The 57127-nt window shown below is 72.6% G+C and carries 52 protein-coding genes and 3 tRNA genes (2 of these 55 only partly in view); 16 read left to right on the forward strand and 39 right to left on the reverse strand.

All coding sequences use genetic code 11. The annotated features are described in order from the left end of the window. Both P3T27_RS11025 and P3T27_RS11030 read left to right on the forward strand, forming a co-directional pair. Positions 1 to 62, forward strand: the 3' end of a protein-coding gene (locus P3T27_RS11025; protein ID WP_280676974.1) for a metal ABC transporter permease. The gene continues 907 nt to the left of window position 1, outside the view; the window shows 62 of its 969 coding nt (coding positions 908–969); the start codon falls outside the window, past its left edge; its stop codon occupies positions 60 to 62. A 35-nt stretch (positions 63 to 97) separates the two neighbouring features. After that, entirely contained in the window at positions 98 to 508 is a 411-nt protein-coding gene (locus tag P3T27_RS11030) for a Fur family transcriptional regulator (protein WP_280676976.1), read from the forward strand. Between the two features lie 98 nt (positions 509 to 606). On the opposite strand, the gene P3T27_RS11035 is transcribed toward P3T27_RS11030, so the two are convergent. The 4 genes from P3T27_RS11035 to leuA form a co-directional block, all read right to left on the reverse strand. After that, positions 607 to 1446 (reverse strand): isoprenyl transferase, encoded by an 840-nt coding sequence (locus P3T27_RS11035; RefSeq protein WP_280676978.1) that lies wholly within the window; start codon positions 1444 to 1446, stop codon positions 607 to 609. Between the two features lie 4 nt (positions 1447 to 1450). Beyond that, positions 1451 to 2197, reverse strand: a complete 747-nt coding sequence (gene recO / locus P3T27_RS11040) for a DNA repair protein RecO (RefSeq protein ID WP_280676980.1) — start codon at positions 2195 to 2197, stop codon at positions 1451 to 1453. Positions 2198 to 2406: 209 nt separating this feature from the next. Next, positions 2407 to 3069: a TerB family tellurite resistance protein gene (locus tag P3T27_RS11045; protein WP_280676982.1), complete on the reverse strand. Its 663-nt coding sequence runs from the start codon at positions 3067 to 3069 to the stop codon at positions 2407 to 2409. A 239-nt stretch (positions 3070 to 3308) separates the two neighbouring features. Then, positions 3309 to 5105, reverse strand: coding sequence for a 2-isopropylmalate synthase (gene leuA, locus P3T27_RS11050; RefSeq protein WP_280676984.1), 1797 nt, complete (start codon positions 5103 to 5105; stop codon positions 3309 to 3311). 328 nt (positions 5106 to 5433) lie between these two features. Here leuA and P3T27_RS11055 point away from each other — a divergent pair, with 328 nt between their 5' ends. After that, the gene (locus P3T27_RS11055; protein ID WP_280676986.1) at positions 5434 to 6456 is read left to right on the forward strand and encodes a M4 family metallopeptidase; all 1023 of its coding nucleotides are present in this window, start codon (positions 5434 to 5436) and stop codon (positions 6454 to 6456) included. Positions 6457 to 6538: 82 nt separating this feature from the next. Next, positions 6539 to 6805, forward strand: coding sequence for a protealysin inhibitor emfourin (locus P3T27_RS11060; protein ID WP_280676988.1), 267 nt, complete (start codon positions 6539 to 6541; stop codon positions 6803 to 6805). A gap of 105 nt (positions 6806 to 6910) precedes the next feature. Here the strand turns inward: P3T27_RS11060 and era are convergent, their stop codons facing one another. From era to hrcA, 14 genes are all read right to left on the reverse strand, one after another. Then, positions 6911 to 7840 (reverse strand): GTPase Era, encoded by a 930-nt coding sequence (era, locus tag P3T27_RS11065; RefSeq protein WP_280676990.1) that lies wholly within the window; start codon positions 7838 to 7840, stop codon positions 6911 to 6913. 59 nt (positions 7841 to 7899) lie between these two features. After that, positions 7900 to 8058 (reverse strand): hypothetical protein, encoded by a 159-nt coding sequence (locus tag P3T27_RS11070; RefSeq protein WP_280676992.1) that lies wholly within the window; start codon positions 8056 to 8058, stop codon positions 7900 to 7902. A 122-nt stretch (positions 8059 to 8180) separates the two neighbouring features. After that, positions 8181 to 8534, reverse strand: a complete 354-nt coding sequence (locus P3T27_RS11075) for a cytidine deaminase (protein WP_280676994.1) — start codon at positions 8532 to 8534, stop codon at positions 8181 to 8183. Positions 8535 to 8565: 31 nt separating this feature from the next. Continuing rightward, complete coding sequence (locus tag P3T27_RS11080; RefSeq protein ID WP_280676996.1) at positions 8566 to 9111, reverse strand: DUF4383 domain-containing protein; 546 nt, start codon at positions 9109 to 9111, stop codon at positions 8566 to 8568. 35 nt (positions 9112 to 9146) lie between these two features. Next, positions 9147 to 9383: a hypothetical protein gene (locus P3T27_RS11085; RefSeq protein WP_280676998.1), complete on the reverse strand. Its 237-nt coding sequence runs from the start codon at positions 9381 to 9383 to the stop codon at positions 9147 to 9149. 33 nt (positions 9384 to 9416) lie between these two features. Then, the gene (locus tag P3T27_RS11090) at positions 9417 to 10742 is read right to left on the reverse strand and encodes a hemolysin family protein (RefSeq protein WP_280677000.1); all 1326 of its coding nucleotides are present in this window, start codon (positions 10740 to 10742) and stop codon (positions 9417 to 9419) included. A 19-nt stretch (positions 10743 to 10761) separates the two neighbouring features. Beyond that, a complete protein-coding gene (ybeY, locus tag P3T27_RS11095) occupies positions 10762 to 11256 on the reverse strand; it encodes an rRNA maturation RNase YbeY (protein WP_030061268.1) in 495 nt (164 codons plus the stop codon). Between the two features lie 14 nt (positions 11257 to 11270). After that, on the reverse strand, positions 11271 to 12305 hold the full coding sequence (locus P3T27_RS11100; protein WP_280677232.1) for a PhoH family protein: 1035 nt from the start codon (positions 12303 to 12305) through the stop codon (positions 11271 to 11273). A 279-nt stretch (positions 12306 to 12584) separates the two neighbouring features. Continuing rightward, positions 12585 to 13508, reverse strand: a complete 924-nt coding sequence (locus tag P3T27_RS11105) for a ribonuclease Z (RefSeq protein ID WP_280677005.1) — start codon at positions 13506 to 13508, stop codon at positions 12585 to 12587. A gap of 7 nt (positions 13509 to 13515) precedes the next feature. Then, on the reverse strand, positions 13516 to 13869 hold the full coding sequence (locus P3T27_RS11110) for a histidine triad nucleotide-binding protein (protein WP_280677007.1): 354 nt from the start codon (positions 13867 to 13869) through the stop codon (positions 13516 to 13518). A gap of 188 nt (positions 13870 to 14057) precedes the next feature. Further along, positions 14058 to 17321 carry a S41 family peptidase gene (locus P3T27_RS11115; protein ID WP_280677009.1) on the reverse strand — a complete coding sequence of 1088 codons (3264 nt, stop codon included), beginning with the start codon at positions 17319 to 17321 and terminating at the stop codon, positions 14058 to 14060. Positions 17322 to 17392: 71 nt separating this feature from the next. After that, entirely contained in the window at positions 17393 to 18142 is a 750-nt protein-coding gene (locus tag P3T27_RS11120) for a 16S rRNA (uracil(1498)-N(3))-methyltransferase (RefSeq protein ID WP_280677011.1), read from the reverse strand. Between the two features lie 81 nt (positions 18143 to 18223). Then, positions 18224 to 19363 (reverse strand): molecular chaperone DnaJ, encoded by a 1140-nt coding sequence (gene dnaJ / locus P3T27_RS11125; protein ID WP_280677013.1) that lies wholly within the window; start codon positions 19361 to 19363, stop codon positions 18224 to 18226. 77 nt (positions 19364 to 19440) lie between these two features. After that, positions 19441 to 20475, reverse strand: coding sequence for a heat-inducible transcriptional repressor HrcA (gene hrcA / locus P3T27_RS11130; RefSeq protein WP_280677015.1), 1035 nt, complete (start codon positions 20473 to 20475; stop codon positions 19441 to 19443). A gap of 261 nt (positions 20476 to 20736) precedes the next feature. On the opposite strand from hrcA, the gene htpX reads away from it, so the two are divergent. From htpX to P3T27_RS11145, 3 genes are all read left to right on the forward strand, one after another. Next, positions 20737 to 21657, forward strand: coding sequence for a zinc metalloprotease HtpX (htpX, locus tag P3T27_RS11135; RefSeq protein ID WP_280677017.1), 921 nt, complete (start codon positions 20737 to 20739; stop codon positions 21655 to 21657). A gap of 63 nt (positions 21658 to 21720) precedes the next feature. Then, positions 21721 to 22305, forward strand: a complete 585-nt coding sequence (locus P3T27_RS11140) for a hypothetical protein (RefSeq protein ID WP_280677019.1) — start codon at positions 21721 to 21723, stop codon at positions 22303 to 22305. 46 nt (positions 22306 to 22351) lie between these two features. Then, complete coding sequence (locus P3T27_RS11145) at positions 22352 to 23179, forward strand: DUF3097 domain-containing protein (protein ID WP_280677021.1); 828 nt, start codon at positions 22352 to 22354, stop codon at positions 23177 to 23179. 6 nt (positions 23180 to 23185) lie between these two features. Here the strand turns inward: P3T27_RS11145 and P3T27_RS11150 are convergent, their stop codons facing one another. The 3 genes from P3T27_RS11150 to P3T27_RS11160 are packed head-to-tail and all read right to left on the reverse strand — an operon-like array spanning position 23186 to position 27103. Continuing rightward, entirely contained in the window at positions 23186 to 23743 is a 558-nt protein-coding gene (locus P3T27_RS11150) for a Uma2 family endonuclease (protein WP_280677022.1), read from the reverse strand. Between the two features lie 41 nt (positions 23744 to 23784). After that, positions 23785 to 25014, reverse strand: a complete 1230-nt coding sequence (gene hemW, locus P3T27_RS11155; RefSeq protein ID WP_280677024.1) for a radical SAM family heme chaperone HemW — start codon at positions 25012 to 25014, stop codon at positions 23785 to 23787. A 58-nt stretch (positions 25015 to 25072) separates the two neighbouring features. Then, a complete protein-coding gene (locus P3T27_RS11160; protein ID WP_280677026.1) occupies positions 25073 to 27103 on the reverse strand; it encodes an AMP-binding protein in 2031 nt (676 codons plus the stop codon). A gap of 358 nt (positions 27104 to 27461) precedes the next feature. Between P3T27_RS11160 and P3T27_RS11165 the strand changes: the two genes are divergently transcribed. The 4 genes from P3T27_RS11165 to P3T27_RS11180 all read left to right on the forward strand — a co-directional run bounded on the left by P3T27_RS11165 (position 27462) and on the right by P3T27_RS11180 (position 33551). Then, a complete protein-coding gene (locus tag P3T27_RS11165; protein WP_280677028.1) occupies positions 27462 to 29195 on the forward strand; it encodes an ABC transporter ATP-binding protein in 1734 nt (577 codons plus the stop codon). Between the two features lie 113 nt (positions 29196 to 29308). Further along, the gene (locus P3T27_RS11170) at positions 29309 to 31207 is read left to right on the forward strand and encodes an ABC transporter ATP-binding protein (protein WP_280677234.1); all 1899 of its coding nucleotides are present in this window, start codon (positions 29309 to 29311) and stop codon (positions 31205 to 31207) included. Between the two features lie 131 nt (positions 31208 to 31338). Then, positions 31339 to 32316, forward strand: a complete 978-nt coding sequence (locus P3T27_RS11175) for a sigma-70 family RNA polymerase sigma factor (RefSeq protein WP_280677030.1) — start codon at positions 31339 to 31341, stop codon at positions 32314 to 32316. Positions 32317 to 32438: 122 nt separating this feature from the next. Continuing rightward, complete coding sequence (locus P3T27_RS11180) at positions 32439 to 33551, forward strand: FAD-dependent oxidoreductase (protein ID WP_280677032.1); 1113 nt, start codon at positions 32439 to 32441, stop codon at positions 33549 to 33551. A 66-nt stretch (positions 33552 to 33617) separates the two neighbouring features. On the opposite strand, the gene lepA is transcribed toward P3T27_RS11180, so the two are convergent. After that, a complete protein-coding gene (gene lepA, locus P3T27_RS11185; protein WP_280677034.1) occupies positions 33618 to 35486 on the reverse strand; it encodes a translation elongation factor 4 in 1869 nt (622 codons plus the stop codon). 262 nt (positions 35487 to 35748) lie between these two features. On the opposite strand from lepA, the gene P3T27_RS11190 reads away from it, so the two are divergent. From P3T27_RS11190 to P3T27_RS11200, 3 genes are all read left to right on the forward strand, one after another. Then, on the forward strand, positions 35749 to 36054 hold the full coding sequence (locus P3T27_RS11190) for an antibiotic biosynthesis monooxygenase (protein WP_280677036.1): 306 nt from the start codon (positions 35749 to 35751) through the stop codon (positions 36052 to 36054). A 186-nt stretch (positions 36055 to 36240) separates the two neighbouring features. Then, a complete protein-coding gene (gene rpsT / locus P3T27_RS11195; RefSeq protein ID WP_270147017.1) occupies positions 36241 to 36510 on the forward strand; it encodes a 30S ribosomal protein S20 in 270 nt (89 codons plus the stop codon). Between the two features lie 435 nt (positions 36511 to 36945). Continuing rightward, complete coding sequence (locus tag P3T27_RS11200) at positions 36946 to 37632, forward strand: hypothetical protein (RefSeq protein WP_280677040.1); 687 nt, start codon at positions 36946 to 36948, stop codon at positions 37630 to 37632. Between the two features lie 103 nt (positions 37633 to 37735). Here the strand turns inward: P3T27_RS11200 and holA are convergent, their stop codons facing one another. Further along, the gene (holA, locus tag P3T27_RS11205; RefSeq protein ID WP_280677042.1) at positions 37736 to 38734 is read right to left on the reverse strand and encodes a DNA polymerase III subunit delta; all 999 of its coding nucleotides are present in this window, start codon (positions 38732 to 38734) and stop codon (positions 37736 to 37738) included. 78 nt (positions 38735 to 38812) lie between these two features. Here holA and P3T27_RS11210 point away from each other — a divergent pair, with 78 nt between their 5' ends. After that, positions 38813 to 39106 (forward strand): hypothetical protein, encoded by a 294-nt coding sequence (locus P3T27_RS11210; protein WP_280677044.1) that lies wholly within the window; start codon positions 38813 to 38815, stop codon positions 39104 to 39106. A 150-nt stretch (positions 39107 to 39256) separates the two neighbouring features. On the opposite strand, the gene P3T27_RS11215 is transcribed toward P3T27_RS11210, so the two are convergent. The 15 genes from P3T27_RS11215 to P3T27_RS11285 form a co-directional block, all read right to left on the reverse strand. Next, positions 39257 to 41893 carry a ComEC/Rec2 family competence protein gene (locus P3T27_RS11215; RefSeq protein ID WP_280677046.1) on the reverse strand — a complete coding sequence of 879 codons (2637 nt, stop codon included), beginning with the start codon at positions 41891 to 41893 and terminating at the stop codon, positions 39257 to 39259. A 143-nt stretch (positions 41894 to 42036) separates the two neighbouring features. After that, positions 42037 to 43053 (reverse strand): helix-hairpin-helix domain-containing protein, encoded by a 1017-nt coding sequence (locus P3T27_RS11220; protein ID WP_280677048.1) that lies wholly within the window; start codon positions 43051 to 43053, stop codon positions 42037 to 42039. Positions 43054 to 43184: 131 nt separating this feature from the next. After that, entirely contained in the window at positions 43185 to 44030 is an 846-nt protein-coding gene (locus tag P3T27_RS11225; protein ID WP_280677050.1) for a DegV family protein, read from the reverse strand. A 179-nt stretch (positions 44031 to 44209) separates the two neighbouring features. Beyond that, positions 44210 to 44989 carry a hypothetical protein gene (locus P3T27_RS11230; protein WP_280677052.1) on the reverse strand — a complete coding sequence of 260 codons (780 nt, stop codon included), beginning with the start codon at positions 44987 to 44989 and terminating at the stop codon, positions 44210 to 44212. Positions 44990 to 45380: 391 nt separating this feature from the next. After that, complete coding sequence (leuS, locus tag P3T27_RS11235; protein ID WP_280677054.1) at positions 45381 to 48263, reverse strand: leucine--tRNA ligase; 2883 nt, start codon at positions 48261 to 48263, stop codon at positions 45381 to 45383. A gap of 300 nt (positions 48264 to 48563) precedes the next feature. Then, positions 48564 to 49889: a hypothetical protein gene (locus P3T27_RS11240; RefSeq protein ID WP_280677056.1), complete on the reverse strand. Its 1326-nt coding sequence runs from the start codon at positions 49887 to 49889 to the stop codon at positions 48564 to 48566. Between the two features lie 97 nt (positions 49890 to 49986). After that, positions 49987 to 50059 (reverse strand) — tRNA-Ala (locus P3T27_RS11245). A 534-nt stretch (positions 50060 to 50593) separates the two neighbouring features. Then, positions 50594 to 50666 (reverse strand) — tRNA-Ala (locus tag P3T27_RS11250). Between the two features lie 43 nt (positions 50667 to 50709). After that, positions 50710 to 50782 (reverse strand) — tRNA-Ala (locus P3T27_RS11255). A gap of 147 nt (positions 50783 to 50929) precedes the next feature. After that, on the reverse strand, positions 50930 to 51577 hold the full coding sequence (locus P3T27_RS11260; RefSeq protein ID WP_280677236.1) for a histidine phosphatase family protein: 648 nt from the start codon (positions 51575 to 51577) through the stop codon (positions 50930 to 50932). Beyond that, positions 51574 to 52032 carry a ribosome silencing factor gene (gene rsfS, locus P3T27_RS11265; protein WP_280677058.1) on the reverse strand — a complete coding sequence of 153 codons (459 nt, stop codon included), beginning with the start codon at positions 52030 to 52032 and terminating at the stop codon, positions 51574 to 51576. The genes P3T27_RS11260 and rsfS overlap by 4 nt, the downstream gene beginning before the upstream one ends. A 182-nt stretch (positions 52033 to 52214) precedes the next feature. Then, complete coding sequence (locus P3T27_RS11270; protein WP_280677060.1) at positions 52215 to 54008, reverse strand: LCP family protein; 1794 nt, start codon at positions 54006 to 54008, stop codon at positions 52215 to 52217. A gap of 12 nt (positions 54009 to 54020) precedes the next feature. Further along, positions 54021 to 54653 carry a nicotinate-nucleotide adenylyltransferase gene (gene nadD / locus P3T27_RS11275; RefSeq protein ID WP_280677062.1) on the reverse strand — a complete coding sequence of 211 codons (633 nt, stop codon included), beginning with the start codon at positions 54651 to 54653 and terminating at the stop codon, positions 54021 to 54023. Positions 54654 to 54777: 124 nt separating this feature from the next. After that, the gene (locus P3T27_RS11280; protein WP_280677064.1) at positions 54778 to 54933 is read right to left on the reverse strand and encodes a hypothetical protein; all 156 of its coding nucleotides are present in this window, start codon (positions 54931 to 54933) and stop codon (positions 54778 to 54780) included. A gap of 151 nt (positions 54934 to 55084) precedes the next feature. Next, positions 55085 to 55231 (reverse strand): hypothetical protein, encoded by a 147-nt coding sequence (locus P3T27_RS11285; protein WP_280677066.1) that lies wholly within the window; start codon positions 55229 to 55231, stop codon positions 55085 to 55087. Positions 55232 to 55480: 249 nt separating this feature from the next. Between P3T27_RS11285 and P3T27_RS11290 the strand changes: the two genes are divergently transcribed. Continuing rightward, a complete protein-coding gene (locus P3T27_RS11290) occupies positions 55481 to 56551 on the forward strand; it encodes a M48 family metallopeptidase (protein WP_280677069.1) in 1071 nt (356 codons plus the stop codon). 112 nt (positions 56552 to 56663) lie between these two features. Here P3T27_RS11290 and P3T27_RS11295 read toward each other — a convergent pair whose 3' ends face one another. After that, positions 56664 to 57127: the 3' end of a hypothetical protein gene (locus P3T27_RS11295; protein WP_280677071.1), read on the reverse strand. Its footprint extends 598 nt past the window's final position; only the last 464 of its 1062 coding nucleotides appear in the window; its start codon lies off the right edge, out of view; it ends in the stop codon at positions 56664 to 56666.

The raw sequence follows: 57127 nt of genomic DNA on the forward strand, positions 1-57127 counted from the left end.
TCCCGGGACAGGGTTCGTCCGACGCGACCACTCCGGAGCGGGGGGCAGGGCTGGCACAATGAGGTGCGAGACGCCCACCACCCCAGGAGGACCCACGGTGACCACCGCAGGCCCGTCGCCGCGCGCCCGCTCGACCCGGCAGCGTGCCGCCGTCTCGGCGGCCCTGGACGAGATCGAGGACTTCCGCAGCGCGCAGGAGCTCCACGACATGCTCAAGCACCGCGGGGACTCCGTCGGTCTGACCACGGTCTACCGCACCCTCCAGTCGCTCGCCGACGCCGGTGAGGTGGACGTGCTGCGCACCGCCGACGGCGAGGCCGTCTACCGCCGGTGCAGCAGCGGGCACCACCACCACCTGGTCTGCCGGCACTGCGGCGCCACCGTCGAGGTGGAGGGCCCGGCGGTGGAGCGCTGGGCCAACTCGGTCGCCGCGGAGCACGGGTTCAGCGACATCGCGCACACCCTGGAGATCTTCGGCACCTGCGCGGAGTGCGCCAAGAAGCTCTGAGCGGACGGTCCGAGCGACAGGTCCGGGCAGACGGCCCGAGCACGAGTACGGCGAAGGGCCCGCGGGATTCGCTCCCGCGGGCCCTTCGCCGCGTCGCGTCAGCGCTGGGTGGGCAGGTCCAGCGGCGCGGGGAGCTCGTTCGGGATCGCCCCGCCGAAGCGGCGGTCGCGCATCGCGTACTGCTCGCAGGCGCGCCAGAGGTCGCGACGGTCGAAATCCGGCCAGAGCACGTCCTGGAACACGAACTCGGCGTACGCGGACTGCCAGAGCAGGAAGTTGGAGGTGCGCTGCTCGCCGCTGGGGCGCAGGAACAGGTCCACGTCCGGCATGTCCGGGTGGTACATGTACTTGGCGAGGGTCTTCTCGTTGACCTTCTTCGGGTCCAGCCGGCCGGCCGCGACGTCGGCCGCGAGGGCCGCCGCGGCGTCCGCGAGTTCGGCCCGGCCACCGTAGTTGACGCACATGTAGAGCGTGACGGCGTCGTTGTCCTTGGTCTGCTCCTCGGCGACCTGCAGCTCCTGGACGACGCTCTTCCACAGCTTGGGCATCCGGCCCGCCCAGCGGACCCGCACGCCCATCGCGTCCATCTCGTCGCGGCGGCGGTGGATGACGTCCCGGTTGAAGTTCATCAGGAACTTCACCTCGTCGGGCGAGCGCTTCCAGTTCTCGGTGGAGAACGCGTACAGCGAGATGTTCTTCACTCCGAGCTCGATGGCGCCCTTGAGGACGTCCAGCACGACCGCCTCGCCGACCTTGTGGCCCTCGGTGCGGGGCAGTCCGCGCTCCTTGGCCCAGCGGCCGTTGCCGTCCATCACGATCGCGACGTGGTCGGGGACCAGCTCGCCGGGGATCTTCGGGGGCTTTGCGCCGCTGGGGTGCGGGGTCGGGGGGAGGTACTCCCTTTGCTTGCCGCCGCCGAAGAGCCGTCGCGCTGCCATGTGCTCACTTCTCCACGTATCTCATCGAGCGGATGCCCCGCTCCAAATGCCACTGCAGATAGGCCGCGACCAGGCCGCTGCCCTCCCGCCAGTACCTCGGCTCGCAGGAATCGGCCGTCTGCCAGTCCCCTGACAGCAGCGCCCCGAGCAGTACCAGTGTCTCAGGGGAGGGTACGGCACATCCGGGCACTCGGCAGTCCGGGCAGAGCACCCCGCCGGCGGGAAGGGAGAAGAAACGGTTCGGCCCCTCCAGGCCGCACTTGGCGCAGTCGGTGAAGCTCGCGCCGTACCCGTTCACCGCGAGCGAGCGCAGCAGGAAGGCGTCCATCACCAGGTGCGATTCGTGCACCCCGGCCGCCAGCGTGCGCAGGCCGCCCACCAGCAGCAGGTACTGCTGGACGGCCGGCTCGCCCTCGTTCTCGGCGAACCGCTCGGCGGTCTCCAGCATCGCCGTCCCGGCGGTGTAGCGGCCGTAGTCGGTGACGATCGAACCGCCGTACGGCGCGATCGTCTCCACCTGGGTGCACAGCGGCAACCCGCGGCCGACCAACTCACTCCCCCGGCTGAAGAACTGCACGTCCACGTGCGAGAAGGGCTCCAGGCGGGCGCCGAACTTGGACTTGGTCTTGCGCACCCCGCGCGCCACCGCCCGCACCTTGCCGTGCTGTCGGGTCAACAGGGTGATGATCCGATCGGCCTCGCCGAGCTTCTGCGCCCGCAACACGACGCCGTCGTCCCGGAAAAGACTCATGGAAGCCATTCTCCCCCACCGACCGACAGCCGTGTTGCCCGCACCGGGTCCGTGGGGGAGGACCGTACGGTGCGGGTCACGGCGGGCCCGGAGGGGGGAGACGGGCCCGTTTTGTGGGGGATCGGAGATGGCTCGGAGGGATCGGAGACGGCTCAGGAGGGAGGGGACGGCTCAGGAGGGACGGAGACGGGAGGAGGTCCGGTACGGAGCTAGTACGGAGCCCGGGTCGCCGCCTCCAGCAGCGCCCCGACCCGCGATTGCGGCAGGTCCAGGCAGCCCCCGACCGCGGCCAGCGCCTCGCGCTCCTGCGGCAGGTAGCGTCCGTCGGCCAGGGCGATCGCCGCGCCCTGCAGCAGCAGCCGCTCCCGGCCCTGGTGGGCCAGGTGCGGGGCGAGCGGTTCGAGCACCGCGTGCAGTTCCACGGCCAGGCCGCCGGCCATCCCGTGGGCGTCGTGCAGTTCACCGCCGAGCCCGGACAGCGCGGCGAGCGCGGCCAGCACCTGGGCCTCGCCGCAGTCCTCGAACCCGGCCTCGCGCACCGCCGTGCAGGCCGCGTCGCGGGCCGCCCGGTGGGCGGTGCCACCGGCCGCGAGCATGGCCAGCGCGATGGTGTACTGCGCGTCCCGCAGCATCGCGCCGAGACGTACGGAGGTCGGCTGCTCCAGGCTCTCGACGCCGTACCGGCCGCGGCAGCTGGTGCACTGCACGCTGCCGATCACCGGGCCGAGCGGGAGCACCGGGGTGCCCAGCAGCCGCAGCCACCGCCGGCCGTGTTGCCGGCGGTAGTTACGGTCCCCGCCACAGCCCGGGCAGAAGAAGTCACCGAGAACGTCAGTCCGCCACCGCGGGCGAACACCCCACAACCTGGTCACGGCGCCACTCCCCAGACATGGCAGACGGCCTGCACAACAATGGGCAGGTCACGCGACCGGACACCTGGGCCGTCCCACCGACCCGGCTTTCCGGTGGATCGATGTTGCCATGGTTACCGGCACGTGTCAGTACCTCGAACGGCTTCCGACCCGAAAAAATGTGGCGCAGGACACAGCGGCCCCAGGCGCGACGAAGGGCCGCCCCGGAGGACGGCCCCGCCGCATGCCACTCGTACGAACTACCCGCGCTGCGCCCGGTTGACGGCGCTGATGATCGCCTTCAGCGAGGCCAGCACGGTGTTGCCGTCGATCCCGACGCCCCACAGCACCTTGCCGTCCACCGCGCACTCGACGTACGCGGCGGCCTGGGCGTCGCCGCCCTCGCTCAGCGCGTGCTCCGCGTAGTCCAGGACCCGGACGTCCACGTCGATCCGGGCCAGCGCGTCCGCGAAGGCGGAGACCGGGCCGTTGCCGACACCGGTCAGGGTCACCGGTACGGAGTCGACCATCGCGCCGGCGATCAGCGCGTCCCGGCCGTCCTCGGTGGTCAGGGTGCGCGAACCGCTCAGCGAGATCCGGCCCCACGGGTTGTCGGGGGTCGGCAGGTACTCGTCCTCGAAGACCCGCCAGATCTCGGCCGGGGTGACCTCGCCGCCCTCGGCGTCGGTCTTGGCCTGGATGATCCGGGAGAACTCGATCTGCATCCGGCGCGGCAGGTCCAGCTTGTGGTCGTTCTTCAGGACGTACGCCACACCGCCCTTGCCGGACTGGCTGTTGACCCGGATGACCGCCTCGTAGGTGCGGCCGACGTCCTTCGGGTCGATCGGCAGGTACGGCACGCCCCAGGTGTGCTCCTCGACCGGGACGCCCGCGGCCCTGGCGTCCGCCTCCAGGGCGTCGAAGCCCTTCTTGATGGCGTCCTGGTGCGAGCCGGAGAAGGAGGTGTACACCAGGTCGCCGGCGTACGGGTGGCGCGGGTGCACCTCCATCTGGTTGCAGTACTCGGCGGTGCGGCGCACCTCGTCGATGTCGGAGAAGTCGATCTGCGGGTCGATGCCCTGCGAGAACAGGTTCATCCCCAGGGTCACCAGGTCGACGTTGCCGGTTCGCTCGCCCTGGCCGAACAGGCAGCCCTCGATGCGGTCGGCACCCGCCATGTAGGCCAGCTCGGCGGAGGCGACGGCGGTGCCGCGGTCGTTGTGCGGGTGCACCGACAGGCAGACGAACTCGCGGCGGGACAGGTTGCGCGACATCCACTCGAACTGGTCGGCCTGCACGTTCGGGGTGGCCCGCTCGATGGTGGCCGGCAGGTTCAGGATGATCTCGCGGCCCTCGCCCGGCTGCCAGACGTCCATGACCGCCTCGCAGACCTCCAGCGCGAAGTCCAGCTCGGTGTCCACGAAGATCTCCGGCGAGTACTGGTAGCCGAAGACGGTGTCCTCGCCCAGCAGCTTCTCGGCGTACTCCATCACCAGCCGGGTGCCCTCGGTGGCGATCGCCCTGGTGGCGGCCCGGTCGTTGCGGAACACCACCCGGCGGAACAGCGGCGCGGTCGCGTTGTACAGGTGGACGGTCGCGCGGGGGGCGCCGACCAGCGACTCGACGGTCTTCTCGATCAGCTCCTCGCGGGCCTGCGTCAGGACCGAGATGGTGACGTCCTCGGGGATCGCCCCCTCCTCGATCAGCGACCGTACGAAGGCGTGGTCGGTGGCGCCGGAGGACGGGAAGCCGACCTCGATCTCCTTGTAGCCCATCGCGACCAGCAGGTCGAACATCTTGCGCTTGCGGGCCGGGGACATCGGGTCGATCAGCGCCTGGTTGCCGTCCCGCAGGTCGGTGGAGAGCCAGCGCGGCGCCTTGGTGATCACCCTGCTCGGCCAGGTGCGGTCCGGCAGGTCGACGGTGTCGAACGGCAGGTAGCGCCCGTGCCGCATGCCGGAGGGCTGCTGGCGCACGGAGGCGGCGGTGATCGGGGTGGGACGGTCGACGAAGGCGCGACCGGCGGGGATGGACGCGGCGGAGCTCTGCTCGGTCATGGAATGACTCTCGGCTTCCTGTGATGCGTGGTGCGGGGCGGGTCGGGAAAGGTCACCGACTGGCCGGCCAGCTGCCGCTGGCGATCCTCCGTCGGATCGCCGGATGACGCGCGCAGCTCGATCCCCGCGGCGAGGGAGCCGGCCCCGTGGACTACAGGCCCTCGACGCGGCAGCTAAGCAGAAGCAGCCCGTTGCGCATGATGGCCCCAGCGTAACCCAGGGCCGCGCGCCCCCGAAGTGATCCGGGCCACCGTTCCACCCCTTGAGACACCGACCGGTCATGCCAAGGGTGGTGACAACCGGTCATCGAGGCCTCACCCTGGGCCACATGACTGCAGCAGTACCGCTCTGTGCGATCGTCCCGCCGTACGTCCTGGACCGCCTCGCCGAGGCCGGTCACGAGCCCGCCGTCCGCTCCCTCGCGCTCGACACCGCGCACCGCGCGGCCCGCCTCACCGCTCCCCCGCCCACCGGCGGCCACCCGGCCCCCAGCCGGGTGATCGCCGACGACGGCCACAGCCAGCGGCTGCCCGGCCGCACCGTCCGCACCGAGGGCCAGGCCCCGGTCTCCGACCAGTCCGTCAACCACGCCTACGACGGCCTCGGCGCCACCTTCGCGCTGTACGCCGACGTCTACGGCCGCCGCTCGATCGACGACCAGGGGCTGCGCCTGGACGCCACCGTCCACTACGGCCAGGACTACGACAACGCCTTCTGGAACGGCCAGCGGATGGTCTTCGGCGACGGCGACGGCCAGATCTTCGGCGACTTCACCGCCTGCATCGACGTCATCGGCCACGAACTCACCCACGGCGTCACCCAGTTCACCGCCGGGCTGCAGTACCAGGACCAGCCCGGCGCGCTCAACGAGTCGGTCTCCGACGTCTTCGGCTCGCTGGTCAAGCAGTACGCGCTGCACCAGGACTCCGCCGACGCCGACTGGCTGATCGGCGCCGGACTGCTCGCCCCCGGCGTCCAGGGCGTGGCGCTGCGCTCGCTGAAGGCCCCCGGCACCGCCTACGACGACCCCCAGCTCGGCAAGGACCCGCAGCCCGCGCACATGCGGGACTACGTGAACACCGCCGACGACAACGGCGGCGTGCACATCAACTCCGGCATCCCCAACCACGCGTTCTACCTGCTGGCCACCGCCCTCGGCGGCCCGGCCTGGGAGCGCGCCGGGCGGATCTGGTACGACGCGCTGACCGGGCGCCGGCTGCCCGCCGACGCCGACTTCACCGCCTTCGCCCGGGCCACGGTGGCCGCCGCCAAGGCCCGCTACCCCGACCAGACCTCGGTGGCGGACACGGTGACGGCGTCCTGGGCGCAGGTGGGCGTCAGCCCCGGCTGACGCCCACCGTGCCGATCGGCCTTAAGGTCACGGTCCGGGAAAAGCCCGGCAAACCCCCTCCCCGGGTAGCACCATGGACACCATGCGTATCCAGGTGACCCGGACCGGCGGCCTCGCGGGGATCGTCCGCCATGCGGAACTCGACACCGTCGACCGCACGGACGCCCCGCACGTCCACGCGCTCGCCCGCGAGGCCGTCGCGGGCGGGCTGCGGGCCCCCTCGTACGGGGTGCCGGACGGCTTCCACTACGAGATCACCGTCGACGGCCGGACGGTGTACTGCGCCGACCCGAAGCTCACCGACCCGCAGCGCGAACTGGTGTCGCTGGTGCTGCGCGAGGGCGCGTAGCACCCACCGCTCGTAGCACCCACCGCGCACAGCACCCCGGTACCGGAACACCGGGACACGGCGAAGGCCCGCCCAACCGGGCGGGCCTCCACGGGGAGCCCGGGCTCAGAACCCGAGCTTGCGCAGCTGCTTCGGGTCGCGCTGCCAGTCCTTGGCCACCTTGACGTGCAGGTCCAGGTAGACCGGCGTGCCGAGCAGCGCCTCGATGTGCTTGCGGGCGGTGGTGCCGACGTGCTTGAGCCGCGCGCCCTTGGCGCCGATCACGATCGCCTTCTGGCTCTGCCGCTCGATGTAGACGTTGGCGTGGATGTCCAGCAGCGGGCGGTCCGCCGGGCGGCCCTCACGCGGGAGCATCTCCTCGACCACGACGGCCAGCGAGTGCGGCAGCTCGTCCCGCACGCCCTCCAGCGCGGCCTCGCGGATCAGCTCCGCGACCATGATCTGCTCGGGCTCGTCGGTCAGGTCGCCGTCCGGGTAGAGCGGCATGCCCTCCGGCAGCAGCTTGGTGATCAGGTCGGCGACCAGCTCCACCTGCTTGTCCCCGACCGCCGAGACCGGGATGATCTCGGCCCACTCGATGCCCAGCTCCTCGCCGAGCTGGTGGACGGCGATCAGCTGCTCGGCGAGCCGCTTGGAGTCGACCAGGTCGGTCTTGGTGACGATGGCGACCTTGGGGGTCTTCTTGATCTCGGCGAGTTCCTTGGCGATGAACTTGTCACCGGGGCCGAGCTTCTGGTCGGCGGGCAGGCAGAAGCCGATCACGTCGACCTCGGCCCAGGTGCTGCGGACCAGGTCGTTGAGGCGCTCGCCGAGCAGGGTGCGCGGCTTGTGCAGTCCGGGGGTGTCGACCAGGACGAGCTGGGAGTCCGGGCGGTGCACGATGCCGCGCACGGTGTGCCGGGTGGTCTGCGGGCGGTCGGAGGTGATCGCGACCTTCGTCCCCACCAGAGCGTTGGTCAGGGTCGACTTGCCCGCGTTGGGTCGGCCGACGAAGCACGCGAAGCCGGAGCGGTACGAGGAGGAAGGGGCACTCATGTGCTCCATTCTCCCTGATCACCAGAGCCGCGCCGTCCGGCCCCGCCCGCACGGCCCGATCAGCCCTTGCGGCCGCCCCGCGCGACCAGCGACATCACCACCAGGACGACCAGGAAGGCGACCGAGCCCCAGAGCCAGTACGGCGAGCCGGTCTCCTGCCACTTGCCCATCCCCATCACGAACAACAGCAGCCCGGCGAAGAACGCCACCGCCCCCATGTGCCCAGCCCCCTCACCGGGTTCACTCCCCCGGTGAGATTATCTGCCAAGCCCGCGCAGGTGTTCGCCGGGTCGCCGCCGTCGCCCGACCCAACGGGCCCCAGCGGGGCCCCGGCGGGGCCTCAGCGGGCCTCGGTCGCCACCCGCAGCGTCCCGTCCACCCCGGCCAGCAGCACGGGCGTCCCGACCCCGCCGAGGTCCCGGACGGCCGCCAGGTCGGCCTCGGCCGGCTGCTCCGCCTCGCTCACCACGGCGGCCGCCTCCAGCGAGTTCGCACCGCTGGCCACCGCCATCGCCACCGCCGTCTGCAGCGCGCTGAGGCGCAGCGACTCCAGCGCGACCGTCCCGGCCACGTACGTCCGGCCGGTCTCGTCACGCACCGCGGCCCCCTCGGCGACGCCGTTGCGGGCGCGGGCCGAGCGGGCCAGGGTGATGATCTTCTTGTCTTCGGGGTCGAGCTCGACGATGTCACTCATGCCGCCGAGCATAGGCGGCCCCCGCGGCGGCTCAGTGGCCGACCGGGTGGGTCGGACCCGGGTTCGGCTTGAGGACCTTGACGAAGGTCTTCGGCCCGGACGGCCGCGCCCCCTCGTGCTCCGTGCGCTCGCGCCAGAACGGGTTGTCGTGCGGCAGGTGGCTGCTCACCCGGCCGTACATCCCGAAGGTCGTCAGGACCACTCCGAAGATGAACGCGAACAGCACGTTCGACATCCGGAAGTTCAGGATGTTGGCGTCCGGCCGCCCGAGCACCACCAGACCGTAGAAGCCGGACAGCACGAACAGCAGGCCGACCACCATGTTCAGGTCGGACGCGACGTTCCCGCCGATCACCGCCCCCGCCACCAGGATCGCGCCCACCACGATGGACAGGATGCTCAGCGCCCCGTTGGTCGACAGCCCGGCGATCCGGTCACCGTGCGTGGCGAGGAAGCCTGGTTCGCCGGCGAGTCCCAGGCACCCGAACACGATCAGGAAGATCCCCCCGAGCCCCGCCCCGATCCGCCACACCGTGACGAGGCGGGTGTTGACGGGCAGTTCGTCGTGCAGCTTCATGGCAACCTCCACCATGGCGTGGCTGACCTGCTGGCCTAGCTGTAGGGGTGGCTCCCCTGCATGTGCGGCACCTCGTGCATGTAGAGCGAACCGCACTGCTGGCAGCAGCGCAGCCCGGTGCCCCACTCCTGCTCGGGCCGCGTCTCGGCGTCGTCGGCCATGCTGCGGCCGCAGAGCGCCATCGCGGGGTCGGACTCGCGTACCACGTGCCAGACCCTGACCCCGCCGGTCGCCCCCTGCGGGCCGTACTCCGCGCGAAGTTGATGCGTCATGCTGTCCATGGTCGCCCCGCGACGGCGCGACCGCTACTCGCCGGGCTCCGTCCCGGCGTCGGCGGCCTTGCGGACCGGGGTCGCGACCATCGAGCCGATCCGGTTGCGGCGCCCGGCCGAGGACTCGGCGGTCAGCAGGATGCCGGTCAGCCCGGTGGCGGCGGGCTCGGGCAGCGGGATCTCGCAGGACGAGCCGGGGATCGGCACCCGGCCGAGGTGCTTGGCCAGCAGGCCGCCGACGGTCTCGACGTCCTCGTCCTCCAGCTCGATGCCGAACAGCTCGCCCAGGTCCTCCACCAGCAGTCGGGCGGTGATCCGGTACGAGCCGTCGCCGAGGTCCTCGATCGGCGCGATCTCCCGGTCGTACTCGTCGGTGATCTCGCCGACGATCTCCTCCAGGACGTCCTCGATGGTGACCAGGCCGGCCGTGCCGCCGTACTCGTCGATCACGATCGCCACGTGCGAGCGGCGTTGCTGCATCTCGCGCAGCAGGTCGCCGGCCGGCTTGGAGTCCGGCACGAAGACGGCCGGGCGCATCACCGCGCCGACCTCCTCGGACTCCGCCTCCCGGTTGATGTGGGTGCGCCGGACCAGGTCCTTCAGGTAGACGATGCCGACCACGTCGTCCTCGTTGTCCCCGACCACCGGGATCCGCGAGAAGCCCGAGCGCAGCGCCAGGGTGAGCGCCTGCCGGACGGTCTTGTGCCGCTCGATCATCACCAGGTCGGTGCGCGGCACCATCACCTCGCGGACGATGGTGTCGCCCAGCTCGAAGACCGAGTGCACCATCCGGCGCTCCTCGTCCTCGATCAGGTCGTCCTTCTCGGCGAGGTCGACCAGCGCCCGCAGCTCGGCCTCGGAGGCGAACGGCCCCTCCCGGTAGCCCTTGCCCGGGGTCAGCGCGTTGCCGAGCAGGATCAGCAGCCGCGGGATCGGGCCGAGCACCGCGGCCAGCGGCAGCAGCACGAAGGAGGCGGCGGTCGCGGTGGTGAGCGGGTGCTGGCGTCCGATCGTGCGCGGCGAGACCCCCACCGCGACGAAGGACACCAGCACCATCACGCCGAACGCCAGCAGCACGGCCTGCCAGGTCGGCTCGACGTTGCGCACGCACACCACGGTGACCAGGACGGCCGCCGCCATCTCGCTGGCCACCCGGATCAGGGTCGCCAGGTTGAGGTAGCGGATCGGGTCGGAGGCGACGGTCAGCAGCCGCGCCGAGCCGCGCCGCCCGGCCCGTACGGCCTCCTCCGCCCGGAACCGGGAGACCCGGGAGATGCCCGCCTCGGCGCACGCGGCGAGCCAGCCGAGGACGACGAGCAGCACGGCACCGAGGATGAAGCTCGTACTTTCACCACTCACAGGGGTTCGGGCTCCGCGCTCAGTGGGTGGTGGGGGCCGGGGAGATGCCGCCGAGGCCGCGGCCCGCCCGCCAGTCGTCCAGGATCCGCTTCTGGAGGGCGAACATCTCCTCCTCCTCCTCGGGCTCCTCGTGGTCGTAGCCGAGGACGTGCAGCACCCCGTGGACGGTGAGCAGCTGGAGCTCCTCGTCCATCGAGTGCTTGGAGGGGGCCGCCTTGCCCTGCTGCTCGGCGACCTCCGGGCAGAGCACGATGTCGCCGAGCAGGCCCTGCGGCAGCTCCTCGCCCTCCTTGCCGGGACGCAGCTCGTCCATCGGGAAGGACATCACGTCGGTGGGTCCGGGGAGGTCCATCCACTGGATGTGCAGCTCCTCCATCGCCGCTCCGTCCACCAGGATCACGGACAGTTCGGACTGCGGGTGGATCCGCATCTTGTCCAGGGCGAAGCGGGCGACGTCGAGGATGGCTTCCTCGTCAGCGTCCCAACCGGACTCGTTGGCGATGTCGATCGACATGACGGGCTGGTTACTCAGCTTTCGGTGCGATGGGACTGTCGGGGTGCGCGGGCCGCGGTCGTCTTGCCGCCGCGCCGCTGGGCCGGCTTGCGGGCGGCCTGCGGAGTGGTCTCCTCGGCCTCCTGCTGGGCGTCCCAGCGCTCGTACGCGTCCACGATCCGGCCGACCAGCTTGTGGCGGACCACGTCGGTGCTGGTGAGGACGGAGAAGTGGATGTCGGGCACGTCGGCCAGGATCTCCTGGACGACCTTGAGGCCGCTGCGGGTGCCGCTCGGGAGGTCGATCTGGGTGGTGTCACCCGTGACGACCACCCGGGAGTTGAACCCGAGGCGGGTGAGGAACATCTTGATCTGCTCGGGCGAGGTGTTCTGGGCCTCGTCCAGGATGATGAAGGCGTCGTTGAGGGTGCGGCCGCGCATGTACGCGAGCGGCGCGACCTCGATGGTGCCGGCCGCCATCAGGCGCGGGATGGAGTCCGGGTCCATCATGTCGTGCAGCGCGTCGTAGAGCGGGCGCAGGTACGGGTCGATCTTCTCGTAGAGGGTGCCGGGCAGGAAGCCCAGCCGCTCCCCGGCCTCGACCGCCGGGCGGGTCAGGATGATCCGGTTGACCTCCTTGGCCTGCAGGGCCTGGACGGCCTTGGCCATCGCGAGGTAGGTCTTGCCGGTGCCGGCCGGGCCGAGGCCGAAGGTGATGGTGTGCTTGTCGATCGCGTCGACGTAGCGCTGCTGGTTGAGCGTCTTGGGGCGGATCGTGCGGCCCCGGTTGGACAGGATGTTCGCGGTGAACACCTGGGACGGCGCCGGGCTGTCCGGGTCCTCCACGGCGCTCCGGAGCATGGCGATGGAGCGCTCCACGGAGTCCTCCGTCAGGGGTTGGCCGGTGCGCAGCACCAGCATCATCTCGGTGAAGAGCCGCTGCACGAGGGCGACCTCGGCGCGCGCTCCGGTGGCGGTCACCTCGTTGCCGCGGACGTGGATGTCGGCGGCGGGGAACCCCTGCTCGATCACGCGCAGCAGCGAGTCCGCCGTGCCGAGGAGGGTGACCATCGGGTGCTTCTCGGGGATGACGATCCGGGCGCTGACGCGGCCGTCGTCGGCCGGCTCGGGGCGTGACCGGCCGTTCGTACGGGTCTGCGATGTGTCACTCATAGGTCGGCGCTGGGGCCTGCCTCATCCCATCCGTGGTGTCGTGTGCCGATCGGTCTCTCCGGGGCACCAGGGTACGCCGCGCACGTGATCGCCGCGGCGGGCGGCGGGGCCGCACCCGACGATGCTGCGGCAGATCGGGGGACGGCGCGAGCCCTTTTCACGGGGTGTGCGCCGGGTTCACGGCTGGCGCCGGGCGGGGACGGGCACCCGGGCGAGGTCCTCGGCGAGCACCAGCTCCCCGTCGAAGTGCTTGCGGGCGTCGGCCAGGTGCTGGCCGAGGTCCGGGTAGCGCTGGGAGAAGTGGGTCAGCACCAGGGTGCGCACCCCGGCCTCGGCGGCGGCCTTGGCGGCCTGCCCGGCGGTGAGGTGGCCGTGGTCCTCGGCGAGGCGGACGTCGGCGTCGGTGAAGGTCGACTCGACGACCAGCAGGTCGGCGCCCTCGGCGAGTTCGTGCACGCCGTCGCAGAGCCGGGTGTCCATCACGAAGGCGAACCGCTGGCCCGGCCGGGGCTCGCTGACCTCCTCCAGGGTGACCCGCCGGCCGTCCGCCTCGATCGCGCCCTCGTGCTGCAGCCGGCCGACCGCGGGGCCGAAGACGCCGAGCGCGGCGAGCCGTTCGGGCACCAGGCGGCGGCCGTCGGGCTCGGACAGCCGGTAGCCGAAGGACTCCACGGGGTGGGAGAGCCGCACGGCGTCCAGCGCGAAGCGGGCGCCGGGCGCGGGCAGCGGGCCCGGCTCGTCGATCGGCCGGGGTCGCAGCACGGCCGTCTCGTGGTACGCGGTGGCGTTCCGCAGCCGCTCGAAGTAGACCTCGCCGGAGGCCGGGAAGTAGACGTCCACCGGGTGCGGGACGCGGTCCAGGTTGATCCGCTGGATCACCCCGGCGAGGCCCAGGCAGTGGTCGCCGTGGAAGTGCGTCACGGCGATCCTGGTGATCTGGGTGGCCGAGACCCCGGCGTGCAGCATCTGCCGCTGGGTGCCCTCGCCGGGGTCGAACAGCAGGCCCTCGCCGTCCCAGCGGAGCAGGTAGCCGTTGTGGTTGCGGTGCCGGGTGGGCACCTGGCTGGCGGTGCCGAGGACGACGAGTTCGCGCTGTGACACGTCGGGTTCAGACCATGCTCTCGGTCATCGGCTTGCCGCCGAGCACGTGGACGTGGGCGTGGAAGATCGTCTGACCGGCGCCGGCGCCGGTGTTGAGAATCAGCCGGTAGTCCTCCAGGCCCTCGTCCTTGGCCACCGCGCCCGCCTCGGCGAGGAGTTCACCGGCGATCTCCGGCTCCGCGGCGGCCAGCGCGGCGGCATTCGGGTAGTGGACGTGCGGGATGACCAGGACGTGCACCGGGGCCTTGGGAGCGATGTCGCGGAAGGCGAGGATGCGCTCGGTCTTGCGCACCACGGTCGCCGGGATCTCGCCCGCCACGATCTTGCAGAACAGGCAATCGGGCTGCGGCTCGCCGGCCATCGGCTTCTCCTCGGGTTGTGTCGTGGGCCGTACGGCGGCAGCCTAGCCGAGCCGCCCGACCGCCTGCTGATACTCCGGCAGCCGCTCGCGGCGGACCGGGCGCATCCCGACCACGGCCCGCATCCTCCGCGCCGCCCGGAGTGGGAAGTCGGCCCGCCCGACCTCCCACTCCGGGCCCGGTCCCCGGCCTACTCCCCGGCCTGCTCCCCGGCCTGCTCCCCGGGCACCGGCGGGGCCGTCCGGGACGGGGTCCCGGCGAGCGCGGCGAGGGCGATCCGGACGCCCTCGGCCAGCTGCGGGTCCTCCCCCGCCGCCCACTGGTGCGGGGCGAACGGCACCTCGACGTCCGGGTCGACGCCGTGGTTCTCCACGCCCCAGCCGTAGTTCTCCACCCAGAACGCGTACTTGGGCTGGGTCACCAGGGTGCCGTCGACCAGCCGGTACTGGCTGTCGATGCCGATCACCCCGCCCCAGGTGCGGGTGCCGACCACCGGGCCCAGCCCCAGCGCCTGGATGGCGGCGTTGACGATGTCGCCGTCCGAGCCGGAGAACTCGTTGGCGAGCGCGACGAGCGGCCCGCGCGGGGCGTCACCGGGGTAGGGCATCGGGCTGGCGACGCCGCGGGCGACGCCCCAGCCGATGATCCGGCGGGCCAGCTTCTCGATCACCAGCTGCGAGGTGTGGCCGCCGCGGTTCTCCCGGATGTCGACGACCACGCCCTCCTTGGCCATCTCCGAGCGCAGGTCGCGGTGGATCTGGGCCCAGCCGGTGGTCTGCATGTCGGGGACGTGCAGGTAGCCGAGCCGCCCGGCGGACAGCTCGCGCACGGCGGCCCGCCGCCCGGCCACCCAGTCGTGGTAGCGCAGCGGCTCCTCGTCGGAGAGCGGGACGACCACCGGGTGGCGCTGGTCGGTGCCGTCCTTGCCGGCCACGGTCAGCTCGACCGGCTGCCCGGCGGTGCCGGCCAGCAGCGGCGCCGGGCCGGTGACCGGGTCCACCGGGCGGCCGTTGACGGCCAGGACCGCGTCGCCCGGGCGGATCGCGACGCCGGGCGCGGCCAGCGGCGAGCGGGCCCGGGGGTCGGAGGACTCGCCGGGCAGGATCCGGGCGATCCGCCACCGGTCGCCGTCCTTGGCGAGGTCGGCGCCGAGCAGGCCCTGGCGCCGTGCGGGTTCGGTGTGCAGGCCGTACGGCAGCACGTAGGCGTGCGAGGTGCCGAGTTCGCCGTGCACCTCCCAGAGCAGGTCGACCAGGTCGTCGTGCGAGCCGACCCGCTCCACCAGCGGCCGGTAGCGGTCCAGGACGCCCTCCCAGTCGACGCCGCCGAGGTCGGCGCGCCAGAAGTTGTCCCGCATCAGGCGGCCGTTCTCGGCGTACATCTGGCGCCACTCGGCGGCCGGGTCGACGGTGACCCGCAGCCGGGCCAGGTCGACGGTCACCTCGTCCTCCTCGCCGCTCGCCTTGTGGTCGGCGGGGACGATCCGCAGTTCGCCCTCGTCCAGCACCGCCACCCGGGCGCCGTCCCCGCTGACCGCGAACTCGTCGACGCCCTGCACGAGTTGCTCGACGCGACGCTTCTTCAGGTCGTACCGCTCCAGCGCCGGCCGGGGCCGCTCCTCGTCCAGCGAGGCCGCCTCGTCGCCGAGTTCGCCGAGCAGCGGGGCCCTGGTCCACAGGACGCCGTCCTTGGCGGCCCGCAGCGAGTCGAAGCGGCCGCCCTCGACCGGGAACGGCACGATCCGGTCGGCGATGCCGTCCAGGTCGACCCTGGTCACCGGCGGGGCGTCGGCGGCGGCCTCCTCGCCGTCCGCCTTCTTGCCGCGCGGCTCGTCCTCCTCCCCGCCGAGCGGGCGCCCGGCCCGCTGCGGCCCGAACGGGGACGGCGTGTCGGCGGCCAGCGTGATCAGGTACGGGCGGCAGCCGTTCGGGAACGACAGGTCGAAGACGTGCGCGTCGTAGACCGGGTCGAAGTTGCGCACCGACAGGAACGCCAGGTACCGGCCGTCCGCGGTGAAGGCCGGCGAGGTGTCGATGAAGCGCTGCTGGGTGGCCTCGCCGACCGTCCGGGTGGCCAGGTTGGCCAGCACGATCTGGCGCAGCGAGAAGGGGCCCAGGCCCGCCACCGGGCTCGACCACGCCAGCCAGGCCGAGTCCGGGCTGAAGGCCAGCCCGCTGACCTCGCCGTCGGCGCTGCGGGCCAGCTCGTGCACGGTGCCGTCGGCGAGCGCGACCAGCAGCACCCGGCCGTCGTGCACACCGAGCGCCGCCTGCTTGCCGTCCGGGGACACCACCAGGGAGTTGACCCGACCGAGCCGGCCGGCCGCCAGCCGGCGGCGCTCGGCGCCCTGCACGGCGGGCGCGAACTCCAGGGCGTCCTCGCCCTCGGCGTCGGACACCCAGAGCACGCCCTGGGCGCCGTCCTCGCCCGGCACCACCCGGGCGAGGCGCCCGCGCACACCCGGCGTCTCGTCCAGCACCCGGGCCGGGCCCTCGCGGTGGGTCAGCCAGTGCACCCCGCCGCGCACCACCACCGCGCTCGCCCGGCCGGTGCGGTCGGGGGCGACGGACTCCAGCCAGTGCGCGGCGTACACCGGGCGGGGCCGGCGGCCGCTGCGCGGGCCGGCCAGCCGGACGTCCAGCCGGCGCGGCTCGGCGCCCTGCGCCAGGCTCTCCAGCAGCCACAGGTCGCCGGCCCGGTGGAAGACCACCCGGGTGCCGTCGGTGGTGGCGTTGCGGGCGTAGAAACCCTCCGGGCAAGTGGTGTGGCGGCGCAGGTCGGAGCCGTCCGGGAGGCTGGAGTACAGCTCGCCGACGCCCTCGTGGTCGGACAGGAAGGCGATCCGGTCCCCCACCCACAGCGGCGAGGAGAGCTGGCCGTCCAGGTCCTCGTGCACCCGCGCGAACTCGTCCCGGCCGATCCACAGCTTGCCCGCCCGGCCGCCCCGGTAGCGCTTCCACCAGGCCGGCTCGCGGTTGTTGACGGTGCCCAGCAGCACCCTGGCGCCGTGCGGCTCGAAGGCGAGCCCGCCGACCGGTCCGTACGGCAGCCGTACCGGCTCGCCACCGTCCAGCGGCACCGCGTGCGCCCAGGTGCGGCGCAGGGTGGCCTCGCCGGCGGTGGTGGTGGCGATCGGGCGGCCGTCGGCCGTCCAGCCCTGCAGCTGAGTCTGGTCGCTGCCCCAGTGGGTGAGCCGGCGGGACGGGCCGCCGTCCACCGGCACCACGTGCACCTCGGGCGCGCCGTCCCGGGCGGAGGTGAAGGCGATGTGCCGCCCGTCCGGGGCGAACCGGGGGTGGTGGACCGGCAGGTGATCGGCCGTCAGCCGCCAGGCCCGGCCGCCGTCCAGCGGGGCCAGCCAGACGTCGTTCTCGGCGACGAAGGTGACCAGGTCGCCGTGCAGATGGGGGTGGCGCAGATAGGCGCCCGCGGAGGTGCTCAGGGGTTCCGTCACGCGGTCAGCGTAGGCACCCACGCACACCGCGCGGGCCGATTTTCGCGGACTCCCGCCCCGACCGGAGCCCGCTACGACCAGCGGCCGGTACGGCCCAGCAGCAGCGCGCCGGCGGCCACCCCGGCGGTGGAGGTGCGCAGCACCGACGGGCCCAGCCGGTACGGCTTCGCGCCCGCCTCGGAGAAGGCGGCCAGCTCCTCCGGGGAGACACCGCCCTCCGGGCCGACCACCAGCACCACGTCCCCGCCCTCGGGCAGCGCGGCCAGCGCCAGCGGCTCGGCGCCCTCCTCGTGCAGCACGGCGGCGAACGCCGCCCCCGCCAGGACCGGCGCCAGCTGCCGGGTGGTCACCGGCTCGCGCACCTCGGGGAAGCGCAGCCGGCGGGACTGCTTGCCGGCCTCCCGGGCGGTGGCCCGCCACTTGGCGAGCGCCTTGGCGCCCCGGTCGCCCTTCCACTGCGTGATGCAGCGCGAGGCGGCCCACGGGATCACCACGTCCACGCCGACCTCGGTCATGGTCTCCACCGCGAGCTCGCCGCGGTCGCCCTTGGGCAGCGCCTGGACGACGACGATCCGCGGCGCCGGCTCGGGCTCCCGGCGCACGGCCGCCACCGTGACGTCGACCGCGTCCTTGCCGAGCACCTCGGCGACCGTCCCGTCCACCCCGAGGCCCAGCCCGTCGGCCAGGGTCACCGCCTCGCCCGCCGTCAGCCGCTTCACCGCGGCCGCGTGCCGCCCCTCCGGCCCGTCGAGGCGCACCACGGAACCGGGTGCGGCGGCGGCGATCCGCTCGGTCTCGACGACGAAGACGGGGGCGGTCATGCGGGGAACCTCCGGTGGTGGGAGCGGATCGGGAACGCGAAAGGGGTGCCGGGCAGAGCCCCGGCACCCCCACGCGGACGGCTACCGGCCGTTGAACGCGTCCTTCAGACGCGAGAACAGGCCCTGCTGGCCCGGCGCGAACTGGCCGGACGGCCGCTCCTCGCCGCGCAGCACCGCGAGCCGGCGCAGCAGTTCCTCCTGCTCGGCGTCGAGCTTGCCGGGCGTCTGCACCTCGACATGCACTATCAGGTCGCCCCGGCCGCCCCCGCGCAGGTGGGTGATGCCCCGGCCGTGCAGCGGGATCGACTGGCCGGACTGGGTGCCGGGCCGGATGTCGACCTCCTCCAGCCCGTCCAGGGTCTGCAGCGGCACCTGGGTGCCGAGGGCCGCGGCCGTCATCGGGATGGTGACGGTGCAGTGCAGGTCGTCCCCGCGGCGCTGGAAGGTCGGGTGGGTGGTCTCGGCGATCTCGACGTACAGGTCGCCGGCCGGGCCGCCGCCGGGGCCGACCTCGCCCTCGCCGGCCAGCTGGATCCGGGTGCCGTTGTCGACACCGGCCGGAATCTTGACGGTCAGGGTGCGGCGGGCGCGGACCCGGCCGTCGCCGGCGCACTCCGGGCACGGGGTCGGCACGACGGTGCCGAAGCCCTGGCACTGCGGGCAGGGGCGGGAGGTCATGACCTGGCCCAGGAAGGACCGGGTGACCTGGGAGACCTCGCCCTTGCCGCGGCACATGTCACAGGTCTGCGCGGAAGTGCCGGGGGCCGCGCCCTCGCCGCTGCAGGTGGTGCAGGTGACGGCCGTGTCGACCTGGAGTTCCTTGGTGGTGCCGAAGGCGGCCTCCTCCAGGGTGATCTCCAGCCGGATCATGGCGTCCTGGCCGCGGCGGGTGCGCGAGCGTGGGCCGCGCTGGCCGGCCGCGGCGCCGAAGAAGGCGTCCATGATGTCGGAGAACCCGAAGCCCGCCGCGCCCGCGCCGAACCCGCCCGCGCCCCCGCCGCCCGGCGAGAGCGGGTCACCGCCGAGGTCGTAGACCTGGCGCTTCTGCGGATCGGAGAGCACCTCGTAGGCGGCGTTGATCTCCTTGAACCGCTCCTGCGTCTTCGGGTCCGGGTTGACGTCCGGGTGCAGTTCGCGTGCCAGGCGCCGGAACGCCTTCTTGATCTCGTCCTGCCCCGCATCCCGTCGGACGCCGAGTACCGCGTAGTAGTCCGTGGCCACCAAATGCTCCGCTTGTTCCGCCTGTAGTAGTGCTGCGACTGGGATGTCGCCGTCAGATGACCGACAGCGACTGTTTGCTACGACTCGGCCAGGATCTGACCCACGTACCGTGCCACCGCTCGCACCGCCCCCATTGTGCCCGGATAGTCCATCCGGGTCGGACCGATCACACCCAGTTTGGCCACGCTCTCGTCGCCCGAACCGTAGCCGACCGAGACCACCGAGGTGGAATTCAGCCCCTCGTAGGCGATCTCCCGCCCGATCCGGACCGTCATCGCGGCGTCCGCGGTCTCACCCAGGAGGCGGAGCAGGACGACCTGCTCCTCCAGTGCCTCCAGCACCGGCTGGATGGTGAGCGGGAAGTCGTGCCCGAAGCGGGTCAGGTTGGCCGTGCCGGCCAGCATGATCCGCTCCTCGTTCTGTTCGGCGAGCGCCTCGAACAGCGTCGCCAGGACGGTGCTGACGGTCGGCCGGTCCGGCTGCTCGAAACCCGCCGGGAGCTCCTCCAGGAAGCCCGGCACGTCCGGCAGCCGCTGGCCGACGGCCCGCGCGTTGATCCGGGCCCGCAGGTCCGCCAGGACCGTCTCGCCGACCGGGCCCGGGCAGTCCACCATCCGCTGCTCGACCCGGCCGGTGTTGGTGATCAGGACCAGCATCACCTTGGTCGGGGCCAGCGCGACCAGCTCGATGTGCCGGACGGTGGAGCGCGACAGCGAGGGGTACTGCACCACCGCGACCTGCCGGGTGAGCTGGGCGAGCAGCCGCACCGTCCGGGCGACCACGTCGTCCAGGTCGACGGCGCCGTCCAGGAAGTGCCGGATCGCCCGGCGCTCGGGGGCGCTCATCGGCTTGACCTCGGCGAGCTTGTCGACGAACAGGCGGTACCCCTTGTCGGTGGGGATGCGCCCGGCGCTGGTGTGCGGCTGGTGGATGTAGCCCTCCTCCTCCAGCGCCGCCATGTCGTTGCGGACGGTGGCCGGGGAGACCCCGAGGTTGTGCCGCTCCACCAGGGCCTTGGAGCCGACCGGCTCCTCGGTCCCCACGTAGTCCTGGACGATCGCGCGGAGCACGGCCAGCTTGCGGTCGTCGAGCTGGCGAACCTCACCGGCCATGGGGCACACACCTCCGTCTTCGCGCGTTGTCCGTTTGTGTCGCACATGCTGCTGCCCGTTCCGGGACACCCGGTTCCGGGACCCGCCTTGGCACTCGTCATACCCGAGTGCCAAAACCGTACCTGCCAGTGTAAGGCCCGGGCCCAACGGCAGGAACGGCCCGGCCGGAGTGATCCTGCCCGCAGTTCCCGGCGCGGGGGTGGTGCCGCGGGGCCGTCCGGGTGGCAGCATCGAAAGCGACGGCGAATGGAGGAGCAAGCAATGTCGAGCTCGGGCCAGCACACCCGTTTCGCGCCCGACCGCGGCCTGACCGGCCGCATGGTCGTGACGATGTTCGTGATCGGGCTGCTGTACGTCGGCTTCACCGGCCTGCTGATCGTGCTGCTGCGCGGCGCCTGGCCACTGATCGTCCTGATCTCCGGCGGGCTGTTCGTGGCCCAGTTCTGGTTCAGCGACAAGATCACCGAACGGGCGATGGGCGCCCACCAGGTGACCCCTGAGCAGTACCCGCAACTGCACGGCACCGTCGACCGGCTCTGCGCGCTGGCGGACATGCCCAAACCCCGGGTGGCGGTCGCCGACAACGACATGCCGAACGCCTTCGCCACCGGCCGCAACCCGCAGAACGCCGTGGTGTGCGTCACCACCGGCCTGCTGCGCCGGCTGGAACCCGAGGAGCTGGAGGGCGTCCTCGCCCACGAGCTGTCCCACGTCGCCCACCGGGACGTCGCGGTGATGACCATCGCCGGCTTCCTCGGCGTCCTCGCCGGGGCCATGACCCGGATCGCCATGTACGGCGGGTTCATGGGCGGCGGCCGCAACAACAACGACCAGAACGCGGCGATCGCCGCCCTGGTCATCCCGCTGGTGTCGATGGTCGTCTACGCCATCAGCTTCCTGCTCACCCGGCTGCTCTCCCGCTACCGGGAACTCGCCGCCGACCGCTCCGCCGCCCAGCTCACCGGCCGGCCCAGCGCCCTCGCCTCCGCGCTCACCAAGGTCACCGGGCAGATCGCCGCCATCCCCAGCAAGGACCTGCGCCAGGCGCAGCCCTACAACGCCTTCTACTTCGCCCCCGCGCTGAGCGCCCGGGAGACCGCCGCCCAGCTGTTCTCCACCCACCCGACGCTGGAGAAGCGGCTGGAGCAGCTGGCGAAGATCTCCGAGCAGCTCGGCCGCTGACTCCCCCCTCCGTCCCTCCGCCGCTCCGCCCGACTCCGCCCGCACCCTCCTGAAAGGACCGCCGTGGGAATCCTGGACGCCCTGTTCGGGCGCACCAAGCCCGTCAAGCCCGACCTCGACCAGCTGTTCGGCGTACCGTCCGCCGCCCTCACCCTGGAGGCCGGGGCCGGGTTCACCCCCACCGGCCTCGGCTCGGTCTGCTTCGCCGCCGTCGAGGGCGCGGCCTTCGGGCAGGTCGAGCAGCAGGTGCGGGCGCTGCTGGACGCCGACACCGAGCGCGGCGGCGTCCCGGTGGAGGCCTCCAAGGACGGCTACGGCTACTCCTGGCTGCTCGCCCGGCACACCCCCGAGGAGCTGCCGGAGCTGGTGAACGACCTGCACGCGGTCAACAGCGAGCTGGAGGCGAACGGCTTCGGGCCCCAGCTGCTCTGCTCGCTGGTCGCCTTCCGCAACGGGCAGGGGCAGTCGCTGGCGCTGGTCTACCTCTACAAGCGCGGCACCTTCTACCCCTTCGCCCCGATGCCCGGCGGCGGGGAGCGGCGCAACAGCCCGCTGGAGTTGCAGGTCAACGCGCTGCTGGGGAACGACCTGCGGCTGGAGAAGGACCTCAGCCGCTGGTTCCCGGTCTGGGGCGCGCCGGGCCTGTGACGGGCCGTCCGATCCTCGGGCGCTGCCGCTGCCTATAGTCACCTGCATGCACAGCCGCCAGTACGGACCCGACCTGACCCCGCCGTGGAAGAGGCAGCAGCCCGCCCCGGAGGTGCCCGCCGAGCGGGACCTGGTGGTGGAGGAGGCGGCGACCGGCTTCTGCGGCGCGGTGGTGCGGTGCGAGCGGACCGCCGAGGGGTTCACCGTCACCCTGGAGGACCGTTTCGGCAAGCACCGGGTGTTCCCGCTGGTGCCGCGCGGCTTCCTGCTGGAGGGCCGGGTGGTCACCCTGGTGCGCCCGACCGGCCCGGCCCCCTCGCGGGCGCCTGGCCGCACCGCCTCCGGCTCGATCGCCGTCCCCGGCGCCCGGGCCCGGGTCGCCCGCGAGTCGCGGATCTACGTCGAGGGCCGGCACGACGCCGAGCTGGTCGAACGGGTCTGGGGCGACGACCTGCGGATCGAGGGCGTGGTCGTCGAGTACCTGGAGGGCGTGGACGACCTGCCCGCGATCGTCGCCGACTTCGCCCCCGGCCCGGGCCGCCGCCTCGGCGTCCTGGTCGACCACCTGCTCCCCGGCACCAAGGAGCACCGCATCGCCGCCCAGGTCACCGGCGACGCCGTCCTGGTCGTCGGCCACCCCTACATCGACATCTGGCAGGCCGTGAAGCCCTCCTCCGTCGGCATCCCCGCCTGGCCCGCCGTCCCCCGCGGCGAGGAGTGGAAGGAGGGCGTCTGCCGCCGCCTCGGCTGGCCGGTGAACACCCCCGCCGCCTGGAAGCGGATCCTCTCCAAGGTCGACACCTACAAGGACCTGGAGCCGGAGCTCCTGGGCCGCGTCGAGGAGTTGATCGACTTCGTGACGCTCCCGGGGTGAGGTAGGTCAGACGTACTGCTGAAAGTCCGTGGTGTCCAGATCGACATCGAGCAGGCCGACGGGGACGGGCTCGCCGAACTTACTGGTCCGCTCGGACATGTACCTCGGGAGCCCGGACCCGGGATCCTTGCCCAACTCGGTCAGCAGCACGCAGACTCCCTTGATCGGGTCGACGATCAGATACGCGGGGACGGTGCCCTCGGCATAGAGCTCCCGCTTGGTCCGGTAATCACGATCGACACTGGTCTTCGACACCACCTCGACCACCAGGGTGACGGCAGGCGACGGCAGCAGTCGTCCGTGCTCCTCGACCGCCCCGCGTTCGAAGACGACCAGGTCGGGCTGGGGTTCGCTCGCCTGGCCGGGGATCCCCAGGTCCTGGGTCGTGAGGGGACGCCACCGACCGTACGGAAGCTGGTGCTGAATCGCCAGGACGATGAGGTTGTGGACCATGTCAGGCCCGGCCGTCATCACGATTTCCCCCCTGATGAGCTCGGCCTTGACGCCTTCCGGCACCTCCAGGTTCTCGAAGATCCCGGTCATCCGATCATCGATGGCGGTCATCCCACGCTCCCTCCGACGGCTGACACCCACGTCAACGAATGTCAGTCCACCAGGTCACGTACGACCGCGTCGGCCAGCAGCCTGCCCTGGAGGGTGAGGGTGGCGCGGCCGGCGGCGTGGGTGTCGGGGTCGAGGAGGCCGTCGGCGAGGTGGCGGGCGGCGGCCTGGCGGCCGGTGTCGGTGAGGAGGGTGAGCGGGATGCCCTCGGCGAGGCGCAGTTCGAGCAGGATGCGCTCGACCCGGCGGTCCTCCTCGGCGAGGACCTCACGGCCCAGGGCCGGGGTGCGGCCTTCGGCGAGGGCCTGGGCGTAGGCGGCGGGGTGCTTGGCGTTCCACCAGCGGACGCCGCCGACGTGGCTGTGCGCGCCGGGGCCGGCGCCCCACCAGTCGGCGCCGGTCCAGTAGAGCTCGTTGTGGCGGCAGCGGCCCTCGGGGGTGGTGGCCCAGTTGGAGACCTCGTACCAGGAGTAACCGGCGGCGCTGAGGGCCTGTTCGGCGATGAGGTAGCGGTCGGCGTGCACGTCGTCGTCGATCATCGGCAGTTCGCCGCGCTTGACCCGGGCGGCGAGCTTGGTGCCGTCCTCGACGATCAGGGAGTAGGCGGAGACGTGGTCGGGCCCGGCGCCGATGGCGGCGTCCAGGGAGGCCCGCCAGTCGTCGTCGGACTCGCCGGGGGTGCCGTAGATGAGGTCCAGGTTGACGTGGTCGAAGCCGGCGGCGCGGGCCTCGGCGACGCAGGCCTCGGGGCGGCCCGGGGTGTGGTGGCGGTCGAGCAGCTGCAGGACGTGCGGGCGGGCGCTCTGCATGCCGAAGGAGACCCGGTTGTAGCCGCCCTCGCGCAGCTCGGCCAGGTAGGCCGGGTCGACGGACTCCGGGTTGGCCTCGGTGGTGACCTCGGCGCCGTCGGCGAGCCCGAACTCCTCGCGCAGTGCGGCGAGCATCTTCACCAGGTCGCGGGCGGGCAGCAGGGTGGGGGTGCCGCCGCCGAGGAAGACGGTCTGCACCGGGAGGTCCACGGGGCCGAGGATCCTGCGGGCCAGCCGGATCTCGGCGACCACGTTGTCCGCGTAGGTCTCCTGGGAGGCGACGGCCCCGGAGGAGCGCAGCTCGGTGGCGGTGTAGGTGTTGAAGTCGCAGTAGCCGCAGCGGCTGGCGCAGTACGGCACGTGCAGGTAGAAGCCGAACGGCCGCTGCCCGAGACCGGTGCGGGCGTGCGCGGGCAGGGAACCGTCGGACGGCACCGGTTCGCCGTCGGGGAGTGCGGAGGGCATGACCCCATTGTCCCGTACGGCTCACCCGAACCGGTGAGCCGTACGGGGGCGGGGCGGCTCAGGCCTCGTTGGCGCCCGCGTACATCGCGGTGACGGCGTCCGCGTAGGTCCGCTCGACCACCGGGCGCTTGATCTTCAGGCTCGGGGTGAGCTCGCCGTGCTCGATGTCGAGATCGCGCGGCAGCAGGTGGAACTTCTTGATCGTCTGCCAGCGCTGCAGGTCGGCGTTGAGCCGCCGGACGAAGCCGTCGATCAGCTGGTGCACCTGCGGGTCGGCGGCCACCTCGGCGTAGGACTTGCCGGCCAGGCCGTGCTCGGCGGCCCACGGCATGATGACCGCCTCGTCCAGGCCGATCAGCGCGGTGCAGAAGTTGCGGCCGTTGCCGATCACCAGGATGTTGCTGACGAACGGGCAGGCCGCCTTGAACCTGCCCTCGACCTCGCTGGGCGCGACGTACTTGCCGCCGGAGGTCTTGAACAGGTCCTTCTTGCGGTCGGTGATCCGCAGGAAGCCGTCGGGGCTGAGCTCGCCGATGTCCTCGGTGTGGAACCAGCCGTCGGCCTCCAGCACCTCGGCGGTCTTCTCCGGCAGGTCGTGGTAGCCGCGCATGACGCCGGGGCCGCGCAGCAGGATCTCGCCGTCCTCGGCGATCCGGACCTCGGTGCCGGGCAGCGCGCGGCCCACCGTGCCGATCCGGACGTCCTCCTCGCGATTGACGCAGGAGCCGGCGCTGGTCTCGCTGAGGCCGTAGCCCTCCAGGATCGGCACGCCGGCGCCGAGGAAGAAGAAGCCGATCTCGGGGGCGAGCGCGGCGCTGCCGGAGACGGCGCCGCGCAGCCGGCCGCCGAAGGCCGCGCGGATCTTGGCGTAGACCAGCTTGTCGGCCACGGTGTGCTGGAGCCGCAGGCCCAGCGGGGCGGTTCCGGTGCCGGTGGCGATCCGGCTCTCCTGGACGGCCCGGGCGTGCTCGCGGGCGACCTTGGCGGCCCAGCGGAAGATCTTGTACTTGGCGCCGCCCTCGGCCCGGGCCCGGCCGGCGATGCCGTTGTAGACCTTCTCGAAGATGCGCGGCGCCGAGGCCATGACGGTCGGCCGGATGGCCGGCAGGTTGTGGATGATCCGGTCGACCCGGCCGTCCACGGCCATCACGTGGCCGGTGGCGATCTGGCCGGAGATCAGCGTCTTGCCGAACACGTGCGACAGCGGCAGCCACATGAACTGGACGTCGTCGGAGCGCAGCAGCCCGCTGGCCTCCTGAGCCCGGCCCTCGTACGCCCAGCAGTCGTGCACCAGGCGCACGCCCTTGGGGCGGCCGGTGGTGCCGGAGGTGTAGATGAGGGTGGCCAGCTGCTCCTTGTCGAGCGCGGCGACCGCCTTCTCAACCGCGTCCGGGTGCTGCTCCAGGTACTCGGCGCCGCGCTGTTCCAGTTCGGCGAGGGTGAGCAGGGCGAGGCCGGCGGTCCCGGGGACCTCGGTCGCGGTCGCGCCGGACTCGGTCGCGCCGGACCCGGTCGCGCCGGTCTCGGGGGCCGCGCTCCCGGGGGCCGTGCTCTCGGGGGCCGTGCTCTCGGGGGCCGTGCTCTCGGGGGCGTCGAAGAGGATGACGGTCCGCAGTTCGGGCAGCTGCTCGATCTGGTCGACGGCCTTGGCGAGCTGGGCGGCGTTCTCCGCGAACAGCGCCCTGGAGCCGGAGTTGGAGAGGATGAAGGCGGTCTCGTCGGTGTTGGTGCTCGGGTAGACGGTCGTGGTGGCGGCGCCCGCGCACATGTTCCCGAGGTCGGCGATGATCCATTCGACGCGGGTGGAGGAGGCCAGCGCGACCCGGTCCTCCGGCTGGATGCCGAGCGCCATCAGGCCGGCGGCCACCGCCTTGACCCGGGCCGCCGTCTGCGCCCAGGTGAGCGAGCGCCACTGCTCGGCGCCGGGGGCGCCGTCCGCGGCGTGCTCGTCGACCGGGGCCGGGTAGCGGTAGGCCTCGGCGTTCGGGGTGGCGGCGACCCGCTCCAGGAACAGGTGGGCGACGGAGGCGGGACGCCCGGCGACGATGTCGGCACTGCCGGAGTCGATCAGGGACTGCGCGGAACTCAACGAGGACCTCCGGGGGCGGGTGGCCGTCTGAGGGATTGTCGCGGCGCCCGTGGGGGGCGGTCGCCGGGCCCCCGGGTAACCCGGACGGTACCGGCGAGTAACAAGGGGGCAATCAGCAGCCTAGGGGGAAATCGGTCATTCCGTAAGAGGGCACGGACCGTCGGCACACCGCCACGGCGCCGGTGCCCGTTCGACGACCCCGCCAGGACCCCGGGTGAACCGCGCAACCGGGCCCACTGGGCGATTCGGCAAAGGGCTGGACAAACCTCCGGTTCACACCCTGGGAATCGTCTGTACGAGTGCACCAAAGAACGAGAATTGGGATGCGAATCCACCCGCCGACGACAAGAGTGTGCAAGTGCTGATCAGACTGCTCCGGGCGTACCTGCGCCCATACTCCCGACCGATCGCCCTGCTCGTGGTGCTCCAACTGGTGTCCACCCTGGCGGCGCTCTACCTGCCGACGCTCAACGCCGACATCATCGACGACGGCGTGGTCAAGGGCGATACCGGCTACATCCTGCGCGTCGGCGGGGTGATGATCGGTGTCACCCTGATCCAGGCGCTGTGCTCGATCGGCGCCGTCTACTACGGCGCCCACACCGCGATGGCCTTCGGCCGGGACCTCCGCGCCGCCGTCTTCGACCGCGTGCAGAGCTTCTCCGCCCGCGAGGTCGGCCAGTTCGGCGCCCCCTCGCTGATCACCCGCACCACCAACGACGTCCAACAGGTCCAGATGCTGGCCCTGATGAGCTTCACGCTCATGGTGGCCGCGCCGATCATGTGCGTCGGCGGCATCATCATGGCGCTCAACCAGGACGTGCCGCTGTCCGGTCTGCTGCTCGCCGTCATCCCGCTGCTCGGCATCGTCGTCCTCCTGCTGGTCCGCTCGCTGCGCCCCAAGTTCCGCAGCATGCAGACCCGGATCGACACGGTGAACCGGATCCTGCGCGAGCAGATCACCGGTATCCGGGTCATCCGCGCCTTCGTCAAGGACGGCCACGAGCAGACCCGCTTCGCCGGCGCCAACGGGGACCTCACCAACGTCGCCCTCCAGGTCGGCCGGCTGATGTCCTTCATGTTCCCGGCCGTGATGCTGGTCGTGAACGTCTCCAGCGTCGCCGTGCTCTGGTTCGGCGCCCACCGGATCGACAGCGGCGCCATGCAGATCGGCGCGCTCACCGCCTTCCTCTCCTACCTGATGCAGATCCTGATGAGCGTCATGATGGCCACCTTCATGTTCATGATGGTGCCGCGCGCCGAGGTCTGCGCCGAGCGCATCGACGAGGTCCTCGGCACCTCCTCCAGCGTCGTCCCGCCCGCCACGCCGATCACCGAGGTGCTGCGCCGCGGCAACCTGGAGCTGCGCGACGTCGACTTCCGCTACCCCGGCGCCGAGGCCTCGGTGCTGCGCGGCATCGACATCACCGCCCGCCCCGGCGAGACCACCGCCGTCATCGGCTCCACCGGCAGCGGCAAGTCCACCCTGCTCGGGCTCGTGCCCCGGCTCTTCGACGCCACCTCCGGCCAGGTCCTGCTCGACGGCGTCGACGTGCGCGAACTCGCCCCCGAGGCGATCGCCGAGAGCGTCGGACTCGTCCCGCAGAAGCCGTACCTGTTCTCCGGCACCGTCGCCAGCAACCTCCGCTACGGCCGGCCCGACGCCACCGACGAGGAGCTCTGGCACGCCCTGGAGATCGCCCAGGCCAAGGACTTCGTCGAGAAGCTGCCCGAGGGCCTGGACGCCCCGATCGCCCAGGGCGGCGGCAACGTCTCCGGCGGCCAGCGCCAGCGCCTGGCCATCGCCCGGGCCCTCGTCCGCAAGCCCGACGTCTACCTGTTCGACGACTCCTTCTCGGCGCTCGACTACGCCACCGACGCCAGGCTGCGCAAGGCCCTCTCCCGCGAGACCGCCGACGCCACCGTGCTGATCGTCGCCCAGCGCGTCTCCACGATCCGCGACGCCGACCGGATCATCGTCCTCGACGAGGGCGCGGTCGTCGGCACCGGCACCCACCGCGAACTGATGGCCGACAACCCGACGTACCGGGAGATCGTGCTCTCCCAGCTCACCGAGCAGGAGGCGGCGTGACCACCCCCGGCAAGCCCGACACGGACGACCAGCCCGCGGCCCCCGCCGCCGAACTGCCCACCGACTCCCAGGCCGCCGCCGCCCGCCGCGGCCCCGCCGGACCGGGCCGCTTCATGGGCGGCCAGGGCACCGAGAAGTCCATGGACTTCAAGGGCTCCGGCAAGCGCCTGCTCGGCCTGCTGCGCCCCGAACGCTCCCTGCTCTCGGGCGTGTTGGCCCTCGGCGTGCTCAGCATCGGCTGCGCCGTCACCGGCCCCAAGGTGCTCGGCAACGCCACCGACCTGATCTTCGCCGGCGTCGTCGGCGCCCGCTTCGAGCCCGGCGCCTCCAAGGCGCAGATCGTCGAGGGGCTGCGCGCCCACGGCGAGGGCGGCGTCGCCGACCTGCTCTCCTCGGTGAGCTTCACCCCCGGCCAGGGCATGGACTTCGGCGCCATCGGCACCGTCCTGCTCTGGGTACTGGCCATCTACGTCGCCTCCGCCCTGTTCGGCATCGTCCAGGGCCGGCTGGCCACCGCGGCGATCCAGCGGGCCGGCTACCGGCTGCGCCAGGACGTCGAAGCCAAACTCGCCCGGCTGCCGCTCAGTTACTTCGACAAGCAGCCGCGCGGCGAGGTGCTCAGCCGGGTCACCAACGACATCGACAACATCAGCCAGTCCATGCAGCAGACCCTGGGACAGGTCGTCAACTCGCTGCTCACCGTGGTCGGTGTGCTGGCGATGATGTTCTGGATCTCCCCGCTGCTCGCCGTGATCGCCCTGGTGTCGGTGCCGCTGTCGGTGGTCGTCGCCGCCAAGGTCGGCAAGCGGGCGCAGCCGCAGTTCGTCCAGCAGTGGAAGTCCACCGGCCAACTCAACGCGCACATCGAGGAGATGTACACCGGCCACAGCCTGGTCAAGGTGTTCGGCCGCCACCGCGAGTCCGCCGAGACCTTCCGCGAGCACAACGAGGCGCTGTTCGCCTCCAGCTTCCGGGCGCAGTTCATCTCCGGGATCATCCAGCCCGCGATGATGCTGATCGGCAACCTGCAGTACGTGCTGGTCGCGGTCGTCGGCGGCCTGCGGGTGGCCAGCGGCTCGCTGTCCATCGGCGACGTGCAGGCGTTCATCCAGTACTCGCGGCAGTTCAGCCAGCCGCTCACCCAGGTCGCCAGCATGGCCAACCTGGTGCAGTCCGGGGTCGCCTCCGCCGAGCGCGTCTTCGAGCTGCTGGACGCCCCCGAGCAGAGCCCCGAACCGGCCGTGTCCGAGCGGCCCGACACCATCCACGGCCGGGTCTCCTTCCAGGACGTGTCCTTCCGCTACGACCCCGACAAGCCGCTGATCGAGGACCTCTCGCTCAAGGTCGAGCCCGGCCAGACCGTCGCCATCGTCGGCCCCACCGGCGCCGGCAAGACCACCCTGGTCAACCTGCTGATGCGGTTCTACGAGGTCAGCTCCGGGCGGATCACCCTCGACGGGGTCGACGTCGCCGCGATGTCCCGCGAGGACCTGCGCTCCGGCATCGGCATGGTGCTCCAGGACACCTGGCTGTTCGGCGGCAGCATCGCCGACAACATCGCCTACGGCGCCCAGGGGGCCACCCGCGAGCAGGTGATCGAGGCGGCGAAGGCCGCGCACGTCGACCGCTTCGTGCGCACCCTGCCGGACGGCTACGACACCGTCCTCGACGACGAGGGCACCGGCGTCAGCGCCGGCGAGAAGCAGCTGATCACCATCGCCCGGGCGTTCCTCGCCCAGCCCTCGATCCTCGTCCTGGACGAGGCGACCAGCTCCGTCGACACCCGCACCGAGGTGCTGATCCAGCGGGCCATGGCGCGGCTGCGCACCGGCCGCACCAGCTTCGTGATCGCGCACCGCCTCTCCACCATCCGGGACGCCGACGTGATCCTGGTGATGGAGAACGGCTCGATCGTCGAGCAGGGCTCGCACGACGAGCTGATCGCCGCCGAGGGCGCCTACGCCCGGCTGTACCAGGCGCAGTTCGCGGAGGCCGTGGCCGAGGTGGACTGACCCGCTGCGCGAGGGTGCGCGGGGCCGGGGCGGGAGTCTTCCGCCCCGGCCCCGCGCGTTCCGCACCCCTCTCGCCCGGTACGTCACGCTCCGCTCCTCGGGTCGGTGGCGGCCTTCGCTACCGTAGGCCCGTGACCTCCGCGCCTGCAGCCGACGACGGCCAGGAACCGGACGCCTTCGAGGCGAACCGGCGTTACCTGGGCTCCGTCGCGTACCGGCTGCTCGGATCGTTCACCGACGCCGAGGACGTCCTCCAGGACGCCTGGCTGCGCTGGCAGGGCGCCGACCACGACGCCGTCGCCGACCCGCGCGCCTTCCTCACCACGGTCGTCACCCGGCTCTGCTACGACCAGCTGGGCTCCGCCCGGGCCCGCCGCGAGGCCTACTACGGCGAATGGCTGCCCGAGCCGTCCGTCTCCTACGCGGACGCCGCCGACTCCCCCGCCGAACTGGCCGAACGCGGCGAGTCCGTCTCGCTCGCCCTGCTCACCGTCCTGGAGCAGCTCACCCCGGCCGAGCGGGCCGCCTTCGTGCTGCACGACGTCTTCGCGGTCGGCTTCGACGAGATCGCCGACTCCCTCGACCGCACTCCCGACGCCGCCCGCCAGCTGGCCTCCCGGGCCCGCCGCCGGGTCCGCGACGGCGACGGGCGGCGCGGCGGGCGGTCGACCGGCGGGCGGTCCGGCGGCGGGCGGTCCGGCGGCGGGCGGTCCGGCGCCGTCGCGGACCCGGCCGAGCACCGCCAGGCGGTCGAGGCCTTCGTCGCCGCCAGCACCCGGGGCGACATCCTCGCCCTGATGGAGATCCTCGACCCGGACGTGGTCTGGCACGCCGACGGCGGCGGCATCGTCCGCGCCGCCGCCCGCCCCGTCCTCGGCGCCTGGAACGTCGCCCGGCTGGTGTCCGGGCTGGTCACGAAGTGGTTCACCCCCGAGTTCGGGCTCGGCTCCGCGCTGGTCAACGGCGAGCCCGGGCTGGTCTGGTACGAGAAGGCCACGGGCACCGTCGGCGGCGTGGTGGCCCTCACCGTCGCCGACGGGCGGATCACCGAGGCCTTCGTGGTGGTCAACCCGGAGAAGCTCGGCCACCTCAGCCCGATGGGGCCGTGAACCCGACCTGGCCGTGAACCCGATCGGGTTGTGACGCAGGTCACTGTCACACTCCGGCCGACCGCGTCGTCCCCCTCCCGAACAGCGCTCCACGAGAGCGCACTCCCGAGGAGGCGGACGAGATGAGCAACAGCACCGGCACCGGCACCGACACCGGCACCGGCACCGGCACCGAGCAGCGGATCGTCGTCCTGGGCGCCGGCTACGCCGGACTCAGCGCGGCCAAGGGCGCCGGACGGCACCGCCCCGTCACCCTGGTCGCACCCGAGGCGCGACTCCTGCACCGCGTCCGCCAGCACGAGACGGCGGCCGGTCACGGGCGCGACTGGCCGGCCATCGGCGAGCTGGCGCGCGGCCGCCGGATCGAGCACCGGCGGGCCAGGGCCGTCGAACTCGACCTGGCCGGGCGCAAGGTCCTGCTCGACGACGGCGCCTCCCTCGGCTACGACACCCTGGTCTACGCCCTCGGCAGCCGCACCGCCTGGCACGACGTCCCCGGCGCCGCCGAGCACGCCTACCCGGCGGAGCGGGCCGCCGAACTGCACCGCCGGCTGCACGAGGCCGACCGCCCCGGCACGCTGGCCGTGGTCGGCGGCGGCGCCACCGGCATCGAGCTGGCCACCGAACTCGCCGAGGCCCACCCCCGGTGGCGGGTCCGGATCGTCGCGGCCGGCCAGGTCGGCGGGTGGTTCTCGGCCCGGGCCCGCACCCACATCCGGCAGGTCATGGACCGGCTCGGCGTCACCGTCCACGAGCACGCCACCGTCGCCGAGGTCACCCCCGCCGGGCTGCGCACCACCGCCGGCCCGATCGACGCCGACGTCACCGCCTGGGCCGCCTCGATGGAGCCGCACCCGCTGGCCGCCGAGGCCGGACTGGCCGTCGACGACCGCGGCCGGGCCCTGGTCGACGACCTCCTCCGTTCCGTCTCCCACCCGGACGTCCACGTGATCGGCGACGCCGCCGCGGTGACCGTCCCCGGCACCGGCACCCTGCGGATGGGCTGCGCCACCGCCCTGCCGCAGGGCCAGTACCTCGGCAAGCTGCTCGACGGGCGCACCGCGAAGCCGTTCACCTACAGGTACGTCGCGCAGTGCCTGAGCCTCGGCCGGCGGGACGGGCTGCTCCAACTCGTCCACGGGGACGACTCGATGCGGCCCACCGTGCTCACCGGCACGGCGGGACGGCTGGCCAAGGCGGCGATCGTCACCGGGGTGCTCAGCACGCTGAAATAGCCCCGGGCCCCGGGCATGCGGAAGGGCCCGGACGCCGATGACGCCCGGGCCCTTCCGTTCAGACCGCTACTTCTTGTCCTTCGGCGCCTCGGCGTCGGTGGACAGCGCGGCGATGAAGGCCTCCTGCGGGACCTCCACGCGGCCGACCATCTTCATCCGCTTCTTGCCTTCCTTCTGCTTCTCCAGCAGCTTGCGCTTACGCGAGATGTCACCGCCGTAGCACTTGGCGAGGACGTCCTTGCGGATCGCGCGGACCGTCTCACGGGCGATCACCCGGGAGCCGATGGCCGCCTGGATCGGCACCTCGAACTGCTGGCGCGGGATCAGCTTCTGCAGCTTGCCCGCCATCATCACGCCGTAGCCGTAGGCCTTGTCCTTGTGCACGATCGCGGAGAAGGCGTCCACCGCGTCGCCGTGCAGCAGGATGTCGACCTTCACCAGCTGGGCGCTCTGCTCGCCGATGGGCTCGTAGTCGAGCGAGGCGTAGCCGCGGGTCTTGGACTTCAACTGGTCGAAGAAGTCGAAGACGATCTCGGCGAGCGGCAGGGTGTAGCGCAGCTCGACGCGGTCCTCGGAGAGGTAGTCCATGCCCTGCAGGTTGCCGCGGCGGGACTGGCAGAGCTCCATGATCGCGCCGACGAACTCGTTGGGCGCCAGGATGGTGCCGCGCACGACCGGCTCGTACACCTCGGCGATCTTGCCGGTCGGGAACTCGCTCGGGTTGGTGACGGTGTGCTCGGTGCCGTCCTCCATGATCACCCGGTAGACCACGTTCGGGGCGGTGGAGATCAGGTCGAGGTTGAACTCGCGCTCCAGGCGCTCCCGGATGATCTCCAGGTGCAGCAGGCCGAGGAAGCCGCAGCGGTAGCCGAAGCCGAGCGCGACCGAGGTCTCCGGCTCGTACACCAGCGCGGCGTCGTTGAGCCGCAGCTTGTCCAGGGCGTCGCGCAGCAGCGGGTAGTCCGAGCCGTCCAGCGGGTAGAGGCCGGAGAACACCATCGGGCGCGGGTCCTTGTAGCCGCCGAGCGCCTCGGTCGCACCCTTGTGCATCGAGGTGATGGTGTCACCGACCTTGGACTGCCGGACGTCCTTCACACCGGTGATGATGTAGCCCACCTCGCCGACGCCCAGGCCGTCGGCGACCTTCGGCTCGGGCGAGATGACGCCGATCTCCAGCAGCTCGTGGGTGGCGCCGGTGGACATCATGGCGATCCGCTCGCGCTTGGTGAGCTGGCCGTCCACGACACGCACGTAGGTGACCACGCCGCGGTAGGAGTCGTACACCGAGTCGAAGATCATCGCGCGGGCCGGGGCGTCCTTGACGCCGACCGGGGCCGGGATGGTGTTGACGATGTGGTCCAGCAGGGCCTCGACGCCCAGACCGGTCTTGGCGCTGACCTGGAGCACGTCCGAGGGGTCGCAGCCGATGATGTGCGCGATCTCCGCGGCGTACTTCTCCGGCTGGGCGGCCGGCAGGTCGATCTTGTTGAGCACCGGGACGATCGTGAGGTCGTTCTCCAGCGCCAGGTACAGGTTGGCGAGGGTCTGCGCCTCGATGCCCTGGGCCGCGTCGACCACCAGGATGGTGCCCTCGCAGGCCGCGAGGGAGCGGGACACCTCGTACGTGAAGTCCACGTGGCCGGGGGTGTCGATCATGTTGAGGATGTGCGTCGTCCCGGCGTCCGGCCCGGTCTTCGGCGCCCACGGGAGGCGGACCGCCTGCGACTTGATGGTGATGCCGCGCTCGCGCTCGATGTCCATGCGGTCGAGGTACTGGGCACGCATCTGCCGCGGGTCGACGACGCCGGTGATCTGCAGCATCCGGTCTGCGAGCGTCGACTTGCCGTGGTCGATGTGGGCGATGATGCAGAAGTTGCGGATCAGCGCCGGGTCGGTACGGCTGGGCTCTGGCACATTGCTGGGGGTCGCGGGCACCTTGGTCCGATTCTCCGTTGGTCCGGGGCCGGGGGTGTCCTGGTCATCGCTGACCGGTTTCCCGGGGACCGGACAGTCTCGTCCGATCGAAATAGTTCCTCCCATCTTCCCACGACCACGAACCGGGCTGCCGTTCGGTCCGTCGTTCGGCCCTCGGTTCGGTTCGCGGGGCGGTTCGCGGCCCGGTCTCGCGGCCCGGTTTCGTGGCCCGGTCTCGTCCAGGGCTTCTCCCACCCCGAGCGGGGCGGCAGGATGGCTCCCCATGATCCTGGAAAGCGCCCTGCTCGACGTCCTGCCCGGCCAGGAGGACGAGTTCCTCGCCGCCTTCGCCGAGGCCCGTCCGCTGATCGCCGTCCAGCGCGGCTTCCGCTCCCTGGAACTGCGGCGCTGCCTCGACGAGGGGCGCGGCTCGCGGTTCCTCCTCCAGGTGGAGTGGGAGACGCTCGCGGACCACACCGAGGGGTTCCGCGGCTCGGCCGAGTACCAGCAGTGGCGGGACCTGCTGCACCGGTACTACCAGCCGTTCCCGGAGGTCGAGCACTACGGCGAGCCGGTGCTCAGGGCGTAGCCGGGCGCTGCGGGGCCGGTACGGCGAGGTCGGGCGGCCGGTTCGGGAGCATCGGCCGGTTTGGGACGGGTGGTGGGCCCCTGGTAGCGTGGGCTGCTGCACCTGGCCTCGGCATGCCCTCTCAGCACGACCGGCGGCCGCGCGGTGCAGCCCGTTCAATCCTTTAGACAAGACTGAGGCTCCTTCGTGGCGAACATCAAGTCCCAGATCAAGCGCAACAAGACCAACGAGAAGGCGCGCCTGCGCAACAAGGCCGTCAAGTCCTCGCTGAAGACCGCTCTGCGCAAGGCCCGTGAGGCCGCTGCCGCCGGCGAGACCGAGAAGGCCACCGTGCTGGCCCGCGCCGCCTCCAAGGCGCTGGACAAGGCCGTGAGCAAGGGCGTCATCCACGCCAACCAGGCCGCCAACAAGAAGTCGGCCATCACCAAGCGCGTCAACGCGGCCGCCCAGGCCTGACGCCCGGGGGCCACGGCCCCCACCGCCTCGGGACGGACCCGGCCCTCTACCCGGACTCCTGAGGTGCGCGAGACTCGCACCGTACGCGGCCTGCGTTCGCCACGCGGGTGCGGTGCACGAAGCAGTACGACAGGCGCCGTAGTCGGCCTCTTCCCCAGAGGCCCACTGCGGCGCCTGTCGCGTTCCGCGGTCCGACCGCTATGGTCGGTCACGCGCGATCGAGGTGCGGGGAGCACCTCGGCGCCGGGCCCGAGGGGGAGCTTCATGACGACGCCGCCACCGTCACCACCACCGCAGCCGCAGCCGCAGCCGGTGGCACCGAACGGGCCGGGCTACGGCTTTCCGCAGCAGGCGCCGGGGGCGGGAGCGTCGGGAGCGCGGGGAGTGCCGGTCCAGGGCTTCGGGCCGCCGCCCGGGCTGCCCACCGCACCGGGGATGACTCCCGTGCCGGCAGGCGGTGGAGCGCGACGGTCCGGCGGCAACCTGCGCCGCAATGCCGTCTGGGCCTTCGTCGGCGCGCTGCTCGCCTCGGCCGGCTGGGCGACCGCCGTGCTCGTCGTACCCGACCTGGTCAGCACCGACGCCTCGCCACGGCCCCTGGGCGCCTACCGCCTCTCGGACGACTTCTGCACCACGGGAAGGCCCTCCTCGCTCCTCCGGCTGTACAGCGTCTCCGACTCCAGCGCGCCGACCCACCACAGCGACCGGCACCCGGCGCTGGACAGCATGAACTGCTCGATGTCGCTCAAGCGCAGCGGCGCCGGCACTTCCGACAGCGAGTACGCCTCCGTCTACCTGCGCGCCGACCTGCACAAGGCGGTCAACCCCGCACCCGAGTTCGCGGCCGCCAAGGAGGTCTACCGGGCGCGCGACTACCAGGTCACCGACGTGCCGGGGCTCGGCGAGGAGGCGTACTTCCTCTACAAGGACGACCCGGGCGCCTCGGACAAGACCTGGCACAGCGTCAGCGCCGAACTCGACGTCCGCGACGGCGGGATGACGTACTACATCTCCTGGTCCGCCAGCTACACCGAGGGAAAGACCAAGGTGCCGTCCAAGGAGGAGCTCCGCACAGCCCTGCAGTCCGACGGCTGGGACGCTGTCCGCGCGATGCGCAAGTAGTCCGGTAGGAGGGGCCGGGCCATAGGGCCTGGTCTTACGTGCCTGGTCTTACGTGCCGGGTCTTCCGTGGTCTTCCGGAGCCGGGTCTTAAGGCCGGGGCCGGTCAGTAGGCGGGGCGGGACCCTGCCCGGGCAGCCCGGGCGACGGCCACCACCGCGCGCTCCAGCGCGAAGGCCGGATCGTCCGAGCCGCCCTTCACCGCCGCGTCGGCCTGGGCGATCGCGGTCAGCGCGGTGGCCACCCCGTCGCCCGTCCAGCCGCGCATCTGCTGGCGGACCCGCTCGACCTTCCACGGCGGCATGCCCAACTCGCGGGCCAGATCGGCCGGACGCATGTTCCGCCCGGTGGTCGCCAGTCGCCCGATGCTGCGCACCCCGGAGGCCAGCGCGTAGGTGATGCCCGTCGGCGGCTGCCCCACGGCCAGCGCCCAGCGCAGCCGCTCCAGCGCCTCCGCCGCCCGGCCGGTGACGGCCAGGTCGGCCACCTCGAAGCCCGTCGCCTCGGCCCGGCCGCTGTAGTAGCGGGCCACCACCGTCTCGTCGATCGTGCCCTCGACATCCGAGGTCAGCTGGCTGCACGCGGCCGCCAGCTCCCGCAGGTCGCTGCCGAGCGAGTCCAGCAGGGCCTGGCAGGCCTCCGGCGTGGCCGAGCGGCCCAGCGTACGGAACTCGCCCCGGACGAAGGCCAGCCGCTCACTCGCCTTGGCCAGCTTCGCGCAGGCCACCTCGCGACCGCCCGCCTTGCGTCCGGCGTCCAGCAGGCCCTTGCCCTTGGCGCCACCCGCGTGGACCAGCACCATGATCACCTCGTCGGCGGGCGCCTCGATGTACGCCTTGACCTCCTTCACCGACTCGGCGGCGAGGTCCTGCGCGGCCCGGACCACGATCACCTTGCGTTCGGCGAACAGCGACGGCGTGGTCAGCTCGGCCAGACTCCCCGGCTGCAGGCCGCCGGGCGGCAGATCCCGCACGTCGGTGTCCGGATCCGCCGCCTTCGCCGCCGCCACCACCTGGGCGACCGCACGGTCCAGCAGCAGCTCCTCCTGGCCGACCGCGAGGGTCAGCGGGGCGAGCAGGTCGTCGGGTGCACTCTTCCTGGCCATCGCCTACCAGCATCCCACGGGGCGCGGACACTCCCGCCCGGCCGACCTGTCTGCCGGCCCGACCTGGAGAATGGCCCAGTGACCGAGAACCACACCACCGACCTGCCGGACGTCGACGACCCGCACGCCCGGCAACTGCTCGTCCTGCCCGACCGCGACGCCGCCGAGGACGCCTTCGAGGAACTCAGCGCCACCCACCCCGACCTCGGCGAGCTCGAAATCGTCCGCGACGCCCTCGCCGGCGAGGACGACGCCGAGGACGCGCAGTGGCTCGTCGTCGTCGAACCCCCGGAAGACGGCTGGACCCCGACCCACCTCCACGCCCTCGACACCCTCGCCGCCACCCACGAAGGCTGGCGCGAAGAGGGCTGACCCGGCCACGACGCGGCGCACTCCGGGCCTGCTCGGAGCGCGCCGCAACTGTTCTCCGGGCCCCCGCCCCCGCCCCCACCCCTCCCTCCTCCTCCCCACCCCAACCCCTTTCCCTTCCCCACTTCGTGGACGGGAGGAGGAAAGCGGGGGTCATCCGGGCGGAGCCCGCGGGGCGTGCGGGGCGTGCGAGGCCCGGCCGACGCCGGAGGCGACGGCCGACGAGCTCCCGCCGCGGGAGCGCGGCTTGCGCACCTCGTGGGCGGTCCGGGGATGCACGGACACACCGAGGGTGACCGGGGAGTCGCCCGTCACGGCGATGTCGCCCACCCGGTCGGTGCGCAGCACGCTCGCGCCCAACGCGCGCAAGTGGTCGACCGTCCGCGCGGACGGGTGCCCGTACGCATTGCCCTCACCGCACGAGATCAAGGCCAACCGGGGACGCAACGCGCCGGTCAGGTCCCAGTCCTGGTGCGCCGATCCGTGATGCGCCACCTTCAGGACGTCCACCCGCCTCAAGCGGCCCAGCAGCGCCGACTGGGCGGGCGGTTCGAGGTCCCCGAGCAAGGCCATCCGCAGGCCGCCCGCGACCGACACCCGCAACGCGACGCTCGCGTTGTTCGCACCGGGCGCCTCGACAGCCACCCTGGGATCGGGCCAGACCACCTCCCACGACAACCCCGCGCCCACCGAACGCCGTTCACCTCGCCCAGCACGCAGGAGCGGCACCCCGGCACCGGCCGCCCAACCTGCCACCCGGGCCGCCTCGCCCGGTGGATCGTCCAGGGTCGTGCCCTCGACCGCACCGACCCGACGCCCCCGCAACACCCCCGGCACGCCCTCGACATGATCGGCGTGGAAGTGCGTCAGCAACAGGAGCGGCACCGCCGTGATGCCGAGGTCGCGCAGACACCTGTCGGCGGCGTTCGGATCCGGCCCCGCATCGACCACCACCGCGCTGTCCGGCGCACCGGCCGCGAGGACCAGCATGTCCCCTTGGCCGACATCGCACATCACCATCCGCCACCCTGGCGGCGGCCAGCCGGTGGCGATCCGGGTGAGCTGCGGTGGCCGCAGCAGCACGGCCAGCAGGACCACGAGCAGCACCCCCGTCACCAGCGCCCGTACCCACCGCAGCCGGGCGCGGACTGGCGCGCCGGGCCGCGCGCGCCGCGGCAGCAGGAGCGGCGCCGCCCAGCAGACCGCCAGGGTGACCAGCGCAACCGTCGCCGTCCCGAACCACCCACCCGGCCAGGAGAGTTGCCCACCCGGCAGCTCGGCACCGCGCCGCGCCACCAGGGCGAGCCAGCCGACCGGCACTCCGGCCGGCTCCGCGAGCAGCCGGGCCAGGTCCGGGAGGAGCGGCTGCAGCACGAGCACCCCGAAACCGAGCAGGGTCGCCGGGGCCACCGCCAGCTCGGCCAGCAGGTTGCACGGGATCGCGACCAGGCTGATGTGCCCGGACAGCACCACCGTCACCGGCGCGCACAGCGCCTGGGCGGCGGCCGTCGCCGCGAGGGCGCCCGCCAAGTGGCGCGGCCAGCGCCGGGCCCGCAGCGCCTCGGCCCAGTGCGGCCCGAGGACGAGCAGCCCGGCCGTGGCGAGCACCGAGAGCAGGAATCCGAAGGAGCGCGCCAGGAACGGGTCGAGCAGGACCAGGACCAGGACCGTCCCGGCGAGCGCGGGCACCGCCTGCCGGGGACGGCCGGTGGCCAGCGCGAGCATGCCGATCAGACCCGTCCCCGCCGCGCGCAGCACACTGGGCTCCGGTCGGCAGACGGTGACGAAGGCCAGCGTCAGCGCCGTCCCGAGCATGGCGCTGGTACGCAGCGAGAGCCCCAGCACCGCGGCCAGCCCGCGCCGTTCCGGGGTCCCGGCCTGACCGGGGGCACCCAGCAGCACGCCGAGGACGATCGCCAGGTTGGCACCGCTGACCGCCACCAGGTGCACCAGGTCGGTGGCCCGGAAGGCGTCCCCGAGGTCGTCGGGCAGTTGCGAGGTGTCCCCGACGACCAGGCCGGGGAGCAGTCCGCGCGCGTCCGGCGGGAGTCCGTCGACGGCCGTGCGCAGCCCGGCCCGCAGCCGCCCGGCGACACGCTGCGGCAGGCTCGGCGGCTCGATCTGCCGGGGCGGGCCGTGGACGACCAGCAGCGCCGCGGACTCGGTGTCGTAGCCCTCCCCCGCAGGCTGTACCTCGGCCTCCGCCGCCAGCCGCTCCGACGGGAGCAGCCGCTGCCAGGGCCCGGACTCCGCTCCCCGGACCATGACGGTCACCGGGGTCCGCGTCCTGGTGCTCCGCCCGTCCGGGACGAGTGTGACCCGGTCGGCCACCGCGTCGACGGTGAGGAGGGTCTGCCCGCCGGTGGTCCCGCCCCGGGCCGCGTGGGACTTCGGATCGCCGGCGACGGTCAGCTCCACCTCCACCACCCGGGCGGGCTCGCCCGGGGATCGCGGTGGGGCGTGCTCGGCCGCGCGGGCGAGCTCCGGTAGCGGCCCCCGGTGCAGATCGGCGGTGTGCAGCGGGGTGGCGATCGCGGCCGCGGCCCCGGTGAGCAGGATGGCTGCCAAGGTCACCGCCGCTCCGCGACGGCGTGGGACCGCCGGCCTGGCGAGCAGCAGGACGGCTGCCAGTGCGGCGGCACCCGCCAGGGTGAAGGCGAGGACGTCGTACCCCGGCTCCAGGTCGAGGAGCGCGGCCGTCACCACCCAGGCCGAGACGGCGGGAAGCAGCAGCCGAAAGTCGGCGCCCGTGGAACGGGTGTGCAGGATCGGGTCGGTGGTGGCGGACATGACGGTACCTCCCTTCGGCGCGGCGGCGGCGACGGCGACGGCTGACGACACAACGGCTGGACGAAAGCGGCCACGAACAGCACGGGGGGGGAAGGACGGGGCGAACGGATCCGCGGAGAGGCGGGAGAGAGTCGGAAGGGGCGTCAGAGGGTGAGCAGCGGACGGAGTTCCGCGAACGTGCGAGCGCCGATGCCGCCGACCTGCCGGAGCTGGTCGAGCGTGCGGAACGAGCCGTGCGACGTGCGGTAGGCGAGGATGCGATGGGCGAGCGTCGGGCCGACTCCGGGGAGGGTGTCGAGCTGTTCGAGGGTGGCGCGGTTGAGGCTGACGGGTGGCCTCGACGTGCCGGCCGCCGGGGGCCCGTTGCCGGCTCCGGCGCCCGGGGCGGGGGCCGAGCCCGGCTCGCCGACCAGGATCTGCTCACCATCCGTCAGTACGCGGGCCAGGTTGAGGCCCCGGGTGTCCGTCTCCGGCAGCGGGCCGCCCGCCGCCCGTAAGGCGTCGGCCACCCGCGAGCCGCCGGGCAGGGTGTGCAGGCCGGGAAGGTGAACCCGTCCGCCGATGTCGACCACGACGGCCGGCTGGGCCCCGACGGCAGCGGCATCGGCGGCCTCGGCCGAGGCCGTGCCCGAGGCAGGAGCCGGCACGGGCGCAGACTCCGCCGACCCCGGTGCCACCGGGGCGGACGCCAGCGCCGGCACGGCTACCGCCTGCGGCCGGGCCAGCCAGAAGTGCTGCACGGCGTAGCCGACCGCGAACAGCAGCAGGACGGCCAGCCCGGCCACCGCCCGCCGGTCGAGCGCCATCGCCGAACCGAACCGGAGGCGCGCCCCGGCCACCGGCTCCGGCGGGTCCACGACCCCGCCCACCCCGCCCACCCCGGACGGCTCCAACGGAGCAGGCGGCACATGCGGCACATGCGGTGCAGGCGGCCGCTCCCCAGCCCCGGACGGAGCCGCACCCGAAGGCGGCCCGGTCGCCGTGGGCTCCCCCGCCACCGCAACGGAGCCCCCAGGCCCGCCGGGCCCGACCCCGGCCCCGCCGCCTCCTCCACCACCACCACCAGCCCCATCGTCCACCGGCAGCAACGCCGCCATCCGCAGCCGTACGGTCTCGTTGATCTCGTGGCGCTTCGCCGCGCCCAGGCTCATGCTCGTCATGCCGAGGACGGTAGGAGTCCTCGGCAGTGCGCGCAGAAATTACCGAAACCCTGTGGATAACCCGGGGGTTGTGGATGAATCAGCTCACTCGCACGAGTGGGCAGAGCACCGCCGAGTTGACCGGCGCCCCCTCAGCGCGGCGCGACCACCACCGCGAGCAGCCCCGGCCCGACGTGTGCGCCGATCACCGCCCCCACCTCGCCCACGTACAGCTCCCGCAGGCCGGGCACCCGCGCCCGCAGCCGCTCCGCGAGCGGCTCGGCCCGCTCCTCGGCCGCCAGGTGGTGCACGGTGATGTCGACCTCCGCGTCCCCCGACCGCTCGACCGCGATCTCCTCCAGGCGCGCGATCGCCCGCGACGCGGTGCGTACCTTCTCCAACGGCTCGATCCGCCCTCCGTCCAGGTGCAGCAGCGGTTTGACCGCCAGCGCCGACCCGAGCAGCGCCCGCGCCGCCCCGATCCGACCGCCCCTGCGCAGGTACTCCAGGGTGTCGACGTAGAAGAACCCGCTGGTCACGGCGGCCCGCCGGGTGGCGGCCTCGGCCGCCTCCGCCAGGTCCCGCCCGGCCGCGATCGCCTCGGCCGCCGCCAGCGCCGCATATCCGAGGGCCATGCCGACCAGCCGGCTGTCCACCACCCGCACCGGTACGGGCGCCTCGGCGGCCGCCAGCCGGGCGGCCTCCACCGTGCCGGACAGCTCGCCGGAGATGTGCACCGAGACGATGCCCTTCGCCCCGGCCTCGACGGCGCCCCGGTAGGCGGCGGCGAAGGTCTCGGGATTGGGCCGGGAGGTCGTCACCCGCTGCTTCTCGCGCAGCGCCTCGGCGACGTCCTTGGGAGAGATCTCGACCCCCTCGCAGCGGACCGAGTCACCGACCGCGACGCTCAGCGGAACCACCGTGATCCCGTACCGATCGAGGGCCTCCTGCGGCAGATAGGCCGTGGAATCGGTGACAAGTGCGAGGTCGGAGGGCATGAGGCGGAGGTTACTCCCCGTTCGTCCGTGAGGACAGCGCCCGCCCACGGGCCCCGAAAGGCGCCGCCGAAGCCCCACCAAAGTGTCTCCGCACCGCCAAGCAGTCGGTCGAGCGCGCGGCAAGTTCGCGGCGAGCAGGCGACGCGAGGAGACGACGCGAGAAGACGACGCGAGCAGGCTCAGCCCGCCGTGGGCCCCGCCGACGGCTTCCGCAACCGCTGCGCCAGCTTGGCCAGCGGGTCCGCGAGTCCGAGGAGTTCCTCGGCACTCGGACGCCCCTTCCCGTCCGTCAACCCGGCCCGCGCGGCGCCCCCGGAGGACGCCTCCGCACCCGGCGAAGACGAGGAAGAGGAGGAGGAAGAAGAGGAGGCAGCGGACGAGGAGGACGAAGCGGAGGACCCCGCCGAAGTGTCCCAGTGCCGCAGCGCCCCCGCCTCGCTCTCGCACTCCTGGCTGAGCCGGCTCAGCTCGTCGTCCGCGAACCGGTGCATCCGGTCCTGCGCGGCCCAGCGCATGGTCTCCGCCGAGTGGGTGATCCGCTCGGCACGCTCGCGCAGCTCCGGCAGCTTGGCCGCGATCCGCGCGGTGTCCGGCTCCCGCTCCAACATCCGCAGTTCGCCGTCGAGCTCGGCGGCATGCGTATCGAGCCTGGTCAGCAGGGCGAGGGCCTCGCCGAGCTGACCGTCCTGGGGAAGGCCGCTCTCCAGGACCTGCCGGGTGCCGTCGAGTGAGGTGCGCAGACCGAGCCGGACGGCGGCGATCTGCCCGGGCGGTCCGACCTTGGTGAAGGTCTTCGCCTTGAGGGTGGCGTTCTCCACGACGCGCCGAGCGTTGGCCTCGTGCCGCTCGATCTTCGCGGCGACGGCCTTCGCCGCCTTGACCGTGCCGACCACGGCCAGCACGAGCACCGCGATCCCGAAGAGCAGGACCAGGCCGATCATCACGCCGAACGCGTCCATCGCGAGCCACCTTCCGCCACCGTTTCGGCCCCCACCGGACCCAACGCGGGCCGTACTGCCGAGGGTTCCACGGTAGCCGCCGGATCGGACCCGGGGCGGTCCGAACGGGCCCGGGCGGCGGAGATCAGGGACAGATCGGGGATCTCCCCGAGGGTCCACGAGCCCCTGGGCACCACCGGACCCGACCCGCCCTGGCACAACCGACACCAGCCATCCCGGGCACGACGAAGGGCGGGCGCCCCGAAGGACGCCCGCCCCGTCAGCCCCAGTCGACCGGCCGCGCACCACAGCCCACAGTCAACGGGCCCCGGCCAGCAGACCTCAACCAACGGGCCCCGGCCAGCAGACCTCAGTCCACCGACCTCAGCCATCAGCCCTCAGTCAACCGACCTCAGCCGGTGACGATGTTCACCAGCTTCGGCGCCCGCGCGATCACCTTGCGCACCGGCGCGTCACCGATCGCCGCGACGACCGCCGGGTCGGCCAGCGCCAACGCCTCCAGCTCGGCGTCCGAGATCGTCGGCGCGACCTCCAGCCGGGCCTTCACCTTGCCCTTGATCTGCACCACGCAGGTTACCGCCTCGTCCACCACGTACGCCGGGTCGGCGACCGGGTAGTCGGTGTGCGCCAGCGACTCGCCGTGGCCCAGCCGGCGCCACAGCTCCTCGGCGATGTGCGGGGCCAGCGGCGCGACGATCAGGACCAGCTGCTCGGCCACGGCGCGCGGCGTCGAACCGCGCTTGACCAGGTAGTTGTTCAGCTCGATCGCCTTGGCGACGGCCGTGTTGAACCGCAGCCCGGCCATGTCGCCCCGGATGCCGTCGATCGCCTTGTGCAGGGCGCGCAGCGTCGCCTCGTCCGGCTCCTCGTCAGTGACGACCAGGTCGCCGGTGGCCTCCGAGACGATGTTGCGCCACAGCCGCTGCAGGAAGCGGTACGAGCCCACGACGGCACGGGTGTCCCACGGGCGGGAGACGTCCAGCGGGCCCATGGACATCTCGTACAGGCGCAGCGTGTCGGCGCCGTACTCGTCGGCGATGTCGTCGGGGGCGACGGCGTTCTTCAGGGACTTGCCCATCTTGCCGGCCTCGCGCTTGACCGCTTCGCCCTGCCAGAAGTACGCGCCGCCGCGCTCCTCGACCTCGGCGGCGGGCACCGGGAAGCCGCGCTCGTCACGGTAGACGTCGGCGGTGATCATGCCCTGGTTGAACAGCTTGTGGAACGGCTCAACGGACGAGACGTGGCCCAGGTCGTGCAGCACCTTGTGCCAGAAGCGCGCGTACAGCAGGTGCAGCACGGCGTGCTCGGCACCGCCGACGTACAGGTCGGCGCCGCCGGCCGGCTTGGTCTCCGTCGGGCCCAGCCAGTACTTCTCGTTGGCCGGGTCGACGACCGCCGAGGAATTCGACGGGTCGACGTAGCGCAGCTCGTACCAGCACGAACCCGCCCAGTTGGGCATGGTGTTGGTCTCGCGGCGGTAGGTGCGCACGCCGTCGCCCAGGTCCAGCTCGACGGTGACCCAGTCCTCGTTGCGCGACAGCGGGGTCTTGGGCGAGGAGGTGGAGTCGTACGGGTCGTAGGTGTGCGGCGAGTAGTCGTCGACCTCGGGGACCTCGACCGGCAGCATCGACTCGGGCAGCGCGTGCATGACGCCGTCCTCGTCGTAGACGATCGGGAAGGGCTCGCCCCAGTACCGCTGGCGGCTGAACAGCCAGTCCCGCAGGCGGTAGTTGACGGTGCCCTCGCCGATGCCGCGCTCGGCCAGCCACGCCGTCACGCGGGCCTTGGCGTCGACGACGCTCAGGCCGTCCAGCGTCAGGCCGTCCCGGGAGGAGTTGACGATGACGGAGTCGTAGGTGTCGAACGCGTCGTCCCAGGCGGCCGGGTCCTCGCCGCGCCCGTCCGTGGGCGCGACGACGCAGCGCATCGGCAGCGCGAAGGCGCGGGCGAAGGCGAAGTCGCGGTGGTCGTGGGCGGGGACGGCCATGATGGCGCCGGTGCCGTAGCCCATCAGTACGTAGTCGGCGATGAACACCGGGACGGACGCGCCGCTGACCGGGTTCACGGCGTAGGCGCCGGTGAAGACGCCGGTCTTGACCTTGGCCTCGACCTGCCGCTCGACGTCCGACTTGGCGGCGGCCGCGGCGCGGTAGGCGGCGATGGCCTCGGCGGGGGTGGCGGCGCCGCCGGTCCACTCGGCGGGCACGCCCTCGGGCCAGGCGGCGGGGGCGATCGAGTCGACCAGGCCGTGCTCGGGGGCCAGCACCATGTAGGTGGCGCCGAACAGGGTGTCGGGCCGGGTGGTGAAGACGGTGATCTTCTCATCGGAGCCGACCGCGAAGTCGACCCGGGCACCCTCGGAGCGCCCGATCCAGTTGCGCTGCTGCAGCTTGATGGCCTCGGGCCAGTCCAGCAGGTCCAGGTCGGCGATCAGACGGTCGGAGTACGCGGTGATGCGCATCATCCACTGGCGCAGGTTGGACTTGAACACCGGGAAGTTGCCGCGCTCGGAGCGGCCGTCCGCGGTGACCTCCTCGTTGGCCAGTACGGTGCCCAGGCCGGGGCACCAGTTGACCGGCACCTCCTTGGCGTAGGCCAGCCGGTACTCGCCCAGCAGCTCGTCGCGCTCGGCGGCGGACAGGTCGGCCCACGGGCGCCCGTCGGGGGTCGGCCGCGCGCCGGACTCGAACCGGGCGATCAGCTCGGCGATCGGGCGGGCCTTGCCGGCGGCCTCGTCGTACCAGGAGTTGAAGATCTGCAGGAAGATCCACTGGGTCCAGCGGTAGTAGTCCGGGTCGATCGTGGAGATCGAGCGGCGCGGGTCGTGGCCCAGGCCCAGCCGGCGCAGCTGCTGGCGCATGTTGGCGATGTTGGCCTCGGTGGAGACCCGCGGGTGGGTGCCGGTCTGCACCGCGTACTGCTCGGCGGGCAGGCCGAACGCGTCGTAGCCCAGCGTGTGCAGCACGTTGTGGCCGGTCATCCGCTGGTAGCGCGCGTAGACGTCGGTGGCGATGTAGCCCAGCGGGTGGCCGACGTGCAGGCCCGCGCCCGAGGGGTACGGGAACATGTCCATGATGAAGCTGTGCGGCTTCGCGGCGACGTCGCCGGCCGCCGGGTCGGCCAGGGCACCGGCGGGGTTGGGGGCGTTGAACGTGCCCTCCTTCTCCCAGATGTCCTGCCAGCGGGACTCGATCTCCGCCGCCAGCGCGGCGCTGTACCGGAACGGCTCGGTCGCGGTCTCGGCCGTGCCGGACGCAGGGGTCGTCTCGCTCATGGTCCTTCAAGCTCCATCGATGTCAGTTGGCGAACCGCGCACACGGCCGGCCCGTGAACGGGGGCGGAAAACAAAAAATCCCCTCGCAGGAGGGGACGCCACGCCGACTCCGGCACCGCCCGAGGGCGCAGCCGGTCCTGGTCAGCGCGGCCGGCTAAGGAGCAGGCGCACGGTTCGCATGGGCTCAGGGTACCGCAAGCAGGTCAACGCGCTCCCGGGTGTCCGCCGGGGCCGGACGGCACCAGCCGCGCCCGCCCCGCACCGCCCCACCGCCCTACCCGACCCCTCCGCCCCGCCGCCTCACCGCCCCGCCGATGACGCCGGTGACGCCGGTGACGCCGCCGCCCGCGTCGCCGCGTCGAAGTCGCGCAGCGCCCGGGCCAGCCGCTCGGACTGCATGCCCGCCGCGAGCGCCCGGGCGAGCGCCGCGGTGCGGGCCGCCTCCCGCTGGTCGCCGAGGCGCCGGTGGGTCTCGGCGAGGCGGACCATCAGCAGCGCCTTGGACCGCGCCCGGCCCGCCCCCAGGCCGGCGACGGCCTCGGCCAGCAGCGCCTTGGCCAGCCGGTGCTGGCCGAGCGCCAGGCGCCCCTCCCCCACCATCCCGGCGAGTTCGGCGCGGGCCTCGGCCGTGCCGGGCACGCCGTCGAGTTCGGCGAAGGCCCGGGCGGCGGCGGCCTCGGCCTGCTCGGCCTCGCCTCGGCGGCCGTGCGCGCGGGCGATCCGGCCGAGTTGCCGGGCCCGGGCGGCGGGGCTCAGGACGGCGCCGTGCGTCACCAGGGCCGTGTTGAGCGCGGAGACGGCGTCCAGGCCGCGCCCGCCGGTGCCTTGGGTGGCGAGCACCACCAGGGCGCCGAGCACGGCGACGCCGAGCCGGGCGTCGCCACTGACGTGGGCGGCCCGCAGGGCGGCGACGAACGCCCGCTGGGCGGCCGCGTCGTGGCCGAGGTCGTACGCGGCCCAGCCGGCCAGCCGGGCGAGCCGGCTGGCCGTGCCGTACAGCTCGCGGCCGATCCGCTCGTCGTATGCGCCGAGCTCCAACAGCTTGGCCAGCATGGCGAGTTCGGCCCGGGTGGGGCCGAGGACGAGGCCGCCGCCGCAGGAGCGTTCGAGCCGCTGCTTGCTGCGGTAGGACAGGCCGAGGTCGCCGACGAGGCTGGGGTCGACGCGCAGTGCGCCCTCCCCGCCTCCGACGGGCGGCGGCGGGGAGGCGAGCCGTTCGGCGGCCTGGTCGAGGTCGGTGCCGCGGAAGAGGTCGGTGAGGCGGACGGGCCCGGCGTCGGTGGCGGCCTCGCGCAGCGCGGTCTGGGCGGTGTCGGCGGTCCACGGGTCGGTGAGCAGCCGGGGCGAGAGGATCTTGGCGCCGCGGTGGCCGCCCATCCGGCCCCAGAGCTGCTCGTAGGTGACGGCGATGCCGAGGGTGCGGCTGAGCACTTCGCAGACCGTCTGGTCGTGCGGGCTGCGCGGCACCATGCCACGGTCGCGCCACTTGTAGGGGGCGGTGGAGCTGATGGCCAGGCCCGGCGGCAGGGCGAGGCTCACCTCGCGGGCGAGCCGTTCCGGACTCCAGCCGAGCTGGTGCAGTATCCGGGCCAGTTCCTCGTTCCGCCTTCGCTCCAGATCGGCCATGGCACGACGGTAGCGGTCTTTCCGGCTCTCCCGCCGGTGGCATGACCAGAACGCCGAAGGGCCGCCTCCCTTTTCGGGAGGCGGCCCTCGACTGCTGTGGAGCTACGGGGAATTGAACCCCGGACCTCTTGCATGCCATGCAAGCGCTCTACCAACTGAGCTACAGCCCCTTGACCTGCGATGTCACCGGGGGCTTTCGACCGTTTCCGTCCGGTTTCCCTCGGCGACATCGACTACTTTACACGGTCCCGGGGGTGCTCCACGAATCCGTTCCCCGAGGTCCGCGAACCCGCTTCCCCCGATGCGGCCCGGCCGGACCCAACCCACCCCAACCCGGGCCCTGCGCGGCCGGACCCGGCCCACCCCGACCCGGACCCAGCCCACCCCGACCCGGGCCCCGCCCGGCCGAGCCCGGCCCTACCCCGCCGACCGCCGGGTACGGGCGGCGAAGCCCGCGCCGAGCAGAACGGCGACGGCGTTGACCGCGAACAGGCCGACCGCCGCCGGCCGCAGCCCCGGGGGCGCTCAGCACCCGCCCGGAGATCAGCGGCTGCCCGCCGCGCCGGGCGGCTGGGCGCACACCTGCCACCCGTAGCACCCGGCCCATCCGCAAGGGCTCGGCCGGCCCTCAAGACCCGGCCGGCCAGCGGGGCCCGGCAACGCGAGAGGCCGCCACCCGGTGGGTGGCGGCCTCTCGACTGTTGTGGAGCTACGGGGAATTGAACCCCGGACCTCTTGCATGCCATGCAAGCGCTCTACCAACTGAGCTACAGCCCCGCGACACGCGCGACCCTGGCGAACCAGGACCGCTGGTGCGGAGTGGAGCTACGGGGAATTGAACCCCGGACCTCTTGCATGCCATGCAAGCGCTCTACCAACTGAGCTACAGCCCCGCACTCACCGGATTTCCCGCTTCCCTTCCGGGCCGCGTTTCCTCCGTGCGAACGAGGAAGACTCTAGCTGGTCAGGCCCGGAACTGCGAAATCCGCCCGTTCGGGCCCCCTCCGCCCCGCCCCGCGACGCGCCCGTCGCTCAGTCGCTCAGGTGTCGTCGCCGATGACCGGCTGCGGGAGCGTGCCCGCGTTGTGCTCCAGCAGGCGCCAGCCGCGCGCCCCCTGCCCGAGCACCGACCAGCAGCAGTTGGACAGCCCGCCGAAGCACTCCCACTGGGCCGATTCCAGGTCCAGCAGCCGCCCGAGCATGGTGCGGATGGTGCCGCCGTGGCTGACCACCACCAGCGTCCCCTCCTCCGGCAGCTTGTCGACGGCCTCCAGCACCACCGGCACCGAGCGGTCGGCGACCTCGGTGGCCAGTTCGCCGCCGCCGCGCCGCACCGGCTCGCCGGCCGCCCAGGCCGCGTACTCCTCCGGGTAGCGGGAGCGGATCTCGGCGTTGGTCAGGCCCTGCCAGGAGCCCGCGTAGGTCTCCCGCAGGCCCTCGTGGTGCTGCACGTCGAGGCCGGTGACCTTGGCCAGCTCCTCGGCGGTGTGCCTGGCCCGCGTGAGGTCGGAGGAGATCAGCAGGTCGGGGCGCAGGCCGGAGAGCAGCCGGGCCGCCCGCTGGGCCTGCAGGACGCCCTGGTCGGTCAGTTCGATGTCGGTGGTGCCCTGGAAGCGGGACTCCAGGTTCCAGGAGGTCTGGCCGTGTCGCCAGAAGACGATGCGCGACCCCCGTGCGTCCCGGCTCAGTGCAGCTCCTCGGGCTTGCCGAAGTCGTCGGCCGGGGCGACGGCGTTGCCGGCCTCGTCGGTGTACGCGTCGGGCCGGTTGCGCGAGGCCAGGGCGTCCTCGGGCAGCGGCAGCTCGGGGCAGTCCTTCCAGAGGCGGTCCAGCGAGTAGAAGGAGCGCTCCTCGGCGTGCTGGACGTGCACGACGATGTCCAGGTAGTCGAGCAGGATCCAGCGGCCGTCGCGCTCGCCCTCGCGGCGCACCGGCTTGATGTCCAGCTGCTCGCGCAGCTGGTCCTCGATCTCCTCGGCGATCGACCGGACCTGGCGGTCGTTGTTCGCGGAGGCGATCAGGAAGGCGTCGGTGATCGACAGCACCTCGCTGACGTCGAAGGCGATGATGTTGTGCGCGAGCTTGTCGGCCGCCGCCTGCGCGGCGACGGTGATGAGCTGCTGGCTGTGGTCGGTGACGGTCACGGTGTTCTTCCGGCTCGGCGGCTTTGGGCGACTCCCGGCACTGGCCGGGGGTCGCCTTCCAGGATCTCACGCCGCCCGGGCGGCCCCGGAACGCATTTTCGGGGCCGCCCGGGCCGGAGGGTCGCCCGCCCGGGCCGAAGGGTCGCCGGCCCGGGCCGCCCGCCCGGGCCGAAGGACGCGGCCTACTGGTTCTTCGGCGGCTGGTAGTCCTTGCCGAGCACGACCACCAGGTCCGCGTTCTGGGCGTCGCCGACCTTCTTCGCCGCCGTATCCGGCAGGCCGAGGCTGATCGCCAGCGACTTCGCCGCGGCCTGCCGGGCGTCGTCGGTGTAGCGGATCTCACTGGTGGCCTGCGCGGCGGTCTTGGATCCGCCGGGGATGAAGGTCAGGCCCGCGTTGGTGATCTGGACCTGCGCGGCGGCCACCGCCTGGTCGTTGCCGGTGGCGTCCTGGAGCGAGACCCGGGCCGGGGCGTCGCCGGAGGACGCGGACTTCACGGTGCCGCCCAGCACGTCCTTGACCTGCTTGCCCGCCGTGGCCTCGTCCAGACCGCCGTCGGGCTTGACGGTCAGCGCCGTGGTGCCGAGATGGCCGTCCTTCGCCTGCTGGGCGAGCTGGGCGAGCACCCCGGCGAGGGCGTCCTCGGGCAGCGAGGGGTCGAGCACCGCGTTCATCCGGTGCACGTCGTCCTTGGCGTCCTTGAACTCGGTCGGCATGGTGCGCACCACCGCGTCCATCACCTGTCCGAACCGGGCCAGTTGGGCGTCCCGGTTCTCGCCGGCCGCCTGCAGCGTGGCGTACGCGACCGCGGCCTTCCCGTTGAGCAGGGTGTTCTTGCCCGCCGCCGACAGCAGCTTGCCGTCCGGCTTGCCGCCCTCGTGGGTCTCGGCGTTGGTGTCCACCCGGACACCGCCGAGCTGGGAGACCAGCATCTCCAGGTACGGGGTGTCCAGCCGCCAGGTGCCGGCCACCGGGGCGCCGAGCACGGTGGACAGGCCGTCGCGGGTCGCGGAGGCGCCGATGCTGTCCATGGCCTGCCCGACGGTGGTGACCGGCGGGTCGCCGGGACCGGGCAGCCGCAGGGCGTCGGGCAGCAGCAGCACGGTGCCCTTCCTCCCGGCGGAGTCGTTGACCAGCAGCGCGCTGGAGACCTTGCCCTGCAGGTCGCGCAGGTGCACCACGTTGACCTGGCGCGGACCGGCCGCGCTCGCCGCGGTCTGCTTGTCGCCGGTGAACCAGAGGTAGCCGCCGGTGCCGGCCGCCGCGAGCGCCACCACCACGCCGAGGCCGATCAGCCGGTTGCGCAGCTTGCGGCGGCGCTCGGCGCGCACCTCGCTGCGGGACTCGGCGAACTTCAGCCAGTCGATGACGTCCTCGGACTCCTCCGCCTCCTCGTCGACGAAGGTGAACTCGTCCGTCGGGTAGTCGCCCGTGGGCCCCTTGCCGCCGGCCTTGCCGGCCCGGGCCCCGCCGACACGTTCGGACGGCGGCTCGGGCTTGGCCGGCGCCGCCTCGGCGGCGGGCCGGGGCACGCGCGGGCGCGGCACGGCCGGAGCGACGGGCGCCCCGGGCGCGGCGGGCACGACCCCGGACCCCAGCTGCGGTTCGGGCTCGGCCACCGCCGGAGCGGCCGGGTACGGCTGCTGCTGGTAGCCCTCGTAGCCGTACGTCTGCTCCTGGTAGCCGTAACCTCCCTGCTGCTGGTACGCCTGCACGGGCTGCCCGTACTGGTCGTACTGCTGCTGCGGAAGCTGCCCGGGCTGCCCCGGCTGCTGGTACCCCTGGTACGGCTGCTGCTGGTACTGCTGCTCCTGGTAACCGCCGTACGGGTCCTGGGTGTAGACCGGCTGCCCGTACTGGTCGTACTGCTGCTGCGGGAGCTGCTCGGGCTGCTGTTGGTAGCCCTGGTACGGCTGCTGGTACTGCCCGGTGGACCAGTCTTCCGGCTGTTGCTGTCCGCCGCGTCGTTCAGTCACGCCCGCTCCTGATCAGGTCCGGTGCGGCGCGTACAGCGCCCGCTTGTCGATGTAGCGGACCACGCCGTCCGGGACGAGGTACCAGACCGGTTCGCCCTTGGCGACCCGGTTGCGGCAGTCCGTGGAGGAGATGGCCAGCGCCGGGACCTCCACCAGGGACACCCCGCCCACCGGAAGCCCGGCGTCCGACAGAGTGTGCCCCGGGCGGGTGCATCCGATGAAGTGGGCGAGCGAGAAGAGCTCGTCGGAGTCGCGCCAGGACAGGATCTGGGCGAGGGCGTCGGCGCCGGTGATGAAGAAGAGGTCGGCGTCCGGGTGCTGGGCCCGCAGGTCGCGCAGGGTGTCGACGGTGTACGTCGGGCCCTCGCGGTCGATGTCGATCCGGCTGACCGAGAACTGCGGGTTCTCCGCGGTGGCGATGACCGTCATCAGGTAGCGGTCCTCGGCCGGGGTGACCTGGCGGTCGCTCTTCTGCCACGGCTGCCCGGTCGGCACGAAGATCACCTCGTCCAGGTGGAACGCGCTCGCCACCTCGCTGGCGGCGACCAGGTGGCCGTGGTGAATCGGGTCGAAGGTCCCGCCCATCACCCCGAGGCGCTTCTTCACCGGTTCCGGTCCGCCGGGATTCCCGGCCTGCTCTCCCATGCCGCCACACCTTACGCGACGCCCGTTACGGTGCGGGAACGCCCGGGTGAGGGTTGTCCGGAGACGCGTGAGGGAGCGGCCGGCCGGTGTGCCGGACGCTCCCCGAGCAGCGCCATGGGCCCGTTCAGCGGTCCCGGTTGAAGCGGGTGGTCACGAAGAGCAGGAGCACCAGGATGAACAGCGCGGCGCCGCCCGTCAGGTACGGGTTCAGGCTCTCGTGGTTGCCCCCCTCGCCCTCGGCGAGCAGGTTCAGGACGGGAAGTGCGGCGGCAGTGTTCATGGTCGGCGGGACCTTCTCGGCTCGGGTGAACGGACCTGGGGTTCTTCCGGGCCGGTGAAGGCCCACCCGTCATCGTACGGGGGGTCGCCAGGCAACCGCTCGGCGGCCCACCGCCGCTGACCGCGCGTGAGCCGAAGCGGGGCGGCGGGGCTCAGTTGCCGCGGAAGGCCCGCGCCATGATCCACACCAGCAGGCCGACGCCGACGAACGACGCGACCACGATGATCCGCAGGAACAGGCCCGGACCGGCCTCGTTCGAAATGGGTGCGGCCAGGCTGACAAGCGTGTCGGTGGACATCTGCGGGGCTCCTCGAACTGCTCGGTACCGCGGCCGGGTCCGGTCTCGGTTCTCCAGGGCATTCAGGGTAAACCGGCCTCACGCCGGCGCCGCCCACCGGCCCCTGCGGCGTGGCCCGACCCGCGCGTACGCTGGCCGCGGGGACGAGTACGCAACCACGGACGTTGCCAGAACAGTCGTTGCAGGCGAAGACCAGCGGGGGCCGGCCGCCGAGCCGGGGCCGCCGTCGACCAGGAGGTACGTCAGACCATGACCGACCCGATCGCGAAGACCCCGAGCCGTCGGCGCCAGCGCTTCCCCGACATCTCCACCCGCGCCTGGGAACACCCCGCCGACCGTTCCGCGCTGGTCGCCCTGCGCAAGCTGACCGGCTTCGACGAGGTCCTGAAGAAGCTCGCCGGCCTGGTGTCCGAGCGCGCGATCCGACTGATGTTCCTGGCCACCGCCGTGAAGACCTCCGAGCGCCAGTTCCCCGAGCTGAACGACATGGTGCGCGACGCCGCCTACGTGCTCGACCTGGAGCAGGTCCCGGACCTGTACGTCACCCAGGACCCGACGGTCAACGCGTACTGCATCGGCATCGACACCCCGATCATCGTGATCACCAGCGGCCTGGTCGACCTGCTCGACGAGGAGGAGCTGCGCTCGGTCATCGGCCACGAGGTCGGCCACGCGATGTCCGGCCACGCGGTCTACCGGACGATGCTGATGATCCTCACCAACATCGCCACCCGGGTCGCCTGGGTGCCGCTCGGCAACCTGGCGATCATGGCGATCGTCACCGCGCTCAAGGAGTGGTTCCGCAAGGCGGAGCTGTCCAGCGACCGGGCCGGCCTGCTCGCCGGGCAGGACGTCCAGGCGTCCATGCGCGCCCTGATGAAGCTGGCCGGCGGGCACAACCTGGCCGAGCTGAACGTCGACGCCTTCCTGGAGCAGGCCGAGGAGTACGAGAAGGCCGGCGACCTGCGCGACGGCGTGCTCAAGCTGCTCCAGCTGCTGCCGCAGAGCCACCCGTTCGCGGTGGTGCGGGTGGCCCAGCTGAAGAAGTGGGCGGAGAGCGACGAGTACCGCTCGATCCTGGCCGGCGCCTACCCGCGCCGCTCGGACGACCCGGACACCTCGGTCGGCGAGCAGTGGAAGGCCGCCGCCGACCACTACACGACCTCGGTGAAGGAGAGCAAGGACCCGCTGATGGGCCTGATCCGGGACGTGGCCGGCGGCGCGGCGACCGTCGGCGGCAAGCTCCGCGACACCTTCACGGGCGCCGCGCGCAGCGGCCCGTCGAACCGCGACGACCGAACCGACCGCAGCGACGGCTGATCCGCCGCACCTGCACGCCGACGACGGCCCGGGCGTCCGGTCGGACGCCCGGGCCGTCCTCCGTCTCCCCCGAGGCTCCGGCCGGGCTCCGGGAATCCCGGCGAGGCGCCCCTCAGCTCCCCGCCAGCACTCCGCACACCTGCCACGCCGGCTGCGCGTGGTTGCCCGGGTCGATCGGCGACGGGGGCGCGACCTGGGTGCCCTGCGGGGTGGCCAGCACCGGCTGGAGGAACCCGGCCATCGAGGTGGTGCAGGGCTCCGGACCGGCCTGGATCACCGAGTCCACCAGCCGCAGCTGCGCCGAGGCGAGGTCGACCCGGTCGAACTGGAAGGTCAGCTGCCGCCGGACGGTCTCCAGGGTGACCGGAGCGCCGGCCGGGGCGCCGGCGGGCTTCAGCGCGTAGACGAAGGTGTGGTCGGTGGTGATCTGCAGCGTGCCGGTGTCCGCCTCGTCGATCCGCATCGCGCCGGTCACCTTCACGGTGTCGGCGGCCAGCGCGACCCGCGCCGGGTCGAAGCGGACCAGCCAGCCGGTCAGCGCGTGGTGCCGGTCGTCGACGGGCTGGGTCACGCTGG

It is taken from the genome of Kitasatospora sp. MAA19, assembly GCF_029894125.1.
Classification (GTDB): domain Bacteria; phylum Actinomycetota; class Actinomycetes; order Streptomycetales; family Streptomycetaceae; genus Kitasatospora.

Excerpts from the sequence above, each read along its gene's own strand:
- P3T27_RS11080 (WP_280676996.1), bottom strand. The coding sequence starts at position 9,111 with ATGAAGCTGCACGACGAACTGCCCGTCAACACCCGCCTCGTCACGGTG.
- P3T27_RS11220 (WP_280677048.1), bottom strand. The coding sequence starts at position 43,053 with ATGACGAGCATGAGCCTGGGCGCGGCGAAGCGCCACGAGATCAACGAG.
- P3T27_RS11060 (WP_280676988.1), top strand. The coding sequence starts at position 6,539 with ATGCGTATCCAGGTGACCCGGACCGGCGGCCTCGCGGGGATCGTCCGC.
- P3T27_RS11215 (WP_280677046.1), bottom strand. The coding sequence starts at position 41,893 with ATGTCCGCCACCACCGACCCGATCCTGCACACCCGTTCCACGGGCGCC.
- recO (WP_280676980.1), bottom strand. The coding sequence starts at position 2,197 with ATGAGTCTTTTCCGGGACGACGGCGTCGTGTTGCGGGCGCAGAAGCTC.
- leuS (WP_280677054.1), bottom strand. The coding sequence starts at position 48,263 with ATGAGCGAGACGACCCCTGCGTCCGGCACGGCCGAGACCGCGACCGAG.
- hrcA (WP_280677015.1), bottom strand. The coding sequence starts at position 20,475 with ATGGCCGGTGAGGTTCGCCAGCTCGACGACCGCAAGCTGGCCGTGCTC.
- nadD (WP_280677062.1), bottom strand. The coding sequence starts at position 54,653 with ATGGGAGAGCAGGCCGGGAATCCCGGCGGACCGGAACCGGTGAAGAAG.
- hemW (WP_280677024.1), bottom strand. The coding sequence starts at position 25,014 with ATGCCCTCCGCACTCCCCGACGGCGAACCGGTGCCGTCCGACGGTTCC.
- P3T27_RS11120 (WP_280677011.1), bottom strand. The coding sequence starts at position 18,142 with ATGACCGCCCCCGTCTTCGTCGTCGAGACCGAGCGGATCGCCGCCGCC.
- P3T27_RS11290 (WP_280677069.1), top strand. The coding sequence starts at position 55,481 with ATGACCGACCCGATCGCGAAGACCCCGAGCCGTCGGCGCCAGCGCTTC.
- P3T27_RS11035 (WP_280676978.1), bottom strand. The coding sequence starts at position 1,446 with ATGGCAGCGCGACGGCTCTTCGGCGGCGGCAAGCAAAGGGAGTACCTC.
- P3T27_RS11190 (WP_280677036.1), top strand. The coding sequence starts at position 35,749 with ATGATCCTGGAAAGCGCCCTGCTCGACGTCCTGCCCGGCCAGGAGGAC.
- htpX (WP_280677017.1), top strand. The coding sequence starts at position 20,737 with ATGTCGAGCTCGGGCCAGCACACCCGTTTCGCGCCCGACCGCGGCCTG.
- P3T27_RS11085 (WP_280676998.1), bottom strand. The coding sequence starts at position 9,383 with ATGACGCATCAACTTCGCGCGGAGTACGGCCCGCAGGGGGCGACCGGC.
- P3T27_RS11285 (WP_280677066.1), bottom strand. The coding sequence starts at position 55,231 with ATGTCCACCGACACGCTTGTCAGCCTGGCCGCACCCATTTCGAACGAG.
- P3T27_RS11230 (WP_280677052.1), bottom strand. The coding sequence starts at position 44,989 with ATGGACGCGTTCGGCGTGATGATCGGCCTGGTCCTGCTCTTCGGGATC.
- P3T27_RS11240 (WP_280677056.1), bottom strand. The coding sequence starts at position 49,889 with ATGGCCGATCTGGAGCGAAGGCGGAACGAGGAACTGGCCCGGATACTG.
- P3T27_RS11280 (WP_280677064.1), bottom strand. The coding sequence starts at position 54,933 with ATGAACACTGCCGCCGCACTTCCCGTCCTGAACCTGCTCGCCGAGGGC.
- P3T27_RS11200 (WP_280677040.1), top strand. The coding sequence starts at position 36,946 with ATGACTCCCGTGCCGGCAGGCGGTGGAGCGCGACGGTCCGGCGGCAAC.
- leuA (WP_280676984.1), bottom strand. The coding sequence starts at position 5,105 with ATGACCGAGCAGAGCTCCGCCGCGTCCATCCCCGCCGGTCGCGCCTTC.
- era (WP_280676990.1), bottom strand. The coding sequence starts at position 7,840 with ATGAGTGCCCCTTCCTCCTCGTACCGCTCCGGCTTCGCGTGCTTCGTC.
- P3T27_RS11055 (WP_280676986.1), top strand. The coding sequence starts at position 5,434 with ATGACTGCAGCAGTACCGCTCTGTGCGATCGTCCCGCCGTACGTCCTG.
- P3T27_RS11225 (WP_280677050.1), bottom strand. The coding sequence starts at position 44,030 with ATGCCCTCCGACCTCGCACTTGTCACCGATTCCACGGCCTATCTGCCG.
- P3T27_RS11180 (WP_280677032.1), top strand. The coding sequence starts at position 32,439 with ATGAGCAACAGCACCGGCACCGGCACCGACACCGGCACCGGCACCGGC.
- holA (WP_280677042.1), bottom strand. The coding sequence starts at position 38,734 with ATGGCCAGGAAGAGTGCACCCGACGACCTGCTCGCCCCGCTGACCCTC.
- P3T27_RS11075 (WP_280676994.1), bottom strand. The coding sequence starts at position 8,534 with ATGAGTGACATCGTCGAGCTCGACCCCGAAGACAAGAAGATCATCACC.
- P3T27_RS11110 (WP_280677007.1), bottom strand. The coding sequence starts at position 13,869 with ATGGCCGGCGAGCCGCAGCCCGATTGCCTGTTCTGCAAGATCGTGGCG.
- P3T27_RS11100 (WP_280677232.1), bottom strand. The coding sequence starts at position 12,305 with ATGGTCACCCTCCTCGGCACGGCGGACTCGCTGCTGCGCGTGATCGAG.
- P3T27_RS11170 (WP_280677234.1), top strand. The coding sequence starts at position 29,309 with ATGGGCGGCCAGGGCACCGAGAAGTCCATGGACTTCAAGGGCTCCGGC.
- P3T27_RS11145 (WP_280677021.1), top strand. The coding sequence starts at position 22,352 with ATGCACAGCCGCCAGTACGGACCCGACCTGACCCCGCCGTGGAAGAGG.
- ybeY (WP_030061268.1), bottom strand. The coding sequence starts at position 11,256 with ATGTCGATCGACATCGCCAACGAGTCCGGTTGGGACGCTGACGAGGAA.
- P3T27_RS11070 (WP_280676992.1), bottom strand. The coding sequence starts at position 8,058 with ATGGGGGCGGTGGCGTTCTTCGCCGGGCTGCTGTTGTTCGTGATGGGG.
- P3T27_RS11150 (WP_280677022.1), bottom strand. The coding sequence starts at position 23,743 with ATGACCGCCATCGATGATCGGATGACCGGGATCTTCGAGAACCTGGAG.